General features: G+C 42.1%; 59 protein-coding genes (2 of these 59 cut by a window edge). 26 read left to right on the top strand and 33 right to left on the bottom strand.

Annotated features, from left to right (window positions below; genetic code table 11):
* Positions 1–1,584, bottom strand: the 5' portion of a protein-coding gene (locus VF06_RS19465) for an AAA family ATPase (RefSeq protein ID WP_099070734.1). Its footprint begins 729 nt before the window's first position; the window shows 1,584 of its 2,313 coding nt (coding positions 1–1,584); its start codon is at positions 1,582–1,584; its stop codon lies beyond the left edge, outside the window.
* Positions 1,585–1,916: 332 nt separating this feature from the next.
* On the opposite strand from VF06_RS19465, the gene VF06_RS41010 reads away from it, so the two are divergent.
* Positions 1,917–2,066, top strand: a complete 150-nt coding sequence (locus VF06_RS41010; RefSeq protein WP_180267510.1) for a hypothetical protein — start codon at positions 1,917–1,919, stop codon at positions 2,064–2,066.
* 210 nt (positions 2,067–2,276) lie between these two features.
* Here VF06_RS41010 and VF06_RS19460 read toward each other — a convergent pair whose 3' ends face one another.
* The 3 genes from VF06_RS19460 to VF06_RS19445 all read right to left on the bottom strand — a co-directional run bounded on the left by VF06_RS19460 (position 2,277) and on the right by VF06_RS19445 (position 7,100).
* A complete protein-coding gene (locus VF06_RS19460; protein WP_244918205.1) occupies positions 2,277–3,425 on the bottom strand; it encodes an ATP-binding protein in 1,149 nt (382 codons plus the stop codon).
* A gap of 426 nt (positions 3,426–3,851) precedes the next feature.
* Positions 3,852–5,495, bottom strand: a complete 1,644-nt coding sequence (locus VF06_RS19455; protein ID WP_099070732.1) for an acetolactate synthase large subunit — start codon at positions 5,493–5,495, stop codon at positions 3,852–3,854.
* Positions 5,496–5,732: 237 nt separating this feature from the next.
* Positions 5,733–7,100 carry an NAD-dependent succinate-semialdehyde dehydrogenase gene (locus VF06_RS19445; RefSeq protein ID WP_099070730.1) on the bottom strand — a complete coding sequence of 456 codons (1,368 nt, stop codon included), beginning with the start codon at positions 7,098–7,100 and terminating at the stop codon, positions 5,733–5,735.
* A 595-nt stretch (positions 7,101–7,695) separates the two neighbouring features.
* On the opposite strand from VF06_RS19445, the gene VF06_RS19440 reads away from it, so the two are divergent.
* On the top strand, positions 7,696–8,325 hold the full coding sequence (locus VF06_RS19440; protein ID WP_099070729.1) for a Uma2 family endonuclease: 630 nt from the start codon (positions 7,696–7,698) through the stop codon (positions 8,323–8,325).
* Positions 8,326–8,543: 218 nt separating this feature from the next.
* Here the strand turns inward: VF06_RS19440 and VF06_RS19430 are convergent, their stop codons facing one another.
* Positions 8,544–10,190, bottom strand: a complete 1,647-nt coding sequence (locus tag VF06_RS19430) for an adenylate/guanylate cyclase domain-containing protein (protein ID WP_099070727.1) — start codon at positions 10,188–10,190, stop codon at positions 8,544–8,546.
* A 780-nt stretch (positions 10,191–10,970) separates the two neighbouring features.
* On the opposite strand from VF06_RS19430, the gene VF06_RS19425 reads away from it, so the two are divergent.
* Positions 10,971–11,552, top strand: a complete 582-nt coding sequence (locus VF06_RS19425) for a hypothetical protein (RefSeq protein ID WP_099070726.1) — start codon at positions 10,971–10,973, stop codon at positions 11,550–11,552.
* A 331-nt stretch (positions 11,553–11,883) separates the two neighbouring features.
* Here the strand turns inward: VF06_RS19425 and VF06_RS19420 are convergent, their stop codons facing one another.
* From VF06_RS19420 to VF06_RS19365, 12 genes are all read right to left on the bottom strand, one after another.
* The gene (locus tag VF06_RS19420) at positions 11,884–12,213 is read right to left on the bottom strand and encodes a hypothetical protein (protein ID WP_099070725.1); all 330 of its coding nucleotides are present in this window, start codon (positions 12,211–12,213) and stop codon (positions 11,884–11,886) included.
* 214 nt (positions 12,214–12,427) lie between these two features.
* Positions 12,428–12,793, bottom strand: coding sequence for a hypothetical protein (locus tag VF06_RS19415; RefSeq protein ID WP_099070724.1), 366 nt, complete (start codon positions 12,791–12,793; stop codon positions 12,428–12,430).
* A gap of 8 nt (positions 12,794–12,801) precedes the next feature.
* Positions 12,802–13,254, bottom strand: a complete 453-nt coding sequence (locus VF06_RS19410; RefSeq protein WP_099070723.1) for a hypothetical protein — start codon at positions 13,252–13,254, stop codon at positions 12,802–12,804.
* On the bottom strand, positions 13,255–13,524 hold the full coding sequence (locus VF06_RS19405; RefSeq protein ID WP_099070722.1) for a hypothetical protein: 270 nt from the start codon (positions 13,522–13,524) through the stop codon (positions 13,255–13,257). It lies immediately after the preceding gene.
* Complete coding sequence (locus VF06_RS19400; protein WP_099070721.1) at positions 13,524–14,114, bottom strand: hypothetical protein; 591 nt, start codon at positions 14,112–14,114, stop codon at positions 13,524–13,526. The genes VF06_RS19405 and VF06_RS19400 overlap by 1 nt, the downstream gene beginning before the upstream one ends.
* Before the next feature lie 107 nt (positions 14,115–14,221).
* Positions 14,222–15,070 carry a hypothetical protein gene (locus tag VF06_RS19395; protein ID WP_099070720.1) on the bottom strand — a complete coding sequence of 283 codons (849 nt, stop codon included), beginning with the start codon at positions 15,068–15,070 and terminating at the stop codon, positions 14,222–14,224.
* Positions 15,071–15,073: 3 nt separating this feature from the next.
* On the bottom strand, positions 15,074–17,728 hold the full coding sequence (locus VF06_RS19390) for a coiled-coil domain-containing protein (protein WP_099070719.1): 2,655 nt from the start codon (positions 17,726–17,728) through the stop codon (positions 15,074–15,076).
* Positions 17,725–18,057 (bottom strand): hypothetical protein, encoded by a 333-nt coding sequence (locus VF06_RS19385; protein ID WP_099070718.1) that lies wholly within the window; start codon positions 18,055–18,057, stop codon positions 17,725–17,727. Before VF06_RS19385 ends, VF06_RS19390 begins: the two co-directional genes overlap by 4 nt.
* Positions 18,058–18,702, bottom strand: a complete 645-nt coding sequence (locus VF06_RS19380) for a hypothetical protein (RefSeq protein ID WP_099070717.1) — start codon at positions 18,700–18,702, stop codon at positions 18,058–18,060.
* Positions 18,699–19,739, bottom strand: coding sequence for a hypothetical protein (locus tag VF06_RS19375; RefSeq protein WP_099070716.1), 1,041 nt, complete (start codon positions 19,737–19,739; stop codon positions 18,699–18,701). Before VF06_RS19375 ends, VF06_RS19380 begins: the two co-directional genes overlap by 4 nt.
* On the bottom strand, positions 19,729–20,082 hold the full coding sequence (locus tag VF06_RS19370; protein WP_099070715.1) for a hypothetical protein: 354 nt from the start codon (positions 20,080–20,082) through the stop codon (positions 19,729–19,731). Before VF06_RS19370 ends, VF06_RS19375 begins: the two co-directional genes overlap by 11 nt.
* 1 nt (position 20,083) lies before the next feature.
* Positions 20,084–20,419 (bottom strand): hypothetical protein, encoded by a 336-nt coding sequence (locus VF06_RS19365; RefSeq protein WP_099070714.1) that lies wholly within the window; start codon positions 20,417–20,419, stop codon positions 20,084–20,086.
* A 221-nt stretch (positions 20,420–20,640) separates the two neighbouring features.
* Here VF06_RS19365 and VF06_RS19360 point away from each other — a divergent pair, with 221 nt between their 5' ends.
* On the top strand, positions 20,641–21,258 hold the full coding sequence (locus tag VF06_RS19360) for a tyrosine-type recombinase/integrase (protein ID WP_099070713.1): 618 nt from the start codon (positions 20,641–20,643) through the stop codon (positions 21,256–21,258).
* 88 nt (positions 21,259–21,346) lie between these two features.
* Here the strand turns inward: VF06_RS19360 and VF06_RS41005 are convergent, their stop codons facing one another.
* From VF06_RS41005 to VF06_RS19345, 3 genes are all read right to left on the bottom strand, one after another.
* A complete protein-coding gene (locus tag VF06_RS41005) occupies positions 21,347–21,532 on the bottom strand; it encodes a hypothetical protein (protein WP_099073284.1) in 186 nt (61 codons plus the stop codon).
* A gap of 403 nt (positions 21,533–21,935) precedes the next feature.
* On the bottom strand, positions 21,936–24,266 hold the full coding sequence (locus tag VF06_RS19350) for a DnaB-like helicase N-terminal domain-containing protein (protein ID WP_099070628.1): 2,331 nt from the start codon (positions 24,264–24,266) through the stop codon (positions 21,936–21,938).
* Positions 24,267–24,472: 206 nt separating this feature from the next.
* The gene (locus tag VF06_RS19345; protein ID WP_099070629.1) at positions 24,473–24,751 is read right to left on the bottom strand and encodes a helix-turn-helix transcriptional regulator; all 279 of its coding nucleotides are present in this window, start codon (positions 24,749–24,751) and stop codon (positions 24,473–24,475) included.
* Positions 24,752–25,178: 427 nt separating this feature from the next.
* Between VF06_RS19345 and VF06_RS41000 the strand changes: the two genes are divergently transcribed.
* The 14 genes from VF06_RS41000 to VF06_RS19280 all read left to right on the top strand — a co-directional run bounded on the left by VF06_RS41000 (position 25,179) and on the right by VF06_RS19280 (position 31,390).
* Positions 25,179–25,343 (top strand): hypothetical protein, encoded by a 165-nt coding sequence (locus tag VF06_RS41000; protein ID WP_180267509.1) that lies wholly within the window; start codon positions 25,179–25,181, stop codon positions 25,341–25,343.
* Positions 25,344–25,351: 8 nt separating this feature from the next.
* A complete protein-coding gene (locus tag VF06_RS19340) occupies positions 25,352–25,558 on the top strand; it encodes a hypothetical protein (RefSeq protein WP_099070630.1) in 207 nt (68 codons plus the stop codon).
* A 94-nt stretch (positions 25,559–25,652) separates the two neighbouring features.
* Complete coding sequence (locus tag VF06_RS19335) at positions 25,653–25,973, top strand: hypothetical protein (protein WP_099084279.1); 321 nt, start codon at positions 25,653–25,655, stop codon at positions 25,971–25,973.
* Positions 25,945–26,424 carry a MerR family transcriptional regulator gene (locus VF06_RS19330; RefSeq protein WP_099070632.1) on the top strand — a complete coding sequence of 160 codons (480 nt, stop codon included), beginning with the start codon at positions 25,945–25,947 and terminating at the stop codon, positions 26,422–26,424. The genes VF06_RS19335 and VF06_RS19330 overlap by 29 nt, the downstream gene beginning before the upstream one ends.
* Entirely contained in the window at positions 26,411–26,659 is a 249-nt protein-coding gene (locus VF06_RS19325; RefSeq protein WP_099070633.1) for a hypothetical protein, read from the top strand. Before VF06_RS19330 ends, VF06_RS19325 begins: the two co-directional genes overlap by 14 nt.
* A 12-nt stretch (positions 26,660–26,671) precedes the next feature.
* The gene (locus VF06_RS19320) at positions 26,672–27,181 is read left to right on the top strand and encodes a hypothetical protein (RefSeq protein WP_099070634.1); all 510 of its coding nucleotides are present in this window, start codon (positions 26,672–26,674) and stop codon (positions 27,179–27,181) included.
* A gap of 7 nt (positions 27,182–27,188) precedes the next feature.
* Complete coding sequence (locus VF06_RS19315; RefSeq protein WP_099070635.1) at positions 27,189–27,386, top strand: hypothetical protein; 198 nt, start codon at positions 27,189–27,191, stop codon at positions 27,384–27,386.
* Positions 27,386–27,658, top strand: a complete 273-nt coding sequence (locus tag VF06_RS19310) for a hypothetical protein (RefSeq protein ID WP_099070636.1) — start codon at positions 27,386–27,388, stop codon at positions 27,656–27,658. Before VF06_RS19315 ends, VF06_RS19310 begins: the two co-directional genes overlap by 1 nt.
* Positions 27,640–28,194 (top strand): hypothetical protein, encoded by a 555-nt coding sequence (locus VF06_RS19305; RefSeq protein WP_099070637.1) that lies wholly within the window; start codon positions 27,640–27,642, stop codon positions 28,192–28,194. The genes VF06_RS19310 and VF06_RS19305 overlap by 19 nt, the downstream gene beginning before the upstream one ends.
* Complete coding sequence (locus VF06_RS19300; RefSeq protein ID WP_099070638.1) at positions 28,184–28,399, top strand: hypothetical protein; 216 nt, start codon at positions 28,184–28,186, stop codon at positions 28,397–28,399. The genes VF06_RS19305 and VF06_RS19300 overlap by 11 nt, the downstream gene beginning before the upstream one ends.
* Before the next feature lie 67 nt (positions 28,400–28,466).
* On the top strand, positions 28,467–28,772 hold the full coding sequence (locus VF06_RS19295; protein ID WP_099070639.1) for a hypothetical protein: 306 nt from the start codon (positions 28,467–28,469) through the stop codon (positions 28,770–28,772).
* Between the two features lie 300 nt (positions 28,773–29,072).
* Positions 29,073–29,216, top strand: coding sequence for a hypothetical protein (locus VF06_RS42110; RefSeq protein ID WP_180267523.1), 144 nt, complete (start codon positions 29,073–29,075; stop codon positions 29,214–29,216).
* A gap of 198 nt (positions 29,217–29,414) precedes the next feature.
* Entirely contained in the window at positions 29,415–30,602 is a 1,188-nt protein-coding gene (locus tag VF06_RS19285; RefSeq protein ID WP_099073479.1) for an IS110 family transposase, read from the top strand.
* Complete coding sequence (locus VF06_RS19280; RefSeq protein WP_099070642.1) at positions 30,599–31,390, top strand: deazapurine DNA modification protein DpdA family protein; 792 nt, start codon at positions 30,599–30,601, stop codon at positions 31,388–31,390. Before VF06_RS19285 ends, VF06_RS19280 begins: the two co-directional genes overlap by 4 nt.
* Positions 31,391–31,802: 412 nt before the next feature.
* On the opposite strand, the gene VF06_RS19275 is transcribed toward VF06_RS19280, so the two are convergent.
* The 5 genes from VF06_RS19275 to VF06_RS19260 form a co-directional block, all read right to left on the bottom strand.
* Complete coding sequence (locus VF06_RS19275) at positions 31,803–32,174, bottom strand: four-helix bundle copper-binding protein (protein ID WP_099070657.1); 372 nt, start codon at positions 32,172–32,174, stop codon at positions 31,803–31,805.
* Positions 32,175–32,617: 443 nt separating this feature from the next.
* On the bottom strand, positions 32,618–32,764 hold the full coding sequence (locus VF06_RS40995) for a hypothetical protein (RefSeq protein WP_180267524.1): 147 nt from the start codon (positions 32,762–32,764) through the stop codon (positions 32,618–32,620).
* 75 nt (positions 32,765–32,839) lie between these two features.
* Positions 32,840–33,982, bottom strand: coding sequence for a cystathionine gamma-synthase (locus tag VF06_RS19270; RefSeq protein ID WP_099070643.1), 1,143 nt, complete (start codon positions 33,980–33,982; stop codon positions 32,840–32,842).
* Between the two features lie 152 nt (positions 33,983–34,134).
* Positions 34,135–35,499, bottom strand: a complete 1,365-nt coding sequence (locus VF06_RS19265; RefSeq protein WP_099070644.1) for a cystathionine beta-synthase — start codon at positions 35,497–35,499, stop codon at positions 34,135–34,137.
* Between the two features lie 199 nt (positions 35,500–35,698).
* A complete protein-coding gene (locus VF06_RS19260) occupies positions 35,699–36,880 on the bottom strand; it encodes a pyridoxal phosphate-dependent aminotransferase (protein WP_099070658.1) in 1,182 nt (393 codons plus the stop codon).
* Between the two features lie 419 nt (positions 36,881–37,299).
* On the opposite strand from VF06_RS19260, the gene VF06_RS19255 reads away from it, so the two are divergent.
* The 5 genes from VF06_RS19255 to VF06_RS19235 all read left to right on the top strand — a co-directional run bounded on the left by VF06_RS19255 (position 37,300) and on the right by VF06_RS19235 (position 41,851).
* A complete protein-coding gene (locus tag VF06_RS19255; protein WP_099070645.1) occupies positions 37,300–37,899 on the top strand; it encodes an MBL fold metallo-hydrolase in 600 nt (199 codons plus the stop codon).
* Between the two features lie 664 nt (positions 37,900–38,563).
* Positions 38,564–38,782, top strand: a complete 219-nt coding sequence (locus tag VF06_RS19250) for a YXWGXW repeat-containing protein (RefSeq protein ID WP_099070646.1) — start codon at positions 38,564–38,566, stop codon at positions 38,780–38,782.
* A 403-nt stretch (positions 38,783–39,185) separates the two neighbouring features.
* Positions 39,186–40,142, top strand: coding sequence for an ABC transporter ATP-binding protein (locus VF06_RS19245; RefSeq protein WP_099070647.1), 957 nt, complete (start codon positions 39,186–39,188; stop codon positions 40,140–40,142).
* 112 nt (positions 40,143–40,254) lie between these two features.
* Complete coding sequence (locus tag VF06_RS19240) at positions 40,255–41,052, top strand: ABC transporter permease (protein WP_218963844.1); 798 nt, start codon at positions 40,255–40,257, stop codon at positions 41,050–41,052.
* A 1-nt stretch (position 41,053) separates the two neighbouring features.
* Positions 41,054–41,851 (top strand): ABC transporter permease, encoded by a 798-nt coding sequence (locus VF06_RS19235; RefSeq protein WP_099070648.1) that lies wholly within the window; start codon positions 41,054–41,056, stop codon positions 41,849–41,851.
* Between the two features lie 365 nt (positions 41,852–42,216).
* Here the strand turns inward: VF06_RS19235 and VF06_RS19230 are convergent, their stop codons facing one another.
* From VF06_RS19230 to hetZ, 3 genes are all read right to left on the bottom strand, one after another.
* On the bottom strand, positions 42,217–44,541 hold the full coding sequence (locus VF06_RS19230) for a transglutaminase TgpA family protein (protein ID WP_180267525.1): 2,325 nt from the start codon (positions 44,539–44,541) through the stop codon (positions 42,217–42,219).
* A gap of 498 nt (positions 44,542–45,039) precedes the next feature.
* On the bottom strand, positions 45,040–46,020 hold the full coding sequence (locus tag VF06_RS19225; protein WP_099070649.1) for a PatU: 981 nt from the start codon (positions 46,018–46,020) through the stop codon (positions 45,040–45,042).
* Positions 46,013–47,215, bottom strand: a complete 1,203-nt coding sequence (gene hetZ, locus VF06_RS19220) for a heterocyst differentiation protein HetZ (protein WP_099070650.1) — start codon at positions 47,213–47,215, stop codon at positions 46,013–46,015. The genes VF06_RS19225 and hetZ overlap by 8 nt, the downstream gene beginning before the upstream one ends.
* A gap of 204 nt (positions 47,216–47,419) precedes the next feature.
* Here hetZ and VF06_RS19215 point away from each other — a divergent pair, with 204 nt between their 5' ends.
* A complete protein-coding gene (locus VF06_RS19215) occupies positions 47,420–47,893 on the top strand; it encodes a hypothetical protein (protein ID WP_099070651.1) in 474 nt (157 codons plus the stop codon).
* A gap of 499 nt (positions 47,894–48,392) precedes the next feature.
* Here the strand turns inward: VF06_RS19215 and sds are convergent, their stop codons facing one another.
* Complete coding sequence (gene sds / locus VF06_RS19205) at positions 48,393–49,364, bottom strand: solanesyl diphosphate synthase (RefSeq protein ID WP_099070653.1); 972 nt, start codon at positions 49,362–49,364, stop codon at positions 48,393–48,395.
* Positions 49,365–50,502: 1,138 nt separating this feature from the next.
* Between sds and VF06_RS42105 the strand changes: the two genes are divergently transcribed.
* Positions 50,503–50,703, top strand: coding sequence for a hypothetical protein (locus tag VF06_RS42105; protein WP_180267526.1), 201 nt, complete (start codon positions 50,503–50,505; stop codon positions 50,701–50,703).
* A 53-nt stretch (positions 50,704–50,756) separates the two neighbouring features.
* Here the strand turns inward: VF06_RS42105 and murI are convergent, their stop codons facing one another.
* From murI to VF06_RS19185, 3 genes are all read right to left on the bottom strand, one after another.
* On the bottom strand, positions 50,757–51,623 hold the full coding sequence (gene murI / locus VF06_RS19195; protein ID WP_099070654.1) for a glutamate racemase: 867 nt from the start codon (positions 51,621–51,623) through the stop codon (positions 50,757–50,759).
* 130 nt (positions 51,624–51,753) lie between these two features.
* On the bottom strand, positions 51,754–53,637 hold the full coding sequence (locus VF06_RS19190; protein WP_099070655.1) for an N-acetylmuramoyl-L-alanine amidase: 1,884 nt from the start codon (positions 53,635–53,637) through the stop codon (positions 51,754–51,756).
* A gap of 442 nt (positions 53,638–54,079) precedes the next feature.
* The gene (locus VF06_RS19185; RefSeq protein WP_099070656.1) at positions 54,080–55,954 is read right to left on the bottom strand and encodes an N-acetylmuramoyl-L-alanine amidase; all 1,875 of its coding nucleotides are present in this window, start codon (positions 55,952–55,954) and stop codon (positions 54,080–54,082) included.
* Positions 55,955–56,773: 819 nt separating this feature from the next.
* Between VF06_RS19185 and VF06_RS42790 the strand changes: the two genes are divergently transcribed.
* Complete coding sequence (locus VF06_RS42790) at positions 56,774–56,902, top strand: hypothetical protein (protein ID WP_257207660.1); 129 nt, start codon at positions 56,774–56,776, stop codon at positions 56,900–56,902.
* On the opposite strand, the gene VF06_RS19180 is transcribed toward VF06_RS42790, so the two are convergent.
* Positions 56,899–57,671: the 3' portion of a cation:proton antiporter gene (locus VF06_RS19180; RefSeq protein WP_099070661.1), read on the bottom strand. 682 nt of this gene lie beyond the right edge of the window; only the last 773 of its 1,455 coding nucleotides appear in the window; the start codon falls outside the window, past its right edge; its stop codon occupies positions 56,899–56,901. The genes VF06_RS42790 and VF06_RS19180 overlap by 4 nt on opposite strands.

The following is a 57,671-nucleotide window of genomic DNA, read 5'->3' as shown; positions in this document are numbered from 1 at the left end:
GGGGTCAGATTCTAGCACTTCGCGGGTTAGGGATGGTAGAGTTAAACCTTGCTTTTTTGCTGACTTCTCCATCTCTTTAGCGAGATTGTAGAGAAAACCTGCATCGTCACTAGCTGATGAAGGTGCCCCTTGCAAATCTATAAACATGGGGATGATGTTACTAGGTAGTAACTTTCCTATATTGTTGAGAAGAGAAGTTTTACCCATGCGTCGCTGACCGTATAGTAGCAGAGGTGGACGACGGCGGTCTAAAAGTAATTGCTCGATACGTGCGCCGATGTCATTACGCCCCGTGAAAATTTCTTGCTCTAGTGTGAGGGGTACGCCCATAATATAAGGCGAGTCAATTTCTTGGCGGAGTTCAGTAATTTTAGCCAGTTCATCTATATAGTTGGTGATTATCTCACCCCAACTTTTGATAATGGGACGGAAACGGACTGTGTATTTGTCGCTGCTACGAGTAAAATTCTGCAATTGTAGATTTAATTTATCTGCAATATCTCTGAGGAGTAAGCGCTGGTTATAAGCACTTGCTTGATTGATTGCAGCATCTACATCTTCGCTGAGCCGACTAAAGATTCGTAGCAAAGGGCTAACTTCATTCTCTGGTTCGATAGTTCCCAGACTATGATGAACTTCACAGATTGCTTCCACATCAGCACAGCCTTGTAAAATGGTTGCATATAGTTCAAGTTGTGCAGATTCAGCCGCCCAACGTTGGTAACTGTTTGTCAAGTAATTAATAGCAGCTTTTCCTTCGACTGGGTTACGCTTTAAAGCTAAGAGCAGATGTATGTCCAAGCCATATAAAGGTATAAATTGTAACTCGTCCCAAAATGCGGAATGCCAGCGCAATATAGTTTTATTGTCTTTACGCAGTTTATCCAGTAAGTAGAGCGAGATATTCCATAATGTCACCAATGGATAAAGTAGCACTGGTCGCCATAAATCAATAGTGACTCCCAAACTCAAAAATAGGATACTCTGAGGCACAAACAATACTGGCACACCCAAAATTACCCTTGAAATCACTGTTAATACTAAAAATAGTAATGCTGAAAAGGTTAGTCCAAAAAACCATGACCATGTGAAGCGTCCGAAAAAGGCGAAGGCGAATAATCTTATCAAAGCCATACTGACTCCACCTAGCAGTAAGTGTGGAGCCATAACTGATACTGGCACACCCCATCCTACAATCCACTCTAAGAGCAACGTCAAGCTTTGCTTCCCACGTAACACAATTAAAGTAAACCCTACACGCCACCATACAGTCCAAGCCACAGCCCACGCCGCCGAAATAGGAATGTTGTCTGCTGATTTTCCCAATTTCCACAGCACCAAAGCAAACGTTATATTTACCACCAAAGGAACGACTAGAAACCCCTGTATGCTCAATTCTGAAAGCAAGCGGCTTGTTCTATTAGAGTTGATATCTAGAGTGTAGAAAATACGGCTGAGTTGATTGCGCCATGCTATGGGACGGAATAGAAGCCAGAATAGCAGCTGAAAGCTACCCAGTATCAAATTTGGGTTGGGTTGGGGTGCATGAGTATAGGCATTACGTGTAACCCCAGTAGGTGTCATATCAATATTTTTTATTTCTCTACCTTTGTTACAGGATTTTTATGATTTCGGCTTTTATATCCTTATTTGGAAATAATTCTGTGCTTATTTAAACGAGCGATGTAATTAAGAAAACTAATAGTTTTAGATTGCTAGCTGATTTAAGTTGTAGATCTAGTTAACTTCTGGTTGATTTTTAGTTGACTTTTTTAGTGACTGTGCTATTTTTAATTCAGGTAAACAGTCAAAAGTGCCCAACTTACTCAGGGACGGGCACTTATGCTGCCTCTGAACCCTCTCCTTAAGGGCTGAGTCCAGAAGTCTAAAAACTTTTGAACGATAAGGAGAGTTCGATGTCTCGCTTTTACCGACTTTTAATTATCAGTATGCTAGTTTATGGTGTCATTTGCGGTGACATCAAATTAAACGACCCTGTTCTTATTCCAGTTGTTATCGAACTGATTAAGATTGAGGAGCAACCTAGCAAAAGCGATGAAGAATGAGTAACCTTGCCTAGCTTGGCTTAGCAATTGTTATGTCTGTATTTGACTAATCACTAGGCGAGGGACGACTCTCCTAGTTTTTTTGTGCAAACCCCAAGCATAATTAGGTTTACTAATCTACATCTTTATAATAAGGTTTTTTATGGCTGACTTACTAGTTGACTTGTAGTTGACTTGTAGATGTTAATATATACTGATTTATCCTAGTGCTTAACTAAATAAATCAGTAAATGGCTTTATTTGTCTTAAGCCTTCTTCTTGCCAATTATCATCATTCTCTGCTTCTTCTAAGTTAAATAATTTTTCTCTACATAGAATTTGTAACAATAGCGGCCAGCAGCAACTTTGTGTCAAAATCCACTCTATATCTTCATCAGTGAAGGGAATGGGCGAACTCGCTATTAATTCCCGTGCTTCTATCTCAGTCAATGCTCCTAGATATGCAGTGTAGCCAAAAATATTGAAAAAGGGTGAACTGTGCCCTGTGTTATGTGCTAGTTGTATTGGTGAATCAGGGGTAGCTAAGATAAATGCCAGATTTCCGCCTGTGTGATTAGTCGCCAAAGATCGCAAACTCTCCCAAAAACTATCATCTAATTCTGGACAACGTTGCAAGCCAACGCCAATTTCATCCAATAAAATTACTGTGGGAGAATGCAAATTATCGCTGACTACATCCATGAAACGATCTAAATCGCAAGGTGTTGGCACTTGCAGCTTCAGTGATTCTAGGATGTACTTGAGTAAGCCTTCTCGGCTTTGCATTCGTGCGTCTTGTAAGTCTACAAAAATCCAACGGTAATTTTCTGGATGCGGTAGCCAGTCAGATTTTTGCTCAGGACGCAACTGTTGTGCTGGGGTGGTGGTGATATTTTTGAGGTAGTGCAGCAGGGATGTTTTACCGCTGCGCTTTTTACCGATAATTACAGCATTTTGTAGGGGATGGCGTTTGAGTAAATTGAAGAAGCGTTTTAATTCTTTTTCGCGTCCAAAAAAATAACGCGGTTGGGTGATGGGTGCGCCTGTGATGAAGGGTGATGCTTCGCCGTTAGTTGGCTGAGGTTTAGGCGGTTGAGTTTCTGGTTCTTTGTATGCAATGTCTTGCCACTCAAAACTCAACTTATTGCTAAGTTCTATAAAATTCAGATAGTCAACAGGTTTGCCAGTGAGAAAGTTTTTGACTGTGGATAAAGAAAGTTCCATTTGATTAGCCAAGGACTGCTGGCTGGGATAGCCATTGCGCCCAAGTGCTGACCTAACTTTATTAATATACTCTGGGGCTACTCGCAGCGATCGCGCCATTACTCCTAATGAAAAACTACCTAAATATTCTAACTCTTTTGAGATACTTAAACTCAACTACAAAGCAGCTATAACTCAACTATTTATCAATACATAGTTAATATCGCTCTTTAGCCAGATGCTTATCTAGCTTACCAAAATTGCTTAGCAGTATATCCATCAAACTAACCAAGAGTGTTAGAGCTAATTTGTCAACTCAAGTAAAGTACTTGTCTAGTAACGGTTTCAGTAATTTAAGTCAATACAGCATTTATTCGCTGAAACTCAGACCTAGTAGTGAGTTGAGTACCTTAAGATTTTCTTTACGAATCAGCTCTTAGGCATTTAAAATTTGGAGAGCAACGCAGATACAAGATTGGTAAATAAGCTGAAATTGACAGTAATGATAACTGTTTTAGATCTGATTATGAGGAGTGGAAATTAGTAAGGAGTTAGCAATAAATAACTCCTACTCCTTACTCGTAACTTTTAACTCCTAACTTTTCACACCGTACAACTCAATTCGCCTGCTTTTTGGCTAAAGCGGCGATTCTCCCGATAGTCTACAGGACAATCTATGACTGCGGGTACGTCTTGAGCGAGGGCTTCTTTGAGTGTGGGAATTAAATCTAAAGCTGATTCAACTCGGTAGCCTTTTAAACCCATACTTTCGGCTAATTTGACAAAATCAGGATTGCCAAAATGTACAAAAGATGAGTTTCCTTTGCCAAATTGATTTTCTTGTTTCCACTCAATTAATCCATAGCCACCGTCATTAAAAATAATAGTGACAAAGGGCGTACCGACACGCAAGGCGGTTTCTAATTCTTGGCAGTTCATCATGAAGCCACCATCGCCGGTGACGGCAACAATTTTGCGGTTGGGATGCACGAGTTTTGCTGCTAATGCACCAGGAATCGCAATACCCATTGCAGCAAAGCCATTGGAAATAATACAAGTATTGGGGCTATGGCAGTGATAATGACGCGCCATCCACATTTTATGTGCGCCAACATCAGAGATGACGATATCATCTGGCCCCATAACTTGCCGTAAGTCATAAATTAACTTTTGCGGTTTAATGGGAAATCCGTCATCATGGGCGTACTGTTCGTAATCGGCACGAATATCTGCTCGTAAACTAATAGCAAAGGGATCGGGTTTTCCTTGTCGGTCTGCTAATTTTAAGATTTCATAGAGGGAATCAGAAATGTCTCCCACAACTTCAGCATCAGGAATATAACTGCTATCAATTTCTGCTGGATTTAACCCTATATGCACAACTGGAATTTTGCCGTCACGGTTCCATTTTTTAGGCGAAAATTCTATCAAATCATAGCCGATCGCTATTACTAAATCTGTATTATCAAATCCACATGTAATGAAATCTCTTTGTTGTAATCCCACTGACCACAATGCTAATTGATGTGTGTAGGGAATCACGCCTTTACCCATGAAGGTATTAGCCACAGGTATATTCAGTAAGGTAGCAAATTGCGTTACGGCATCACTAGCTCTAGCGCGAATTGCTCCATTTCCTACCAAAATTAATGGGTTAACTGCTTGAGAAATTGCGGCGGCGGCTGCTCGAATGCTAGCAAAAGAAGCATAGGTTTTTTCGCTATTATCCTTACGTAAAGGTTTGCCTTCCACGGGCATGGCAGCAATATTTTCTGGTAAATCGATGTGGACTGCACCAGGTTTTTCCGATTGCGATCGCTTAAATGCTTTTCGCACTACTTCTGGTGTAATACTCGGCCTGACAATTTGCTTATTCCATTTAGTTACAGGTGCAAACATCGCCACCAAATCTAAATATTGATGGGATTCAATGTGCATTCTATCTGTTCCCACTTGACCGGTAATCGCCACTAAAGGCGCACCATCGAGGTTGGCATCTGCTACGCCAGTCATCAAGTTTGTAGCCCCAGGGCCGAGTGTCGAAAGACACACTCCGGCTTTTCCCGTTAGCCGTCCGTAGACATCGGCCATGAATGCCGCACCTTGTTCGTGACGAGTGGTAATAAATTGAATCGAAGAATGTTTAAGTGCTTCTAAAACGTGCAGATTTTCTTCACCTGGAAGTCCAAAAACGTATTGTACTCCTTCATTTTCTAGGCACTGCACCAAGAGTTCTGCTGTATTCATTATTATTTCCTGACTAGCGACAATAAATATTGGGCATTGGGCATTGGGCATTGGGCATTGGGCATTGGGCATTGGGCATTGGGCATTGGGCATTGGGCATTGGTTATGGGTTATTTCTTCTTGTCCGCCTTGTCCGCCACTTCCCCATTTACTATTCCCTATTCCGCATTTACTATGTCTTATGTCCTTGCCCTATTGCTTATGCCCCATGCCCCATGCCCCATGCCCAAACCGTAATCACTTCACCCACACGGTTTTAACATTGACAAATTCATGTATACCTTGGATACTCAATTCTCTGCCATATCCAGAACGCTTAATACCACCAAAGGGCAATCGGGGATCGGATTTGACCATACCGTTGATAAATACGCTACCGGCTTGGATTTCTTCAATCAAGCGATGGCGTTCTTGGTCGTCGGTTGTCCAAGCGCTTGCACCCAAACCAAAGGGGGTATCATTAGCGAGTTTTATGGCAGCATCGATATCTGGAACCCGAAATAGCATGGCTACTGGGCCGAAGAATTCTTCTTTGGCAATTGGTGTGTCGGGCGGAATATCTATGATAATGGTTGGCGGATAAAAGTTTCCTGGACGATCTGATAATGGATGTCCACCGATGAGGATTTTCCCGCCGCTTTTGGTGGCGGTTTGCACTTGCTGGTGTAAATCCTGGACAATGCCAGGAGTTGCTAGTGGCCCGATATCGGTGTCTGGTTGCATGGGATCGCCCACTTTCAGCGCCTCGAATTTATCTAACAACAATTTTTCAAATTTGTCAGCGATCGCTTCTGCGACTATAAAACGTTTGGCTGCAATACATGATTGCCCGTTATTCAACATCCGCGCTGTAGTAGCTGTGACAACTGCTGCTTCTAAATCAGCGCTTGCTAACACTATAAACGGGTCGCTTCCTCCCAATTCCAAAACGGTTTTTTTAATTTGTTTGCCGGCGGCGATGGCGAGGGATATGCCTGCTGGTTCGCTTCCTGTTAAGGTGGCGGCTTTGATTCGGTCATCTGCCATTAAGTCGGCGACTTTAGCAGCCCCAATCAATAAAGTTTGAAATACACCTTCTGGAAAACCCGCCCGGTGAATAATTTCTTCAATTGCCAAGGCGCACTGCGGCACGTTGGAAGCATGTTTGAGTAAACCGACATTTCCCGCCATGAGGGCGGGGGCGGCAAAGCGGAAAACTTGCCAGAAGGGGAAATTCCACGGCATGACTGCTAGAATTGCCCCTAAAGGTTGATAGCGAACAAAACTATGGCTAGCATCGGTTTTGACAGGAACATCAGCCAAAAAACCAGGGGCGTGTTCGGCGTAGTAACGACAGACAGTGGCACATTTTTCCACTTCACCGATGGCAGCTTTCAAAGGTTTACCCATTTCTAGAGTCATCAACTTGGCAAATTCCGCTTTGTCTTGCTCTAAAATATCGGCAGCTTTTTCTAACCAGTGCGATCGCTTTTGAAAACTAGTCTGGCGATAGCTTTCAAAAGCCCGATTCGCCAAATCGAGTTTAGCGTCAATTTCTACATCATTGAGTGGCTCAAAGGTTTGAATAGTTTCCCCAGTGGCGGGATTAATCGTGGCGATCGCCATTACCTGACCTCCCGTTAACAAATAGCTCGACTGTTGGCTTCCTAGTGTTACACAGATCTCTTCTAGAAGCCACCACCAAAATTCTAGTCTTTTACTCAAGAAGTGGTTGTTAGATATTACAGTTTCGCAATTAAAATTGAAGTAATATATACAATTTATTCGTGTATTTATACTTAAAGCTCAGTCTGAGGAATTTCTTGTCGAGAATTTTTATGCACCTTGAAAGGGCTACCCATCGCTACACCTGATGTTTGATACAAGCATCGTCATAGACATCGCTCAAATTACAGAATTCAAGGTGCGGCGCTTGGCAACAAGACACCCTACATATACATCTTAAGTTGAGTAGTCTTTTAGTTAACAAGTAGCTACTAGTCTGCCAAAGTCTTTTTGACAGGTGGGGGAAAGGGTAAGGGGAAAAGGGTAAAGGCTTTAAACCCTTCCCCTTTTACCTTTTCCCTTTCCCCAATCTAAACCTGTCAATATTTGCGTGGTGAACTACTACTTAGTGTTGTAATTTCACAACTATTTTTGAAATAAAATATATCAATCAAGAAAAAGTCAGAATTTAATTCAGAATTTGAGGAGTTAAGCCATGACTCAAGGCTTACCCAAACTAGTTACATTCGATGAATTCGTTGCTAAATATCCAGATAACACAGGAAAACGTTACGAACTATATGATGGAGTAGTTGTTGAAATACCGCAACCAACAGGTGACCATGAAGAGATTGTTGTATTTTTATCTACAAAAGTTACTTTAGAATATAGTCGCCTTAATTTGCCCTGTGGTATACCAAAAACAGTATTAGTTAAACCAATTGAGAACGAATCAGCTTATTCGCCAGATGTGCTAGTTTTAAATCTTGCTAATTTAGTTAACGAACCTCTGTGGAAAAAACAATCAACTGTTACTCAAGCCGCATCAATTTCTCTAGTAATTGAGGTAGTCAGTAGTAATTGGCGTGATGATTATCTAAAAAAATACGCTGACTATGAGGAGATGGGAATTCCTGAATATTGGATTGTTGATTATGCAGCTTTGGGCGGTAGAGAATTTATTGGCAATCCTAAACAACCTACTATTTCTGTTTGCTGTTTAGAAGAAGGCGAGTATCGCATTAGTAAATTTCGAGGCAATGACCGCATCCAATCGCCAACTTTTCCAGAGTTGAATTTGACCGCAGAGGAAATTTTGCGCGCTGGTACGCTTGCTAATCACTGATGATTAAAATCTCTTGGTGTCCCCGTGTCATACCAATTATACTTCTTGCAAAAGTGTTTTTTGTACTCTTCTGGGAAAAGGGAATCATGTTAATGGTTCGACAAGCTCACCAACCGGAGAAAGGGAAAATAGCAAACCTTTCCCCCTTTCCCCTGCCCCTTATCCCCAGAGGGGGCCCCCCCTTCCTCTTTTCCCAACTTTTGCAAGAAGTCTAATGACTAATGACTAATAATTGTTGATACTGGCTGCAATTTTGTTTGATAAACTTTGACTAATCTATCGATACCTTTGAAACGATAATCTCCCATTTCTTGGAAATCTGAAGGTTGTGAAAGCATTGCATAAGTAGCCTCACTAATCACGCATTCACTCGGAGGACAAACTCCTTCCATACGGGCTGCAAGATTAATTGTTGCGCCTAATGCTGTGTAGTCTACCCTCTGAGAACTACCAACATCTCCAACCACGGCTTTACCACTATTAATTGCAATGCGTAATTGTAGGGGTTCTTGCCAAAAATTATTGGCATTGAGATGTTTGAGACGAGTGAGCATTCCCTTAGCAGCAGCCACGGCGCGATCGGCGTGATCTAATTGGGTTTCTGGAGCGCCAAAAAATGCCATAATACAATCGCCAATATATTTATCTAAAGTGCCGCCATAAGTAAATATTTCTTTGAGCATTTCTTCAAATAAATTATTTAATAATTGGGCGATCGCAGTTGGTGTTAATCTTTCAGAAATTGCTGTAAAACCTACTAAATCCGCAAATAAAATACTAATTTCGCTCTCCGATGGCGCTAAACGTCCATCTGGAGACGCGCCTACAGATATTAACTGATGTACCACTGCGGGAGAATGATACCGTTCTAGTCGGTGACGAATCACTTCTTCAGTTTTAAGTTTCTCTACCAGTAGCCAACGTTGGACGCTGGAAGCCACAAGATTTGCTAAGGCTGAAAAAAAGCTCAGTTCTTCCTCGCCTTCATTTGCCCAATGGTAAGAAGAAAGATTAGCATCGGCATAAAGAACGCCCACAACTTTATTTTCATCCCATAAAGGCACTGCCATTGCACTGCGAATGCCTTTGACTAAAATACTCTGTTCGCTGGCAAAGCGTTCGTCCTGATGAGTATCACCGGTTTGAATGACGACTTTCTCGTCAAATACCTTTTGGCAGATGCTACGACTAATCCAACTCCCATCGGCAGGCAAATGTTTTTGTTGAGAAATATTTCTGGTGGCAGCATTCACTAATTCTAAGTGCCCGCAACCATTAACATCAATTAATAATGCTAAGCGATCGATACTATCAAGGTAACGAAATACAACTTGTTGCACCTGGGAAAAAATCTCTTCTATGGACGCCGCCGCACAGAGATTTTTGGCGATGTCAACTAAGTCTTTAAGACGGGCAATGGTTTTATCTTTATTGCTGATGTTACCATCTTTACCCTCAGCTGCAATCCATTGCTGCTGTAGTTGCTCGACGTTGTGAAGGATTGTTCTTTGTTCGTTAGTTTCCGAAGTAGCCGCATATTCTGGCTTCAATGTCGATTCTGAAACCGGATTTGTCAGCAGCACTACCAAGCTAACGTTACCCAGCCAAACCACATCGCCGTGATGTAACTCTTGGGGAGACTGTACAAGATATTTATTTACTTGCGTGCCGTTTTTGCTGCCCAGATCTTCAATAGTCCACACACCTCCAGCCGTTTTTGAAATCCTGGCGTGGTTGCGGGATACCCCAGCAAAAGGTAAGTACAAGTTACATTCTGGCAAACGACCAATTGTAAATACATCTTGGTCAATTGCGATGGTTGTCTCGGTATCTCCCTCTTGTAGGCGTAGGGTGAGTTCAGTCATGAGTGTGATAAATCCATTGAAGCTATAGGTGCAGGCAAGTCTTGGGTAAGTTATACCCTACAGGTTAACTCCTCACCTTTTCTTTATGACACTGTTAATTGCATTCCGACAACTGCGTGTATTTGATATTACAGTAAATTAAATGCAAGCAGCCTAGCTGTAAATTAGCGTCAACGTCAGCAAAAATCCACTTAAAATCAGGTTAAAGCATGTTTTTAGCTGTTCATCAACAGGCGATCGCCACTTAATCCGTGTCAGAAATTTTGAATTTCCTTAGAACTATTCATCATAACTTGATAAATTCTTCATAAACCAGAATAAAAGTTAGTGCGTATACTATTGTTATTTAATTACAAAGAAACAGGGATTTGAAAGCTTTTTTGCAGCCAAATCTCTGTTTTGGATATTCTTAGTAATTTTTCAAACAACCTCAAGGTAATGCCTTGAAAACTCGCAATATCAGTAATATTTAGTAGTAAAAGTAAGAAAAGTAGGATTTTTTGTCAAATTAATTTACTCTGCTGTTCAGAAGTTGTATGTTTATATAATAATCTGCTTTGATTTTTGAACGAAATTAAATATTTGTAGGATGCGTTACAAAAAACACTAACATTCATCAATTAAATTCTTTGTTAGAGCAAATTTTAGAAGTTTTTGCTAACTTAGCAATTCTAATTCAATTGTTAACAATATCCCTGTTAACTGTTGACTGTCAACCGTTAACAGTCAACAAAACAACCGCTTAAAATTCATTGTTAGAGATTTTATAAAATACAAATAATGTGGTTAAGTACGAGAATAATTCAATCTTTTAATAATTACGAATATAAAGAGTACACAAACAGTCTTGGTTTGCCTGGTAGTTATGAAATTCGGAGTATCGATCCTTGGTGTAATCCACACTTTAGTTATTCGCACAATTTTTATGTAGATTCATTAGGGGAAGTATGGGACTTGCTCGATTGGCTGCCAATTCCCATATTGAATCAGCAATATTATCTATTATTTGCAGATGCTAGCAAACACCAAATTCCAGAAGATCATCCGAGATTAAAGTTGTTAGGATACGATTTATTGGATATAGAAGGCAAATCATCTTTGTGGAACTATCGACCTTGGACAGGAGTATTAAAGCCCTTAATTCAAAAGGTGAATCGATATGGATTATTAACTTGGTCAGATGCTATAACTGCTCAAACTATTCTTCCCCAAGCTTGGCAAAATCATCCTCGTTCTATTGTTAAGATTTGCGCTTTGTTTGAAGTTGTACCTTTAACAGACTCTCAAAAATTGCAGAAGAATCCAGAACTAAAAATTCAACACAGGAGTAGAAAACGCCTCCGTAACCTAATTACGAATTAGTCAGTAGAACGGTGTAAATAATTAAAGGTTTGTAGTAAGGACTTTAGTCCTCTCATCAGGACTGTACGCCGAGCATTCCCGTAGGTTAGTCCTGACTACGAACTATTTAAGTCAAGTTTTTTACATTACTTCACATATTTTGATTTTTTCAAGCCGTTCTACTTAATTACGAATTACGAATTCTTAATTGGGTGGTATTTCTAAACCAGTTTCCTTTAATGCTTGTTATCTGGGCTTTTGAAGCTTAAGTATAGCTATTGCTACTCAATTGCTACTCAACTTAAGTGTTTTTATTGGGATTCTTGATAGTATTCAGTGGTGAACACGCTACTCAGTCGCTACTCAGTTTGTCCTGATTCTCAACCCATTCCCGAAATAGCCTCAATTCATCCCAGGTTCGCGATCGCGTATTAAGCTGCTTCCCCTTAGAATGCTGATTTGGGTGGCGGTTGCCCTGGCGCATTTTGATGTAGTCGGCGATCGCGCTTTCGACTATATCCGCTCTATTGCCATGTAACACGGCTTTCCCAGCATCAATCTCTCTAGCGCAGCGCATCACTTCATCCGCGATCGCCTCTGGTACGCGAATCAATTTCGTCTTTCCACTTCGCCAAGTACTACCGCCTTCCCAGGTTGTTGAAGTTCTGCCGCCCTTACTCATGCAAAATCTCTCTATTGCCGTGTAACACGGCATTGTAGCCCAAAGATTAAAATTTAAAAACCCTGCGTTTGCTGGAACGGCGAACGCAGGGTGACAATTGACAATTTGAAGTAATCTAAACAGCCATCTGCCCGCACGCGATTTTATAAAGGTGGTGGCTGTCGGCTCTAAAATAACACGGCAAGAGTAAATTGCTAGAGTGAATCCCCAGTGGCTAAAACTTGTCGTCTCGGATTTGGAACCCAGAATTTTTATTCAAGAATCCAACAATCTGCTTAACCCAGTTTGCCAGTCGATCGAATTTGTGCTTGATGAGTGATTCCAGCCCATTGAGCCGATAATCTACAAAGAGTTTTTTCTCTTTGTATTCGATTAGATGCATATCTAATTTCTTCTCTGCCCTATAAAGCCTGTCCACAAAGTTGTCTTTAAGATTATCGACCGCCAATAGCAACTTATTTTCTACTCTGTCAATTTTGCTATTAATATTGGCTTCAATTTGGGCTAATCGATAAATAGCTCCTACTACTGTTAGTAGCCCAATAATAATAGTGAGAGCGTTATTAATATCAATTTTCATTGTTAGACTTAAATACCGAGCGATGTTTTTATAGCTTGCACATCATCTTCTAATGTTGTTGAATCTATTCCTTCGTATTGGTAAATAGCAATAGTGGCGCTGATAAACCATTTAGGAACTTGGATGGAAACAAAATAATCAATACTCAAATCATTGAGAATTATTAAATTGAACTTACCTAGAAATAACTGTTCAGGGTCACCAACAAAACTTGCACCTAGCCCAGTTGTTAAGCTGCGGCGCAAATACCCTGCATACTTCCAAATCTTGCCAACAGGAATAGCAGTATTGACAGACACAGCAATAATAGGCTTATCAAACACCACAGGTACAATTATTTCTGTTATCTTTTCATAAATTGGATTCCCTGAAGAATCATTTAAATAACGTACAGCAGGAATAGAAATACTATATTGTAAAACCCAATTACTCTCTATCCCTAGCTGTAAATTTCTGCTCACTTAAACTCCTCGATACATCATTAACTCGACATGATCAAAAAACTCGCCCACATGTTCTAACGGGTTTTTTACGCCATGCAATTGCAGCTTGTCGCAGTAATCAGCTAGCGAAATTCGATTTTCTAGCCATTCTCTGGCTGCTTTGTTACAGCCGATCATCCCAGCGAATTCTTCATCGCTGGCATCAATATCAATTTCCACAGCCAGTAAATCAATGTCATCATCAGGAGTCCACAAGAATCCTTCTCTTTGGGCGATTGGGCTATACACTAGATTCCTTCTGGAGTAAATTTGTAGGTTTGTTTGACCGTGGAGGTACTAGCAGCCTTCCAAGCATTTGCACCATTAGTTTTGGTTTTGATATCTGCCACAGCCGTGTCAAAATCATCTGTCATCGTCTTGCCACCAAAAGGCATCGACACCGTGTCTGTCGATGGCTTTTTGTAACTAGCCCCAGTGATCCGGGATTCTCTAGCAACAAAATTTTCTTTTTTGGTGAAGCTGAGTTTGGCAAACTTGTATCTGGGGTTCGTAAGAATTACAGGGGTAGTCCCAGTGGCAGTAGCAAAAAATTGCCCAGCTAATGCAGTACGGAGTGCGTTCGCTACGTCAGCGCCAACCGCAGTCCCCTGGGTCTGGTTTAGGATTTTCGACGATTCTATATACGTAACAATTGTCCCAGTGGCATTGAAAGGAATGATAAAACCAGGCGTCAGGACTGGTTTTGCTCTACCAGTAGAAATGCCGGGGATTGCATCATACAAAGCTTTCTTTTGTGCTGGGGTCTTGTCTTGCCAAGCTTTGTAAGCATCGTATCTAGCCTTTTGGCTTTCATACCTTCGCAACGCTCTAAAGCCCATATTGAATACCTACCTACTGAGATTATTTTTAACAATATAGGCTGATTTTTATCGTTATTCTTTGTGGCGAAACCTAATAGGTTTCATACGAATTTCCCTGATAGGTTTCACAGCCACTCTATTAAAGACTGGTTTCTAAGGGTGGTGTCAATCAGAAATACGGGGGGTATAAGATTTCCCAGTGAGATGTAGGCATATCTGAACCTCAGCACAGCTACAGGACGGTATCGCCTATTGTTGCGCTGCTTTCCCAAAACAGTTGTCTTTCCAGCCGTTGCGGTCGTGGTACTGGCTTTGTCCGGGTCATTGAGGACAATATGGCTATCGCCTTTGTAAGGTACATCAATGGCATTGCAAATTTTTGAATATATGTTCACCGCGTCAGTCTTGGAATTGACCAAAAGGTAATTTCCTTTAGCAAAACCATTGTCTGGGTCGGTGTAGCTTGCTGACTTGTTTCCAGACGTGTAGGTGATTCCTCTTTTATTATCTAAAAATAAAGTTTTAATTTCCTGAGCAATTCCTATCATGTCAGTTTTGGTGATAGCAGGTTTAGCACCTTCACTGGAGCAAGAAAATTTCATCAGCCTGCAACTTTTTTCATGTTCAAGCAGTGGTTCGTCGGCTGGTTGTGCAGCGCCATCTTGTGAGAAATGCAAAAACAACTGGGGATGACCAGCAACAGGGGGGGCGCTATCGAATTTACTGCCATAAACAACTGCGAGATTTTTACGGCTATAGCCTATGATGTCGTAAAAAAGATTTGCACGCATCCAAGATGCGTACATATTGTCATTGTCTAAAGCTCGACAAGCCAGCTTTAAAGATGGTCTTGGCCCAGATAAATCGCCATTGCCAAGAACATCCTTGAAATATCTATCAACCCGGCGATTGTGTTCTTGATTCCAAGTTTTTTGGAGATGCTCAATATTATCAAAACCTTCTGGCAGTGACATTAATTAATCCTCCCCGTCAAATAAATCTGAAAAGTCAAAGTTGACAGGTTGAGAATCAGCTTTACTCGCTTGCTCTTTGGCTTTTAATTCATCGGGTTCTGGAGTAGGTGTAGCTTTGTTTTCAGGTTTATTATCTTCCTTGATCGCTTTGACAAAATCTGTTGAGGCTGTAGTCAGTTCGGTAGTAGCGTTTACTATATCTAAAGGTGCTTGTGTGACCATTTGAATGGTAGAAGCACCATTTTGTAATTTTTCTAGAAACCCAGTGACTCTATTAAATTTAGGCTGTGGGTTCATCCAGCCATAAGCACTTTCAAGAATGATGCCACCTTTCCTCAAGGCATTACCAATTTTCCCCGTGTTTGATGCTATCATCTCAGATGCTTGTAGGATAGTTTGGGATAGATTTAAGAAGCTATTCAAAACGTTGTTAGTAGCTTGGTAAATCCGATTCGCTTTGCTCCAAGCCTCTGAAATGACAGTATAGTTTTCAGCGCCTACTATTCCTTTAACTAGATTTTCGATCGTGGAGTTGATAATATTCCCAATATCGTAAGGTTGGTCATTGTCATCTTTTAGTCCTATCAACGTTAGTACATTTGTGAAAGCACCAAGTAGGGTTTGTCCAATATCATTGCTAAGCATTAAATGATTTTGAACTGTTGCCGTAAACGTTAAAACATTCAAAGCTCTATCAAGTTGCAACCATTGAGTAAACCGTGTTAACTTGCCCCCAATACCACCAGGAAGCTGATTCCCCAATCTTTGTAAAATTGTCTGTTGACCCATTAATAAAGCTGCGTTTGCACCAGTATTAGCAATATCAAGAGCATTGATTCTGTTATTGGTATTTTGGTTGATATTGCCTACGCTTTCGTCTAAAGCTCTCCTCATACACCCGCCGGACTGGGTGGTTCTACACGTACCTGTAGCCGCTGCTTGTTCAATTTGTGGGATTGTTGGGATATCCGGTCTAATTGCTGCTGCTGCTAATGCCGGAATAAAGGGTAGTTTATCAAGTATTTGGTCTAGCTTTGGTAGAGCTTGCTCATTCACTTTTGCTTGTTCCTTTAACTTCGTGTCAATTTTTGTGATGTCTGCTTTACTACCTTGAATTTCTTTCTGTGCAGCAACAACTTCTGACTTTACTGAAGATAAATCAGATTTATTTTTAGCGATAAATTCCTCATACAACTGCTCAGAAGATTTTGTACTTTGCTGCTTGAAATCTTCAAAATATTTATCAAACTCTTGGGATAGTTTTGAGAGTTTCAAGTCTACACCACCCAGTGTTCTCCTGTTATCCTCAATCAGCGCTTGATAGCGTTCTTCACCGGATAGCTTATTTAGACGTTCAAAGTCAGCTAGTTTTTGATCGAATTCCTTGGAAAGATTGGATTGACTTAAGTCACGTATTTTTAAATCCTTAGTGTTTTGCGCGACAACCTCATTGAACTTTGCATCTAATTGCTGTTGCATTGTGCCCAGGTTTTTAGCGGCACTGGTTTTAATTTCATTGAGTGCCTGACTTGCTGTACTGTTAGCACTAGATATTCCTTGAGCAAGATTTCCAACGCTACTAATGGCAGTGCTTCCAAGCTGCATTGCTGCATTTATTTGTGTAGTCAATCCAGAAATGACTGCTTTTAAGCCATTAACCTCTGCTTTAGCAGCAGCGACAGCGTTTGCTGTAATGGATGCGGTATCTGTTGGGGTAGCTGGCTTAATTGCTGACAACTGCGATCGCGCTGCTGCCAAATCTGATTGCAGTTTTGAGATTGTGCTATTAACAGACTTCTGGAAAGCCTCTGATGCAGTGTTATTAAACCTTGATATTTGAGCGTTGATAGACTGAATTTTTGCATCAAAACTAATACGCTGTTCGTTGATTTTGGCTTCAACAGTTAATTTGTTTTGGCGAAATTCATATAAGGTATCATTCGCTAGTTTTCTAGCTGATTCAGCCAATCCAGTAACTATTCTTCTGCCTTCTCTGGTTTCATAAAGGGCATCGTTAGCCTGTTTTTTGGCAGCAGTTACTTGCTGTCCTATCGTCTCAGTCTGTTTATTTAGTTTGGCAAAATCTTTAGCATTTGCATCTAATTCCCGGTCGAACTTATCAATCTTTGATTGGATTTGTTTTAATTTCAGACCATTTTGAACTGCTATCTGATTCGTTTTTGTAAGGTCATTACTAATAGCATCAAGGTTATCAAATGTCCTGTCACTAATAAATTCTTGAAACTTCAGCAGTGCTACTGTTCCAATTGCCGCCAAAATTCCAAGAATACCCCCAATCCTTGCTGCTTTATCAAATTGGTCGCTGCCAGGTAATTTTCTGAATAAAATATCTTGTACCTTTTTTAGATTGTCAGAGAGTTTCTTTGTTGCATCAGCGGTTTCCTTCGCTTTGGTAGCAGCCTGTGTAGTCTTCTTGATAGCTTTGAGTTCATCAAGTAGTCCCTTCTGTTCGTTCAGAGCGTTTGTGAGTTTTGAGAGATTCCTGAAGTCTTTTGAACTAAACTGAGTCAATCCCTTTGTTGCATTAGGAATATTCCAGTTCCCCTTAATGCTGGTACTAAAAGTGCGAACATATTTACCTGCGTGCGTAAGATTATCTTTTAAAACGGCTGTGCTTGGTGTGCTTGGAATACTCACTTACCGCCACCTCCAAATACGCTAGTGACAGCAGTGACAGCTTTTAAGACCACGGTTCCCATCTTTTCTAACAGGATTAAAGCTGGCTCCAAGAGATTATTTATGTCCTTAATTAGTTTTCCRATTGCATCCAAATCCTTATGTAATGCATTGATATAGGATTCAATACGGCTAACACGCTTTTCTAAGTTACTGTTACTGTTATTGTTCTTGTTTTCGCAGCAATCATTTTGTTTGCGTTCCAAATTATCCAATCTTTTATTCAGGCGATTAATAGCAGCATTCAAAGCCGCTAAACCATCATCAATATCCTTGCAAACTTCTGCCATTTAGCCCCTCACTTTAGAAGCTATATTTTTAATGCGATTACCCACCTCTTTACAAGGTACGCAACAGTAACCAGGGTATTTATTGTGAGTGCATTTATGGCTGCCTTCGGGACAACCATCACATCCAACTTTCACCGTGATATCGCTGCATGGTTCATCATGCTCACTTTGATGAATTTCCGAATTACTTCCTCCAGAAATTGATACTTTACAAACGGTTTTAGTACAATTGCAGCCTCCCGTGGAACTAGGAGCAGATACTTGAACAGCATCTACAATTTCCAACTTCCTAGTATAGGTATCGCCAGCGAAAGAACCCGACCAGTAAGAATAATCGACGCCATTTTGACGTACTCCGTCTGCAATTAGCCATGCTCCATTTCGCTGAAGAGAAGGGTCTGATTGATAATGCGCTTCTCTCGCGCAGACGAAATGCTCAAAAGTGTCAACGCCGTTAGATGCTGCTGAGAATCGATAGCATTTTTTAAGCGGATCGAGTACTTCTGTTGGATCTTTCTTGACGCAAAGTGGAGTAGTACTACTATCAACTTCAAGTTTTTTGTAGGGGTTGCTTTTTACTTGAATTTCCACTATTGCCATGTTCCCTGCTTCGCATTTTTGTTCGCCGTCACATTGAAAAGTCATACAAGAGTTAATGAAGGGTAATTATTTTTGATTGTGCTAATAATATCTAAGTGTTCTGTGGAGGTTTTACTGTAATAAGTAGGATAGACTAATAGTGCTGCGATATCCCCAGTAAAAGCCATGTCGTTTGTTCCGATGCGGAACCGATCACCAGCAAAATAACCAACGCTAACGACTCCTTTAGATAAGTTGTCTAGCAATACTTCATAAGTGGTGCTACTTGCGTGAATAGACACTAAATGATGTCCTGAACTTGGCATTGAAGCAGGGTAATCTTCTCGTCTAGCGCTCAAAAAAGTTCCAATGTAACCATTACTGTTATTAGCAAACCGCCAATAATCGTTAATGTTATTTCTAGTACGGATAAGGTTATAGTGTGTATTGGCATTAAGGGTAAAGACACAATACAGTGTTGCTGCTGTTGTTCCAGATAAAAATGGAGATATTTGCAATTCTTGATTCATGCTACCCGCCCACCGTAAAACTTGCCTGTTGTCAATTCCTGCAACCACGGCTGGAGCAGAAGTAACAGCAGTTGCATTATTGCCATTTCCACTTTTATCAAGCAGGCTACCACCTTCAAGCCAAAGCTTCATTCCAGCCCGGTAAGGTGCAAGATAAGTTACAAGATTATTATCAATCTCAATCCATCCAGTTGAACTATCAAGATAAATCAATTTTGTTGATTTATAAGCTGATTGGATATAAGGGTTGCTGAGTGTTGTAAATCCTTTAAATTTCTCGCCTGAGAAATCAAGATAAACTTTGTAGGTATTGCTAATGCAAGTGATATCAATTATCCCAACTTCACCCGATTGAATCGCTGGAATAACAACAGTAATATTGCCGCTGCGATTATCGACAATCAGCGTGTCAATCTTGCTTACAGTGGCATTAGAGTTAACGAGTCTTGCTTGATTAGCACTAGTAATAGTTGAGACGGGGATGCTTCGTGYTGTTTCTGTTGCAGAATTCCATCCCAGTAATAAATCATTACTAGCAAGCGTTTCTAATGCAGGGAAAWTATTAATTTTCACGCGTGTATGAATGAATAATTATCTCGCTTCGTATTCTGTCTGTAGTTCCTTCAGGAATATAAAACCCCCACCGAAGAATTTCTAATAGTTCCCAAAGGTTTCTATTGTCGTATTCAATGGGAAAATTATTTTCGTCTGTAATCGGGATATTATTCTCATCCGTGATTACACCTTGAAAATTCTCAAGCGCTTTTAAAAGAACTGCTACTACTAATTGTTCAGCCCGATTATTTGTATGTGGCGTTAGCCCTACTGCTACTAAATCATTCTTTTTGATTATTAATTCAGTAGCAGTTTGAGTAGCATTAACACCAAATAATTGTTGTAGTGTTAATGTCTGCATTTTAGTAATCGTCTGGATCTATTACATCTGCACCATCTAGCAGTTTGTCCACTTCAACACTGATAGTATTGCGAAGGTAGATAGCGCTATTTCTAGTAGTGATACTAGGGCTGAATCCGTCCGTGAGTGCAACTGATTGGTCAATGTTTGTATCTCTGTTATCCTCTGTCAAGCCTTGCTTGGCGTTCAAGTTAATAGCTAGGAACAAAGACTCGGCAGTATTGTTTGCTGATGCTGTCAAACCGACAGCAGCTAAATCAGACTTTTTGATAACAAGGTCAGTAGATGTTTGAGAAGCATTCGCACCGAAAACCTGAGCGAGTGTTGGCTCTGCCATAAAACTAGATTTTTTGTGAAGTGGATAAATCCGTTGTATGGCTGATTTAAAAAATCGTAAATCTTCCWSTTTTATGTAAAACAAGAGTATTTGCTGATGGCGTGTAAAGCTTGCCGTGAATACGATAGAGGCGAATTCAGTTGATAGTTGAAAAATGAAATGTTCCAGTTTTACCCTTGCTAATGGTTAAACCGGAACAGGCATCTAAGAGAAATAGGTCGATGAAAAACGATAGAGAAGGACAAGCGGCTATTCTCACCAATGCGGATTACTCGAAAATCCGCAGCAAGATTATAAGCCGCAAGTACAAGTTACTTTTTGATTTAGCTTGGTATACTGGCGAACGCTGGGGAGCGATTGTCAAGCTACGAGTTGCTGACGTTTATACCCAGGATGGTACACCAAGGGAGTATATCAATTTCCGGGCTAGAACCCGCAAGGCTAAACCAAAAACTCCAGATAAAGCTAAATCCACCCAAAAACCTAAAGCCAAACGGTCAAATCGACAAGTGCCAGTGCATCCGGTTTTGGCAGAGCTATTGTCTTCATACAAGCCAGACCCAGGTGTGGAGTGGTTATTCCCCTGCCGGACGGGTGACAAGCCGATCACCTTGCGATGGGCTGATGATATTTTACGGTCTGCGGTTGATAAGGCTGGATTGTCAGGTAAAGGCGTTTCAACGCACTCCACCCGCCGAACTTTCATTACTAACCTGGCAAAGAATGGTATCAACTTGGCGATGATTAAAAAAATTACTGGGCACGCTGACTTGAAGGTACTTTCGGCTTACATCGAGGTCAGTGAAGATGATATGAAAAACGCCATCGCCACTTTATGACAATCCGCCCAACGCCGAATAACCTTAGGACAGTAATCACTAACGCGATCGCCAAAAACCAACTTGGGCGATCGCGTTTTTCATGTCATCAGTCATTAGGCATTGGGCATTGGGCATGGGGAAATGGGGAATGGGGAATAAAAATCAGTGACTCTTCAAATTCAGTAGAGAGCAGACCTTTACCCCAATCAATTTGAAATTGGGGTTCGATTGTTGGAAATACCGCTATAACTTGGCCTTCCATACGATGTAAGCGCTTGTGTTTGACTCGCATAATCATTTCCCTGTCTCCCCATCTCCCCCTACTCCCCGCTGCGCGAGTTTTGGCAACCCGTAAAACAACTATATAACAACACTTTCAAGCATTTTCTGGTTCATTTTGGCAACCCGTGAAAGGCATTTACGATACTTGCGAGTAGTACTGTTGCGAGTTATAATGTCAGGCTTTTGCTAGCTGATGGGGCCAGTAGGGTTTTGCTAGTCGCTTTTTGCGATCGCCAGATTTGAGCCAGACGCCATCGGCTCTAATGTCTGTGATGGTGGCGCCCCGCTGCGCGAGTTTTGGCAACCCGTAAAACAACTATATAACAACACTTTCAAGCATTTTCTGGTTCATTTTGGCAACCCGTGAAAGGCATTTACGATACTTGCGAGTAGTACTGTTGCGAGTTATAATGTCAGGCTTTTGCTAGCTGATGGGGCCAGTAGGGTTTTGCTAGTCGCTTTTTGCGATCGCCAGATTTGAGCCAGACGCCATCGGCTCTAATGTCTGTGATGATGGCGAAAGTCTCCGCGTGCTTGCCCTCTAAGATTACTACCTCGTCTCCCACCTCAAGGTTGTGGCGGGGAGACTGTTCGCAGGGTTGTAAGTCTGTAAAGGGTAGTCCAACCGTCCCTCGCCCTGGAACCTGACAGCTGACCTCTGAAAGCCTATCAAAGATTAGGAAAGCTGTTACTTCTCGCTTGAATGACAAGCTCCAATAGACACCTTTCTCTTGAAGCAGTGGCAGTAGGGGTAATTCTGATTTTGTTGCTGAGGGGGAGGGTGATGAACAATTATCATCAACGACAATCACCCCATCAGCACCCCCATCAGCACCCCCATCAGCACCCCTAGAATTGTTGTGTGGCATTGCTTCTAGCTTTTGCTGATTGCAGGACGGCGAAAATTTCTCACTATTTTTTTCTAAATCAACTTTTTTTGAAGGTGTTTTTTCTGTACCTAGATAATCACCAAACTCTGAATCGGCTTCTGTACATAAGTTTTCAGGGTGCTGGTGGGGGGTGCTGGTTGGGGTGCTGGGGGGTGCTGGAGGGGTGCTGGTGTATTCTGCAATACTTTCATGCTGAGGAGGGGAAGGTGGGACGATTGTCACTGGCTCTAAAACTAAGAAGTACTTAGTGGCATACCCCTCTCTCCGCTCGTAAGAAATCAGCCCATCAGCAGCCAGCCCTGATAAACTGTTGCGAGTATGACTGTCTGAGTACCCGATGGTGTGAGCCAATTCCTTAGCCGTAAACCTGGTGTTCCGGTTTTTGCTGAAGAAGTCTAAGAGTGCATCTTTGGCTGACTGTTCCGAGACGTTTGTTCCCTGGTCTGGTTCTTCCCCCAGGAAGGTGAAGCTGACATCTTCAGGATTGAAGTGCATCCGGTATTTTTTCCCCGAAGACCTGGAGCGTGATTTGTTGATTTCTAAAAGGCGATCGTAAGGTGTAGCGGTTTGGCTGTTGTCTTTGGTCAGCGTCCAAACTTCGCTGACTGCGTTTCTAATGGCAGTAGTGCCGCGCACTCCCCCTTCCCGGTTAGTGTGGTGAATTATTAAAAATGTGGTTTTGTGCTGGGTAGCCAACCCGGTCATCTGCAAAATGGGCCGGGCGTACTCCATTTGCGACTCTTGGTAAATAGAGTACCTGTTAGCAGTAGATAGCGAGTCAATTACTACAAAGTCGGGCTGAAATTCCTGTAAGTCCTGAATGAGCGCTGGCATGTTTTCGGCGCTCCACCCAAAACGGGTTCTAACGTATCTGCCGATGTCATTTTCAGAATATCCAAGGGATTCTAGGGCTTGCATCATATCACCTGGACTTTCATCACCTTGGTAATAAAGGATTTTCCGTTTTTCACCTGTGGCGATAAACTTACCAAACTGAGTACCCTGAATCATGACTTTAGCTATTCCATAAGTGAATTTGGTTTTACCAACTCCACCATCTGCGGCTAACAAAATGGTGGTGCTTTTTGGTACTAATCCATTAACCAGCCACTCACGAACGGTTGAACCGGCTAATTCTTTCACTTCTTCATAAGTGAGTAATTTGGTACACTGAGCGGTCAGACTTTTAAGATAAAAACTCTCCAAGAAATTGGCTGTAACTGAATGCTCTTTAGCTAATTCATGAAGTTTGAGAAATCTAAGTGATGGTTCAACTACTCTTGTGTAAATGTGCGTTACTTTCTCTAGTAGTTGGTCATGTTTCCATCGGTGATATTCTTCTTTTGTTGGTGCTACTGGTGTATCGGTTACTGCTTGGATTCTATTAGAAACCATCGTGAGTATGTCTACTAGATCTTGGTCTTCGTCATACCCTAATTTGATGATTCTGTAACCTTCTTTGATTAGTTCTCTGAGCTTAGATTTTTTGATTACTAACTCTGCTAAGCTGTCGATATTAGCGGCGGTAATAGTTCTGTCAAAGAGTGTAGCGAGTTTATTCCTACCGCCAACTCTTTCCAATAAACCATGCTCTAATAGCCAACTAGCAACATGTATTATCTCTGTGGGTTGACCTTTTTTACATAGTTTTAGACACGCTTGATAAATGTCTCTGTGTGCGCCAATGTAAAAATGTTCTGGTCTTAATCTGTCTTTAACTCGATAGATTGCGCCAGGGTCTAATAAGATACTACCTAACACTGCTTCTTCGGCTTCAATATTTTGTGGTAGAAGCTTATTTTCGATAGGTTTGAAGTCTAACTCTTCGGTGTATGAATAGGGGATTGCTATCATTTTTCTACCCCCTGTTCGCTTGTTTTTGTGTTAAAATAAGCGCTAGTGAAGGCACTAGAATTTATCTGAATATCTGGAATATTCTTGGCTTTACTGTTATTATTCATTTTGATTTTTGTTAACTAACAATTGATGAATCACTCACTTGATAACAGGTGAGTGTTTTTTTGTCCCAAGAGAATCCATTCACTCACCTGTAATACCCCCTAGCTAACCGATTGTGTTTTCGGTGGCCCCAGGTCGTCGGGCAGGTCGTCAAGGACAACGCCCAAAGCTCGACACAAGGCTTTCATTTGCGGAATCGTCAATTCTGGTTCATATTCACCTCTCTCCCATCCACTAATTACCTGTCGTGTCAAAGTTTTGCTTCTAGTCTTGTCGGGTATCCGGCTTGCTAACTGTGCTTGGGTCAAGTTAGCCGCCTCTCTCAGGCGCTGCAAAGGAGGCATATCTTCTGGATTCTCTGGTTTCTTCTTTCTTGCCATATTTTTCACCAAAAAGCAAGCGTGCTTGACATAAGCCAGAAAAAGCAAGTATGCTTGCTTTCATAGACAACAGAAGACTAGCCAGACGTTCTGGCTTTGGTAGGTCAATTATTTTGGCTAGCTTCTCTGTGTCTAAGTTTCCCACTCAGTAGTAAAGCTGCAATGCTAGTCGCCCTGTCGCGTGCTGGTATGCGGTAACTATCGGGTGTTCACTTGTACCTGATGCCCAATACCCCAAAACGAACAGAGATAGCAGCCTGTTGGCACTAAGCCGAGGAAAGACCTGCTGGGGTAATAACTGATGCTCAATATCTAATAACTGATGACTAACTCCCAAACAAACAGAGATAGCAGCCTGTAGCTAATGAAGCGGTGTAAAGACCTGCTGGGGAGTCAATGACCAGATTGAAAATGCCAACACAACATTATGTCTAAGAGAGCGAACATTATTCAGCAAAATAAACGCCGTAAAAAACGCGGATTAAAACCACGCCGCTCTGGCTGGTTTTTGTCAGTCATGCTCGTGCCTTCCTTGAAAAAATCAACCGAGCGCACAAGCAGTGCCTTTTCTCATGGCGACTTCAAACATTGAGGTGAATCATGACTGAGCAGCCCAAGATTCGGTGTATCCCCCACATTTCCCATTACGCAGACCCGACAGAATTCCATAAGATTCTCGGCGAACTAGACGAGAAAAAACCCAACTGCCCCCACAACGTGGATGCAGCTGAAACCCTAGCCAAGCCCCCAGAGAGACGTGGCTGGCAGCAAGTCTACGCTGACGCCGTGGAGCAATGGGACGAATAGACAAAGGCGATCGCTCCTGGGAGGGTGCGATCGCCAAAAAGCAATAGTTTATGAATCGAAAATAAATCGAAAATAAGGAGATTTTACCCCAAAAATGTCGAAACCACTAGGTCACTACACTAGTTACACCCCAGGAGACGGCTCTTACTTAGAATCGCTTCAAGAACACTACGGCAGCATGTTCGAGAAAATCAGTCGGAGAGAACTTTTTCTGATTTCTGGACTTGCATCGCATCTGTGCGTTCTTGAACCTGGCGAAACCCGCGACGAAATTTACAAACTCAGCGTGCAATTGCAAATACAACTCGAAGAATCCGACCAGAAAGGGCTTCTCGAAGCGCTGATAGCCCAAGTTCGCTGGGGTCAAAACCATGAGGAAGAGGCTAATGACACAACAAGTGTACACAACTCCTGAAGCCGCAGAGCTTACAGGAATCAAAGAAGCCACAATTCGCAGTTGGTTACGCCGTCATCCTGAAGTATTCCAGATGGATGTGCATCTTGTTATGGATGAACACGGACAAAAATTGTGGACAGAAGCAGGTATTGAGATTTTGCGATCGCGCCGAACTGCATCGAAAAATGCAGCGGGCAATGATGCAGAATCCGATGCACCAGACGATGCAGTTAACTTACTTGAATCGCTGCTAGAGACTGATGCACAAGTGCTTGCACTGGAATACTGGCGACAACTTCCCGGTCGTGTCTTGCGGCGAATCAAGCAAATGAAGGAGCAGCCAACACCAGAGGAGCGCGAAATTGTTGCAACTTCCATCCGCGCAGCGCTCAACGTGGGTACATCTCATTTGTTGCTGCCCACTTATCAGCCAATGCTGCTGGAAGGGGGAGAGGATGAACAGGACTAAGCCGCAGCAGGGAAGCAAGGTTGTACCGTTCACCGGCGAATTGTACCAAGCACCATCGCCAACAGACCAGCAAAGCAACACACCTGCTTTGCTGGTAATTCTCGCCTGTGCAGCAGCAGCTGGGTTAAGTATCGGCGCAATGCTCACTTATCAAAGCACCAGCCAAACCGAATTGCGCCAACTCAAAGCTGACCAACAGCAGCTGCAACAAGTCAAAGAAAAAGCTTGTAACTAGAGGTTAACAATTATGGGAATGTTAAGCCGGATAACTGGACAAGGCAACAACAAATCCAGCAACAGCAGCAGCCTAGCCACTGGCGGGCACGCAATCAACAAAGACGTGGTTTTAAACCCGACTGCACCGGATGTCATTAACCCAATGCAGTCGGGTAACTGGTCAACAGTTCGCAGCACACCCATCAACCACGATCCGCGCTACTTCACAAAAGAAGAAGCCGACGCACTCAAAACTGTTGCTACATCTAAGCAACAGGGTGCAAGGCACTCCAAACGTGCTTACAAATCTCTCAAGAAAATCGAGAACGCGGACGCTCAAGTTCATGCCGCACACCGGGGATACGTTAGGGGTGTGGCTGATAGCGAACTCGTCAAAAAACGGTCTGATGCAGCTACAGCGCGTCATCTCCATGCAATGCGTCCTGAGTACGCAAAACTGGGTATGGGGTTAGACCGCGCCGAAAACAATGCCCAGCAACGCATTGATGAATTACGCGCCAAAGTGAAGGCTCAATACTAGGGGAAATATGGGACAAGTTAAACAAATCAAAGGACTATTGGGAGACTTCATAGAACATCTCAAGGAGCATGATTCAGGTGAAACACCCGGAATCAACGATCTACGTCAAGCACCGCAAGAAGTTCGTCAAAAGGTGTATGAAAGTTTCGTGGACATGATGGACGCAATTTACGAAACAATACACGGTCAACAAGAGAAAGAATAATGGCTAGGACGATGCACTTTACAGCTTATTTCCTGCTGGGGTGTATCGCCTCCAGTTCTTTATCGTGGCTGGGGTCGATTCACGCCGCACTGTTTCGGGTGATGTGGTTCATTTATGGGCTAGTGGCAATTGGATTAATCTTGGCGCTGCTGCTTGATGATGCCTTTCGCCCAAAGCTGAAGCTGAGCGAAACCGACTATTACGCATTATTAATTGCTGTGAGTGCAGCGGTAGTCCTGGGGGGTGTGGTGCGATGGTTAGTCAATGGATGAAAGTAAATTGCTTGCTATCCTCAGCTGTGACAAGCTGGCTTGTCGCCCTCGCCCCAGTGCCCCCACTAGCCAAAACAGTCGCCTACGGATTGAGCATAGCCGCTGCATATCGACTCGTTGAAGAATCCAGAAATTTGATTTTTGATGATGCCAGACAGTCAGCATTTATGGCTATGAACCAAGAATTGGAGCAGCTAGAAATCGCACTGCACACATCCAATCAAGAGCAAAAACTCTATCGCGCCTATAGTGCAGTAGATGATGACGCGACTTACCCGCCTGAAGTTGAACAGGAATTGAAAACCAGTCTAGAACACTTATATAAAGAGCCAAGCGCTGACCATCCTGGGGAAACTTCAACTTCACCTTCAACTTCAATCACCAAGGGCTTCTATCTGGCTGTGAAGTCACTGCTTGAAGTTAAGGGTGAAACCTACGTCATTGAAAAGGTATTGCGATTGGGCGGCGGGCAATGGGCAAAGGGTAAAGAGCAGTTGCAACAGATATTAGAAGAGGGGGAAAGCAATGGCTGGTAAGAAAAAGCTTTTTACTATTGTTAATAGTGCAGCAGAATCAGAAGATCCTCTTTTGAAGAGCTACACCGGATTAGTGAACTTTCCCAAGTCTGCTGCCGATCGTGATGCTCATAATACGTGGCAAAAAATCGATCGCAGAGGCTGGGCTGATGAATATGAATCAGCTATGGCAACTGGGCAACACTATGTAGACTCAGTTGAATAAGCATAATCAAAGGCGATCGCGTCAAAGAGGCAACGCGATCGCCTTCCATCTCATTTAGGAGATAGATGTGACCAATATTCCTGAGCCTGTATGGATAAAAGAGCTAAACAAATTTGTGTTGAGAGAATACCCAAAGCTACCTAATTTTCTAAATTGTTCAATCGCATATTTTGACGAAGAAGACTCTGAAGAGTTTTGTTTTTCGTTTGGCAGTTGGGGCATGGACAGAGAAGAAATTACAGAAGAAATGTGTTTGTTATGCTGTCAAGCATTGCTAGACGCAGACGCTAATGTTTCTTTTTGCTCGTTTAAATCCGATCTTGAATACGCTCAAAATTACTTTTATGAGCTTGAGGATGAGTCTGAAGAATAATAAAAAAGGTGTGTTAAATGTTTGGTTTTGACGGTGAAGTTAAAGGTTTTCAATCTGTTATTGAGAGAATTGCACACAATTCTCTCAACATAAAACTTGACCATAAAGAAATTAGAGCATACGCCCGATGTATGTTGAAAATTCTACCCGAATTAGACATTAATCCCAGGTTTAAACCTGAAATCCAAACTTCACTTGCAGCGATTTCTGCCAGTGGACTGCCTCATTATGACCGTTCTTTTTTGGCTTCAAGAATATTGGAACTATTGAAGGATGATGCTTTTTTGAAGTCATCAAATAATGATGAATCCAATATTTTCTCGGCTGATGATTTCTAGCCGCCTGATGAGCCGGACTGACTCGCCGGCGAAACGCGATCCAAGTGCGATCGCGTCGCGGTCTGAGTCCAAATCAGACGTACAACACATACACACAGCAGCTTAGGGCTTTTCTATTGAAGCAAGCTTTACGGCTTTTTCTGTTTCGCAAGCTCGGCTACTGTGACTGTGCTGTTCCCTCCCTATGTCGCCGCAGTTCGCGCTGCGGCATTGCCTTGAGAGTGAATTAGGCTGATTGGGCCTTCGGGTGATTCGCAGGCATGACATCAGGGACATAACGACTGAACCACCCAGGAGGAACTGAATGATTAAAATTTTGGGACTTGATGTGAGCAAGTCCTCAGTTTCGGCTTGCCTGCTAACACAAAAGCCCGAACAGCCACGTCAATTTTATTATGAATGTCCGTTTTATCGCTTTAGTGCCAATGCCGAAGGAATAAAAGCCTTATTGGGGCTAGACGCGGACATTGCAATGATTGAGCCAACAGGCAACAATTACAGTAAACTCTGGGGCACTCACTTAGCCCGTGCCGGAGTAGAAGTGCGTCTGATTGGGCACAAAGAACTAAAAAATTACCGRGMCARTCATCTAGSMCTACCAGACAAAGATGACGACGCTGACGCCCTAGCACTCGCCTGCTACTACTTYGACTACCATACTGAACCACGGCGATTTGTCCAAATTCGTGACCAGACAATAGTCAAAATTCGAGAATTAGTACTCAGGCTTGCTCACCTCAACCGYGTACAGTCACCAATCATCAACCGTGCCCGYCAGGATTTAGCTTGGCAGTTCCCAGAAGTGGCACATGTGCGCTCACTTCGGGGTGAATCTGGTGAAGTGCCTTTATTATGGGGTTGGCTAGCTGGTGAAAGGAAGTCTACACGCTACGATCGTCTTTACGCTCAAACGGCTGGCTTGGGGATTACRGAAACGGTTCGCCAACATGCAAAGCGTATCTGTAATCTCCAACGCGAAGAACACGCCATAGAGGGAGAGTTGCGAGAACTGCTTGGCGATTCCCGGTTTGAACCTTACCGTCAGGTTTTTAAAAAGTTTGGTTTTGGCGATCGCCTTTCTTCGGTGCTGATATCCCAGATTTTCCCCATTGAGGGATTCCTGGATGCTTCGGGTAGACCAGAGGTAAGAATCCGCCAGGGGCGAAATTCTAAAAAGCCCACTAAGCGGCATCTCTCACTACGGCGATTTCAGAAAGCCTTGGGCGCTGCCCCGTCGTTGGTGGCGTCAGGTGATAGTAAGAAGACTAAAGTAGTTGGCGGTTCTGATCTGTGCAGAAAAGCCCTGTGGCAGTGGGTTTACACTCGGATTGAGCCAAAGCGATCGCGCCTCAAAAACGATATTGGTCAGCAATTGGGGAGTCAACTGGATGCTGAAAAAGCGTCTGGTCGTCCGGCGAAGTTGATTAGAAACCGAATTGCAGCCAAAGCAGCAAGGTTGTTGTTTAGGGAGTTAGTTAAAGGTTTGGTGTGACAAAAACGGAGTTATCTCTACCAGCGGGGGAAGTTGTGGAAATCTTTTTTGTTGGGACAAAGCCCTGGACAGCGCGACTCACTAATTACCCCGTGATGGTAAGCATTAATGCCTTGCACGACTACGCTGCACTGAGAACTTCTTATTGCGCCTTAGTTGATAGTGGGGCGTTTACGCTTGTTAGCTCTCGTGGAGGCTACCCAGTGGGAAGCTTGCCAAGATACGCAAGTAAAACCTTACGAATCAACAACCAACGTATTTTAGGCTTCGTAACCCAAGACTATATGTGTGAAAGCTTTGTTTTGGCTAAAACTGGGTATACCCTTCTAGAACATCAGCGTTTTACCATTTACCGATACAAGGCTCTGACACGAATCATCAAAAAAGCTTTCTACCTTATGCCAGTACTTCAAGGCTATCAGCCTGATGAATACGTCGAGCATGTAAGGATGTACGGTGAAATCTTGCCGCCAAACGCTTGGGTAGGCGTTGGGAGTATATGCAAGCGCAATGAACAGCCAGAACTTGTGTACCCGGTACTTGCTGCCATTAAGTTAGAACGTCCAGATTTAAAACTTCACGGATTCGGGCTGAAGAAAACAGCTTTGCAAAATTCTTGCATTCGCAATTTGCTTTTTAGTTCAGATTCATTCGCCTGGAGTTACGATGCGAGGCGAGATGGACTCAATACCGATTCATCCTATTTTGCAGACAAGTATGCAGAAGAAATTTACTGTTTAATTCGGGGAAGGTTTTCCACAGCTTCCCCCGCTGCTACAAATTGCTAGAGTGAACGCACAGATATTAGACCTCTTGCAATCAATTGCTTTTTGGACTCTTGTGGTCAAAGGGAAAATACCAAACCTTTTCCCTACTTCTGCAAGAAGTCTATTGAGGAATAGAAAATAGGTTTGGATAACCTATGCTTTAACTGCGATAGGATATCGAGTCCTATTCTTATAGAGACGTTGGAATTCTAACGTCTCTACATCTGGATTCATACTGCAATCTCCCCACTGGAGTCAGCCTTTTATGCTTATTTACTTTGCTGTGATTTTTGAAGCCTATTCAAATTCTGAATTCTGAGTTCTGAATTCTGAATTCTGAATTCTCAATTGGTTCTTACTTCAAGCGCCCAGACCCAAAGAGCCTGAGCGCTTGAATATTAGGTTGCAGACAAACTTCTGCGGAGTGGGAGAATTACGCGGTCATCATGTGCATAGATCTGCAAGTTTCTGCACATTTGCGGCAAGCAGCAGCACATTCCATCATTTTAGCGTCATCGCTCATCATTTCACAGGCCATAGCGCAGCGATCGCACATTTCTGCACACAGCATACAAGTGCGTTCCATGAACTCAGAACCGCCCATCATCATGTTCATACACATCATGCACATTTCAGCGCAATCACGCATCATGCCCATCATGCTCATCATGCTTTTATCCATGTGCATACCACTTTTGCTCATGCAGTGAGTCATGGTTTCCATGCACATTTTCTGACAGTTCATACAAGCGTCCATACAAGCTTGCATTTCTGAAGTCATGGTTTCCGTCATCATCATCATCATAGGAAATACCTCTTGATTTTTTGATGCATTAACAACGTCCTTCTCAGGACTACTTATAACATTAGTCGTAACTTTTTTATGAGTCAATGGGTTTTTTCTTGACAATTTATAAGCCTACTATCCCGATATAATTACCGGTAATTGAAATGAATTCTCCAGATATTTAGTGTTGTTTTTTCAATAATTCATAGATACTAAGGCTTACATACTCCCACTTGAAACTAGGGTTTCATCTAGCAAATCAACTTTGCCTGGGGATCAAAAGTTGGAGTGGATTTGAAGAGAAAATAATGTAATTTTATTTAACAAATAACTAAAAAAATGTTTATTAACTGACAGCTACATTGCAACTGGCATCAGGTAGAGATAATCGTAGGGGCGCATAGCCATACATTGGTGTCAACTTAACGTAAAACCCTTGTATAAGCCGGATTTTGAATTTACTAACTTACCATCATGCTTGGCGTTACCCCACCCCGACTTTGCTGGCGTAAAACCTTCCATCCCCGAACTTCGGGGACGATTGAGGGGCGGAGTAAAACGTTTGTGAGATAAGGATTTGAGCTTAAGTGGACACCAATAATAGCCATAGTCCTCTACTTGGAATGGGCTATCTACTCAATTATTGCGCCTTATCTCTACATCCAGTCTGCGCTACTTACTGCCTAATTTAAAGAAAGAGCATTTTCTAAATCAGCTTGTAAATCTTGCTGATGTTCAATTCCCACTGAAAGACGGACTAAATTATCCTTTATTCCTCGCTGAAGTCGTTCTGCTTCTGGTATTGAACCGTGGGTCATTTTGCTGGGATAACAAAGCAGCGACTCAACTCCTCCCAAGCTTTCAGCCAGCAAAAATAACTTGAGTCGGGAAGCAAATCTTTCAACCTCAGCAAAACCGCCTTTTAATTCCAAACTAATCATCCCCCCAAAGCCAGACATTTGCTGTTTTGCTAGTTGATGTTGTTCGTGAGTAGGTAATCCTGGATAATAAATTCGCTCAACTTTAGGATGCTTTTCTAGAAATTTTGCTAAGAATAAAGCATTTTTTTCATGTTCTCGCATTCTGACAGCTAAAGTTTTTATTCCTCGCAGTACTAACCAACTATCAAAAGGACTAGGAATAGCTCCGATGGCATTTTGATAAAACTTCAGTTCTCTGTATAATTGCTCGTTGGATGTGATAATTGCGCCACCAATAATATCACTGTGCCCTCCTAAATATTTGGTGGTACTATGAACTACAATATCAGCACCTAAATCTAACGGTCTTTGAAAATAAGGGCTAGCAAAGGTATTATCAACTACTAAAATCAGATTGTGTTTGCGGGCAATATTCGCTAAAGCTGCAATATCAATAATTTTTAACAAAGGATTAGTAGGAGTTTCAATCCAAATTAACTTAGTATTTGGCAAAATTGCAGATTCAAAATCAGCGATATTATCAATATCTACATAAGTAGTTGTCACACCCCAGTTTTTAACAACCTTTTCTAACAAACGATAAGTACCACCATATAAATCATCGCCAGCAACAATATGGTCGCCATTTTTAAGCAGACTTAATACAGTGGTGGTTGCAGCTAATCCAGAGGCAAATGCTAAACCAAATTTACCATTTTCCAGAGCAGCTAAAGCTTCTTCTAAAGCAGTGCGCGTAGGGTTTCCTGTGCGTGAATACTCATATCCTTTATGTTGACCTATAGCTTCTTGTTCGTAGGTGGAAGTCAAATAAATAGGGACAATTACTGCACCTGTTTGGGGGTCTGATTGTTGACCCTCATGAATTGCTTTGGTTTCAAATTCCATGATTTTACCTTTATAAAAAGAGAATTCAGAATTCAGGAGTCAGAATTCAGGAGGAATAACTCACTGTAATATTTGAGAAAATATAGGAGGTGGTCTAAAATTCCACCTAATTATTTCTGCTAAATTCTCAATTCTGGATTCTGAGTTCTGATTCATGATTCCTGAGTTTGACTAATCCAATATCTAATTAAATCTGCTCTGGTAATTAATCCAACGGGAACATCACCCTGCTTAATAATAATCCCTGTGGTTCCAGATAAAAGTAGCCGATAAGCTTCAGAAATATCAACTTCTTCATCAAGAATTGGCAGTGGTTTACCCATGACTGCGGAAACTTCTTGATTGGAAAAGTTAATACCATCGTGAAGGAATTTCATTAAAGAAGCTTCGTTGACACTTCCTACTACATGATTATTATCAATTACTGGTAGTTGAGAAATATTTAATTTTTGTAGATAGTTTGTCGCTTGGCTCAAGGTGTCGCGGGGACTAACAGCAATTAACGAAGGAAAATCTGTTTTTTGAGCCAGAATTTCTCCAACTTTAGTACTTCTGACTGCTGTACCTTCCCAAAATCCATTTTCCTGCATCCAGGCATCTGAGTAAATTTTATTAATATAATTTCTTCCCGTATCTGGTAATAGCACTACAATATACTTTGGTTCTGTTAATCTTGTTGCGTATTTCAATGCTGCGGCTACTGCTGTACCACAGGAACCTCCTACTAATAAGCCTTCTTCCCGTGCTAAACGACGAGCCATATTAAATGATTCTTTATCGCTGACTCGAACCATTTCATCTACTATTTGTCGATTAAAAGTTTTGGGAATAAAATCTTCACCAATACCTTCAACTTTATAAGATTTTGGCGTGTCACCGGAAAGAATTGAACCTTCTGGGTCTGCACCAACAATTACAATATTTGGATTTTGTTCTTTGAGATATTTGGCAACTCCAGAAATTGTACCACCTGTTCCCATCCCAGCAACAAACACATCGATTTTCCCATTACTATCTGACCAAATTTCTGGCCCAGTAGTTAAGTAATGTGCTAGAGGATTATTTGGGTTTTCAAATTGATTTGGTCTATAAGCTTTGGGTATTTCTTTGGCAAGTCTTTCTGCTACACCGTTATAACTTTCTGGCGAGTCAGGGGGTACAGATGTGGGAGTCACAACAACTTCTGCACCATAAGCTTTGAGTAAATTGATTTTATCCTGACTCATCTTATCAGGCATAACGAATATGCAGCGATATTTTTTCACTGCTGCAATTAAAGCTAGTCCTACGCCAGTATTGCCTGCGGTGGCTTCAATAATAGTACCGCCTGGTTGGAGTTGACCTGTTTTTTCTGCGGCTTCAATCATGGTTAAGGCAATTCTATCTTTGGTACTACCGCCAGGATTGAGATATTCTACTTTGGCATAAATATTTGAGTGAATACCTTCAGTAATCTTGTTTAATTTGACTAATGGAGTTCTACCAATTGCTTGTAAAATGTTTTCGTAAGTAGTCATAATACAAAATATAACTTTTAAAAAAATTAAATATTGGTGTATTTGGTGTTGTTAGGAGTTTATAAAAACAAAATTTTCTAAACTCAAATATGATTGCTTATGGTGATTATTTAGCTTTTAAACTAAGTTTTTACAGGTGTTGAATATTCAATAAATTTAGATATTAAATCCAACATCAAGATAAGATGAAAAAACTTTGTTAGGGTGTTGATTGTAGAGTTGTTTGGAGTTTGAGCAATCTATCGCCTGCTGCTTGCAATGTTTCAGGTCTTTTGCTAAAACAGAATCTAATTAATGAATGTCCTTTTTCAGGTTGGTTAAAAAAGCTGGAACCAGGAACTACAGCAACACCAATATCTTTAATTAAATGGTAAGTGAATTCAACGTCGGTTTTGTAGCCGAATTTGGAAATATCTGCAAGAACATAATAGGCTCCTTTGGGAAGGAAGTAGGGAATACCAACTCGATCTAGAATTTGTAAAATGTTGTCTCGTTTCTGTTGATAGAGTTTGGCTAGTTCTTCATAATAAGATTGTGGTAGCTGCATAGCAGCAACTCCAGCTCGTTGCAATGGTGCGGGGGCACCTACTGTTAGAAAATCATGGACTTTACGAATGGCTGCTGTCAATTCTGAGTTTGCCAAAATATAACCGACTCGCCAACCGGTGACGCTGTAGGTTTTGGATAAGCCGTTAATGGTAACTGTGCGTTCTTCCATTCCGGGAAGGGTTGCTAAGGCGATATGTTGAGCGCCATCGTAGAGAATGTGTTCATAGATTTCGTCAGTAAAGGCCAGTACATCCCACTTTTGACAAAGTTCAGCAATTAGGGTGAGTTCTTCACGAGTGAAGACTTTACCGGTGGGGTTGTGGGGTGTATTAACAATAATGGCTTTGGTATTGGCGTTGAAAGCTTGACGCAACTGTGTTTCATCAAATGTCCAATGTGGAGGATGCAGGGTCACATAGCGGGGTGTAGCGCCAGCTAGAATTGCATCAGGCCCGTAGTTTTCATAATAAGGCTCAAATACAATTACTTCGTCACCAGGATCGACTGTAGCCAGCATCACAGCGGCCATTGCTTCTGTGGAACCACAAGTAACAGTGATTTGAGTTTCAGGATTGATATCTAAGCCAAGATACCAGTGGACTTTTTTAGCGATCGCTTCCCGAAATGGGCGATCGCCCCAAGTGATAGCATATTGATTAACATCCGCCTCTATTGCTTCATAAGCTGCCTGCTTCAACTCCTGAGGACAAGCAAAATCAGGAAATCCCTGGGCTAAATTCACCGCACCATATTGCAGTGCTACCCTTGTCATTTCTCTAATCACCGACTCTGTAAACTGGTTTGCCTTCCCTGAAATTTTTTGGCGCTGCATCTTAAATACTATTTTGGATTTTGGATTTTGGATTTTGGATTGTGAAAGACTTAGTAGATGGGCTTTTTGACTATCCATCTGTGTTGATTATTTTTCATGTTGGCATCATTTACTCCTTTACCTCTGTTATTTTGCACTGTGGTTACACAGGAAGTTCTGTAAATCCATAATATCGATAGATTTATAGTAGTATACTCAAATTTCAGATGGAGAGGGAAGATTAGGGAGACAAGGGAGACAAGGGAGATGGGGCAGAGGGGCAGAGGGGCAGGGGAGAATAATAACTCCCAAGTCAACAGTCAACAGTCATCAGTCAACACCCCCAACGCCCAATCCCCAATCACCAGTCGCCACTCCCCTATATACTGAGATTATTGAGATTAATAGTCAATTATCAAAGGTACTAATCCAGAATCATCATGAAATCTTTGCACCGTCCCGATCTCTATAGCTGGTCTACTTTCAACCCGGCAAGAAATATTGATTTCAATGGGATTGCCTGGATTCGACCAGATGGCAACATCTTGATTGACCCAGTAGCGTTATCAAATCATGATTGGAATCATTTGCAATCTCTCGGTGGTGTAGATTGGATTGTGTTGACAAATTCTGAACATGTCAGGGCAAGTAAAGAAATTGCCGACCAAACCTATGCTAAGATAGCCGGCCCCATAGCGGAAAAAGACGCTTTTCCCATACATTGCGATCGCTGGTTATCTGATGGTGAGGAATTTGTACCTGGACTGAAGGTGATTGAACTCCAAGGTTCTAAAACACCTGGCGAACTGGCTTTATTATTGGAGGAAACAACGTTGATTACAGGAGATTTAGTCAGGGCACGCAAGGCAGGTAGTTTGACAATATTACCGGATGACAAGTTACTGAATCGACAGCAGGCCATTGCTTCTGTGCGGAGGTTAGCAGAACTCTGCCAGGTAGAAGCGGTGTTGGTGGGGGATGGTTGGCCTGTGTTCCGCGATGGACGCGATCGCTTAAAGGAACTGGTAGGGACGCTATAAATGGATGCTAATTACACTGGGAAAATTAGTTTTGTAGATTTGTCTATCAAATGACAAACTTTTGATATGGGAATTCCATTTAATTTGTAAGCATTTAAAGTCATAGATTCCCGGCTTTTTCAACCAAAAGCCGGGAATTTTATCTTTTTATCAAGCAATACAGTTCAGTTAAGCTTTTTCTCCCCCTGCCCCCTACCTTACAGCAATTTTCAGGTAAATAGACCACGCAGTAGGGGCGCAAAGCCTTTCGCCCCTACAATGATTCGATTTGAAAATGTGTATTCCATTCAATTGAAAACCGCCATAACAAATAAATTCGTTAACTGAACAGTATTGTTCTACAGGATTCGTATTTGATTTTTGAAAAAAACTCAGTACACTTTGATTCCTTCTTGCCTGTTTACTGCCATAACAAAACAAGTATCTTTATAAAAACCTTTATGACTAAAGTAACGCTCAAATAATGACTTTTTGGCAATGTCTATTCTTAATTGAATGTTTTAAACTCATAGCCATACAGCACTCCTAATTTATAGGTTAAACAAGCAAAACTTTTTATAGCTAAAAAGATATTTTTTTCAAGGCTATTTAAAGAATAAATGTTTGCAAATTAATTAGGAATGTTGTAGAAAATTCAACAAATTAACTAATGAGAGATTTGAGGATGAAACGTATTCTAATTGGCATGTTACTAGCTCTACCATTGGCGGTTGCTTCTTTCCCATCACAGGCATCGGCAGCAAAAATTGTTGTCATACCTACTGTTCATAAACCTAAGGTTGCTCCACGCCCAGTTATTCGTCAAAAATTGATTCCTGGGCATTGGGAAAAAACACCACATGGTAGACGGTGGGTTCCTGCTCATTATGTGAGAATTAAATAAACACTAATCAGTTTTTTATAGGACTATAAAATGTATATCAATTGCAGATAAAATCTGATAATTGATATTTGTAAGGTGGGCATTATATAAAAAGGTAATGCCTACCCTATCTTGATAAGTAGAACGATGTGAAAAAAACAAACTATGTTAAGAAGAATTCAGAATTCAGAATTCAGAACTCAGAATTCAGAATTCAGAATGGGCTAAACGCCCCGCTACTGCTAACAGAAATCAGAATAAGCGACGCTCTAGTACTCGTTACCGTTGACGCTCCTACGTCCGCAATTTGGGTTAATACCAAGAGAACCCAGAGAGCAATTTATTTAAAATTTAGGTTTTATCATGCTACTAGCCTAGTGTATTATAGTTGTATTACATAATCAACTGAAGAGGTTCATCGGTGATGGCAGCCGTAGAACTGGAAAATTTATCCAAGACGTTTACTCTGAGTAGGGGTTGGGGACGCAACCGCACTCACAAAGAGATTGTGGCGGTAGATGGCATTAATCTAAGGGTTCCAAATGGTCAAGCGATCGCTTTCATTGGCCCTAATGGCGCGGGGAAGTCCACTACAATCAAGATGCTGACAGGCATACTACAACCTTCATCTGGAACAGCAAGGTTACTGGGATTAAATCCTTGGCGAAATCGACGCGAATTAGCTTACCAGATGGGGGTAGTGTTTGGACAGCGATCGCAATTATGGTATCACCTACCTCCCCGCGATACCTTGGAGTTACTAGCGCGAATCTATAATCTGAATCGGCAAGAATATATTCAACGTCGCGACCAACTAGTTGAGCGTTTTCACCTGGGCCCGTTTTGGAATACCCCAGTACGTAAGTTGTCTTTAGGTCAGCGGATGCGAGCAGAAGTAGCAGCCAGTTTACTCCATAAGCCTAAAGTATTATTCCTCGACGAACCTACAATTGGACTGGATGTAATTGCTCGTCAGGAATTACGCGACCTCATCCGCGAATGGAACCGCACTGAAGGGGTAACGGTATTTCTCACCAGCCACGATGCAGGCGACATTGAACAGGTAGCCCAGCGAGTAGTGGTAATTAATCACGGGCACGTGGTACTCGATGACAAAGTTTCTGCAATGCGCCGCCAATACCTTGGCTCAAAGATTCTCAGCGTCAAATTCCATACTTCCCCCGCCGAAATCAGCCTCCCAGGAGTGACACAACTCAAAGCTAGCGAATATAGTCTCAAGCTAGAAGTTAATACCCGCATCACACCAATTGAAACCGTGATGACTCGAATCCTCCAGGCTGGTTCGGTGGCTGATATTGCAATTGAAGACCCGCCACTGGAAGAGGTAATTGCACACATTTATGATCAGGCAGCTTCTTAACAATTGAAAATTGACACATTAAACACAGTTGGAGTTGGGGATTTAAACCGCAACTCAACTGATACTACCTGTATACATAGGGGTCTTAAACCCTTGATTTTAGGATAATTTAGTGAACAGTTTCAGCAAATATACTTGGATCGGCTTGACAGCAGCTCGCTCCAATCTAGCTTATTTTGGAGAAGTTGCTTCCAGAGGAATTTTCCTGTTTGTCGTTCTCTACATCTTCCTACAACTGTGGCGTATCACCTATGCTCAGACGGATGCTGAACAGTTGGGAGGTTTAACACTGGCTCAAATGCTTTGGTATTTAGGTATCACTGAGTCTATCGTCCTCTCCAGTCCCCAGGTGGCTTTGGAGGTAGACGAGGATGTAAGGACGGGAGCGCTGGCAGTACAACTAATCCGCCCTCTATCCTATCCTTTATATCGTCTGTGGACTACTTTGGGAGAGCGGACAGTGCGCTTTGGGTTGAATGTAGCGATCGCTTCCCTAGTAGCATTATTGTTTGTTGGCACAATTCCTTTAACTTTCCGAGGAATTTTATTATTCGTAGCGGTGCTACCACTGGCATTTGTACTAGATTTTTTGGCAACCTTCTTAGTGGGCTTAGGAGCTTTCTGGCTGGAAAACACCACCGGATTAATGCTCATTTACTCCCGATTGACCATGATTTTGGGCGGGATGCTGATTCCCTTGGAACTGCTACCAGAAAACTGGCAGCCAATACTACAGGCTTTACCCTTTGCCAGCATTTTATATGGCCCAGCACGTTTATTCGTGCATCCCGACTTGAGTTTTGCTGGTGAATTGTTAATGCGGCAGGCAGTTGCCATAGTTGTGCTGACTGTGTTGGTGGCGCTTGTGTACCGCACAGCAGTGAAACGTATCCACGCGCATGGAGGTTAAAATGTTCTGGCGTTTAATTTCCTACCTAAAATTAGCTGGCGCTTATATTTGGCTCAATCTGAACGCTCACCTAGAATATCGCGGCGCATTCCTCACACAAGTGGTGGCAATGGTAATTAATAACTTAGTGTGGGTGACATTTTGGGGGCTGTTTTTTACACGCTTTCCAGTGCTACGAGGCTGGACAGTGCAAGATGTAGTTACTCTCTGGGCGATGGCAGCAACAGGGTTTGGTTTGGCTCATACTGTCTTTGGTAATGCTTTACAACTAACAAGTCTGATTGTGCAGGGACAGTTGGATGTATGGATGTTGTACCCGCGTGCCCTTTTACCACACTTACTGCTGGGACGAATGAATGCTACATCTTGGGGAGATTTGCTGTTTGGGTATGGGGTTTATTTGTTTTTTGTCAAGCCTGATGCAGTGCATTTAGCGTTGTTTACTGGGTTGACAGTTTCAGTAGCGACATTATTCGTGGGCTTTAATGTTTTGATAGGTAGCCTCAGCTTTTATCTGGGCAATTCCGAAGGATTAACACAGCAGTGGCGAAATGCCATGCTTACCTTCAGTACTTATCCAGCAACTTTGTTTGAGGGAACAGTGAAGCTACTGCTGTATACACTGCTTCCGGCTGGATTTGTGAATTATTTACCAATTGAGGCATTGCGATCGCTATCTTGGATTCATGCTTTATTAGCAGTAGCTGGATCGATTGCAGTGCTGTTAGTTGGTATCGGTGTGTTTTACCAAGGATTGCGTCGCTACTCCTCAGGAAATTTGATGCAAATGCGAGGTTGAGTTTGGATATTGGCGCTTTTTGGTACTTTACAACCGTTTTCATGTATTTAAACCACAATCCTTTGTAGGGGGGCACAGCTGTGCGCCCCTACCCTATAGTTTAATTACCTGAAAATTGCTGTAAGGTTAAGGCGCTTTACTAGAAGAATCATTACTCAATCAAAAATAAGCTTCTTCTATTGCTTTTTGCGCTGCGGGTTGTATTGTCAACTGATATTTCTCAAAACTTTCCTTAATTATAGGACTTACGCAAAAACCCTCTGAGAATCTTATTTCTTTGTGCCCTTTGCGTCCTTTGCGGTAGCCTGCGGCAAGCCGCTCCGCGTCTACGTTTTTTCATGATTTTGCGTAAGTCCTGTCCTTAATCAGTTTGCCCGATCGCTAGTCTTTTTTTTCAAACCTTGCCAGCTTTCTCGCAGTCTGATCAAATTAGGCGTATGACCACCATAACGCCAGCTGACATAGGCTTGACAAATTTCATCTATGACCTCAGCAGTTGTTGGGGGATGATGTTGGTATGAGACTTTGGCATATTCTAAAGGTGTTTGTGCTGGATGCTTACCCAAACCTTTTTGCGCTGTCCATTGCAACATTTGTTGATAAAGGCTTTCCATCGCTGGCAATTTCTTTAACCATCGACGATTGCGCCATTCGCGCCACTGTCCCCAAGCCAGCCAACCGAAGAATGCGATGGTAGTACCCAAGATTAAGCCAGTTAATACACCGAACCAACCTTGAGTAAATAAAGCCAAAAACCAAGCGATCGCTCTACCGATCCAGTTAAATATTGTGCCAAATACATTATTCAATAAACCAGTCACCGGAGAAGGCAACCATCCAGCAACCCACTGCCAAAATTGCCGCAATACGCTAAAAGTTTCAGTATCCTCTATTGACGGGGGTATTAATGGATGATTGGGAATTGGATCGAAGGCAAACCAACCATATTTCGGGAAATATACTTCTGTCATCGCGTAGGCGTCTGTATTACGGACAACATACATCCCGGTGAATGGATTAAACTCTCCTGGACTAAATCCCGCCACCAATCGCGCCGGGATGCCAATGGAACGTAGCATCACTGTGAGAACTGTGGAAAAGTGGTCTGGATAGCCTCCTTTATACTTGAATAAAAAAGCTTCTACTAAGTCTTCTTTTTCATCTAAATAAGGGAATTCTAAGGGATTTTGCGGAATAGAGTAGTATTGCTTCAAGTATTGAGCTAAGTAAAGAGCCTTTTCATAAGCTGAATCCAGACTTTTAGAAGACTTTGCTACGCGGTTTTGATTGTAGTTAGCGAGGATTTCTTCGGTACGTTGGCGGACTTTTTCGGCAATTTCCGGCGGTATTTGGAGATAATGGTTTTTAATATGTTGGGTATATTTAGTAGAAGTTTCACCTAAGACAGTCCGATCGCGGTGTGGTACTTCGGAAACTACTGTATAAGTTACGCCTTCTGATAACTCTACAGGCGATCGCAACCCATTTTCTTTATCAACTGCGATCATTGGTGTGGGAAAGTAAATTTCCTTGGCATTGGCCATTGCGGGAATTAAATTCGGCAAATCCGACACCACGGTGTAAGTTTGTACTACTTCTTGAGTTTTACCAGAAATCAAAGGTGCGGGAAGAAAAATTTGGTAAGACCAAGGCGGCCGCCTAATGGTGGTAACATCATCCTTACGAGAAAGTTGCCATCCCTTACCTGTATAACGGTCAAATGCCAATACTCGCCAAAAACCTTCAGCTTGCGATCGCACCCGCATCACAACCTTGGGTTTCATCTCCCCCCGCAGATTTTGGTTAATTTCGCTATTGAAACCGTAGTAAAAATTATTATCTACTTTTCCTGGTTCGCCAGTTTTGCCCTGTCCTGTACCGTTACCTCTATCATTACCGTTACCTTGGCGGACATAACCGGGATTGATAATACTACGTCCTGTAAAATTGCCCTTAATTTCAATAGGAGAACTTACAGGAAAGGTTCTTAATTGGTAACCAGGTAACCTGGGTAAAACAGCAAAAATTGCCAGTCCCAAACCGACAATTACAAAAAAATTAACAATTAAAAATTTAAAATTTAAAGTTGAGAATTTATCCTTTGGGGTCTTTTGTTTTTGTCTTTTTAGTGGTTGCAGACCCAAGCGGGAGCGATAATCTAGAACTAGGGTTGGCAAAGCGATGGCTAAAAACAACAGCAACACAGGTGCAAATGCTAAAGTCTGACTCAGCGTTGCCGCCACACCTAATAAAATTAATCCGATAACAATGGAATAACCCAAATTTTTGCGGCGGGGTGTATCAAAGCTATGCAACACCTGGAGTTGAATTAATAACTCTGCCAAACCCAACCGCGTATCATTCAACTCTGTCACTAACCGTCCAAAGAAAGCACCCAGCGCTATTAACATACCAATAGCGATGCAGAACTTCACTGCGATGTTAGTATCGCGGCGACGATAGTAACTCCAAACTGCACCCACTACACTTAGGGGTAATGCCCAAAGACTGAATGAAGTCTCAGCAGCGATATCCGTTGCCACAATTCCCAAAATCACCAACGCTAGCACCAGCACCCGCAAGGAAATTGAATTTTCCACTTCTGTCGAAGGCAAACCCTGTATATTTTGCCGCCTGAAATTATGTGTAGAGAGACGCCAAAACCGATTCATCCTGGATAAGTTAAACATTTCGAGTCTCAGGTGTAGATCCGACGGAAACAATGGTTAAGACGGAACCAACCGCCCTACTATCAAGTATTCCCGTTGGGGGAAGTTTTCTTATCCTGTTTTTAAGCGTCTATAAGTGGAAAAGTGATGTCTTGGTAAATATAGAGACCTGGCTCAATCAGCACAACGCACAGAATTAACACCAATTTTCCAAAATTCAGTAACATTTGAAATCTAGCTCTGCTAATGCATGAATTTGGAATTGGTATAACTTGTTTCCCAGGCTTTGTGACTACTTAATTTTCCGCAGCCTGCACAAGCAGACTTTGTTTGTACATTGGTATTATTGGGTGAGTATACACCTACTTGAGATTAGGCAACCTACATTAAGTAAGCACCCTGTTTTTAGTAGTCTTCATAGAGAAACAAAGCCCCAAAGCAACAGCAAAGGGAAAAGTTATCTTAAATATGTATCAGCGTTGATTGATTAACGCAGTGTGCTAGCGGTAGTAATTTAGACTACATTGAGGGAGTAATTACAAACAACAAAGGTTGTTCGTCTATTTCTGGAAACTCAACTTCTAGGGTATAAATTGGGTTAAGTTGCTCGCAGCCTAACTCTACACTTAAGTATCCGGAACTCGAAGATGTTGTCATTGCTAAAGTGCCACTTCCGCGCAATGTTAAAGTTCCTTTAACAGGTAAATCAGCTTCAACAAGTAACTTCGTAACTTGACCTAGAGTTTGGTACTTTACTTTAATGTTTAAAGTCCCGACATTGGTTAACCATTGTCTTTCTACCACTGGACTAGTTACTGAAAGTGGTAGAGTCAGATTTTCCAGCAATTGTTTTGCCGCTAGCAGTGACAAAGCCATCTGTTGACGGGGTTGTAAATCTGAATAATCGCTCTGAATATCGGGCATCTTGTCCAGAGTATTCACGGAACGATAAGTGCTTCTTAGCACCAAGCCAGCAATATCATTTAGTGCCTGAGATTCATTAGGGAAAAAGTTCTCCACCACTTGAACTAATTTTGCCCCCAGTGGCACTGAAGATGTAACCAACGCCTGACACTGTTCTAACAATTGCCGGAAAACTTTTTCTGGCAGTGGAACTGGCAGATTCAGCTTTGACTGCTGTGCCATCCATCCCCAGCTAGGAACGAGTGCTATAGACGGCTCATCAAGAAAATCGGGATATTCAGCTAATTGTGTTTCCCAAGGAAACAAAGGTGGGTGGTCTTGGATTTGGATTTGTAACCGACGCTTAAGGACGGCTTGGAAACGATCTTGCACAGTAGGAATTTCTCCCGGTAAAAAGGCCTGGGGTGTTCCTCTCAATTCCGGCTCACTGTTTTTTGAAGCAATGGCTTTGTTGGAGAGGTTGTCTACCCCGTAATTTTCCTTACATTCTAACGAGAGACACTCATCGTTTTTGACATTGCCTGTCAATAACCAATAGAGACACTCGTCGTGTAAAGGTTCTGAGTCACTATTCATGAGTAGATGCACCAGATCCGGACACTAATGAGTTACGAATTTCCCAAGCTTGTTCAAGAATCTTAAACCAACGTTTTTGTAGTTGTGCCATTGACAACCCTAAAGTTTTAGATATTTTTTCGTCAGTTTGCCCTTGTTGCTTCAACTCTAGTAAAGACCGCTGTTTACTGTCCAATTGGGCTGTGTATGCTTGCCATTGCTGGGGAGTTAAGCCCAAATTGGTATGCAATGAAGCTTCTAGCCATTCGTGAACTAATTCCCAACGGTGTAACAAGGCGAATCGAATTAAATGATACTTGAAGCGCTGCTGTAAGTAATCTCTCTGACGAGGGGTTAAACCCAAAACTGACTCAATTTCCTGTGCTGATAGATCTTGAAGACGAAGCGAAAAATAATCAGCACAATCCGATTGCTGTCGTTGTTCGAGATAACTCATTAATTCCGTAATCACAACGGAACGTAAGGTGTCTTCTTCAGGTTCGGCTTCTGTTTGGGTTGCCATTGTGGAGCGTAATTGCTGGATGGCTGGTTCTTCCCAACCATCAGCTTCACTATTGCTACCTTCTGCGGCTTGTTCTATATCTACGCTGGTTTCAGGAGGTTGCTGTTGAGAAAAAGTTTGTGCCCGTAAAATAATTAGCTGTTGCTGACGACCTGGTAAGGGAATTCGCCGCTTACCATAGCGTTCCGTGAATGCCATATACTCAGCTAATTCCAGCAGCGTTTGTGGACGATAAGTAGCACCGAGTTGATTTTCTCGCCGGAAAGCGTTTAATGCTTCTAAATAAAAACTTTGTAGAAAGTCTTCAATTATAGTCAGGCGTCCTTGATAGCTTAATTGCTTCTGAGGAGGATTAATGTAACGATAAATAATAGCGCTCAAAGTACTGTGTAATTCTACCCTGCCTCGATTTGAACCCAACTGATAGTATCTAAGACACTGTTGCAGCCGATGTCGGGCGAGGGTGAGTGCCGAGCTTTCCACAGATCCGGAAGCCTGGATGCGTTTGCTTTCACTGCAAATCCGGTAGACTTCAGTGGTAATTCGTCTGGCGACATCGTGGCAATTCTGTTGTGAAGCTTTGGTTGACTGCTGAAACTCCCTGGACAGGAGTTGAAAGATCGCCTCCACACCAATAGAATTTTCTAAGAGAAAAGTTGCAGATGGAATAGTTGCGGTTGCGGCTGAATTCATAGTCTCGGTTTTCAAAAGACCTTAAGTTATTTAAATACAACCTGTACGACCGTGGGTGTTGGCTTTTTTGGTTTTGCTTATAAGCTAAATGCAGGCCCTACCTACGTTTGAGATGTGCCTGATTTTATTATTCCCAAATTTAATGGGATTGTTCGCATTTTGTAGATGTTATTGCCATTACCCAGGAGCCGTATACAAGTCATTATGGATTTAGAAGCACAAATTCAATTGCTGATTGACAATGCACCCCGCGATGGTATTACACCAAATCTAATTTCAGCAATTTCTCCTGCCCTGAAAGCGATCGCTCAAAAATTACGTTACTCCCAGTACTATATTCTCCAAAGTTCGGAGGGCAACTGGGTTTTAACTACGTTGAGCAATCGTACTAATCCAGGAATGGAAAAGCGAGTGGTTTACGCTTTTCCTACCATACAGGATGTCTCCCTAATTTCCACTGCTGGGCTTGACCCTCAAATGCTAACTAAAATTGTTCCCGTGACCCATATTTTGTTTCAATTGGTGGCATTAGAACCCGTAGATAGTATCGTTTTTTTGGAAACGCCGGGTCAGACCACTCATACCTTTGAAGTCCGCCGAAGTGAGCTAGAAAAACTCATGCAACAACAGCTACGAAAGATGCGATCGCCTAAATATATACCCCCTGATATTGCATAGAATTATGTGGTTTGTGAGATTTTTTCGATACAAACCAATATTTGTCTTAAAGACTTATGAGCGTCGTCAATCGACGCTCAAAAATTTTCCAAAAATTTTGAATTTTCAATGGGAAAGCATTTTTTCACTTACTGCTTTGGAATATCTAAAATCGATTAAAAAACAGTTACTAGCGAACAATTTTCAATTTTTTTTATTGAGCTTTTACTGGATCGCTAGTTGGGTTTCAATTCTCGCAAATATCTAAAATTGATTAAAAAACAGTTACTAGCGAACAATTTTCAATTTTTTTTGTTTGGCTGTTTTGGAGCGAAAACTACCCGCCCAAGAATATTTGGGCAGGTTTAATTAAGGCAGAACTTACACAACTGGTAAATATCTGATTAGTGATAGGAATCAAGACCAAAGTCGAAGACCCGGCGCGAAAAAATATCTTTAAATTTTAGATTTTTTTAATTATTCGCTCCAAAATTCAAAATCCAAAATCTAAAATTCATTTTTAATAGAGCCGACTCAGACCATAGTCAGCTATGTTAATCAATGCCTGCTGGGACTCTGAAGCTGGCAGAACCGCAAGATGTTCAATTGCCAGTTTAGTATGATGAGCAGCTAATTCTCGCGCTTGCTGTATACCTTGACTATCCTGAATCAGTGCTAATGCTTGCTCTAGATCTCCTTCTTGAGCAAATTCTCTTTCAATCAGCACTTCCAAATAAGGTTTTTCGGCCAAAGCAAATAAAACGGGTGCTGTTAGATGACCACTTTTGAGATCTGACGCCACTGGTTTACCCAAGGTGTCTGTTGTACTGGTGAAATCTAGAATGTCATCGACAATTTGAAATGCTATGCCCAAATGGCGACCATAGCTGTACATATGCTCAACAGTTTCTCGCGACACTTCACTCAGTAAAGCAGCAGCTTTGGAACTATTAGCAATTAAGGAAGCTGTTTTGTAATAGCTCTTTTGCAGGTAAGTTTCAATGGAGGTGTTAGCATCAAAACGATTCAATCCCTGCTGAATCTCTCCAGTCGCTAAATCCATAATCACTTCTGAGAGGAGTTTCACCACCTCCAAATTGTCCAAGTTTGCTAAATACCACGAAGATTGTGCAAAGAGAAAATCTCCTGCTAGTATGGCAATGCGGTTACCAAACAAACTATGAACGGTGGAAACACCTCGCCGCATATCTGATTCATCTACCACATCATCGTGTACCAAGCTTGCTGTATGAATCATTTCGGTAATCTCAGCTAAGCGGCGGTGACGCGGGGTAATTTCTTGTTCTAACATTGTTGCCCGCGATATTAGCAAGACAATTGCTGGCCTGATACGCTTTCCCCCAGCTCCGAATAAATGTTCGGCGGCTGCAAACAAAATGGGGTGGCGATTTCCAACTAGCTGTTTGAGGTTATCTGCTAGTTGTCGCAGGTCTGCTTCCACAGGGGTAAACAGGGAGGTGGCTGGGGTCATGGATGGGCGGACTCTGACTTAGGTTACGAAAGTTTACATATCCTTTACTCATTTTAAGATAACCCTGTGCCAGCGCAAAGTTTTCATCAGTTAATCGCATACTCTTAAATTTATTCGCATTTACACAATGATTTTGTAAAGTCAATAAGTAATTATGCTGAAAAATAAGATAACGAAAAAGTGTTGGCAAAAGATTGTGTTAGTGGGTAAATTTTTCCTGAGTGCAGAACACCACGTAGAATATAATAATAAGGCTCTAGCAATATCCATTCCACAAAAATTGCAATCAAGCCATCAAATAAGCTGGTGAAAGATATCAGAGTATTCACTTGCCATATTTGTACATTGACCTCTACAGAGAAAATCTACTAATATTAGGTATTATTGCTGATTGACTATTTTGACAAAATCTGGATTAGACTGGCTAATAATAGGATGAATTTTTTTCTACATCGAAGTCTAGCTATTGAAAAAATTTGAAATTTAGCAGACGACTAGGCTTAAAATTCAGGGCTGTTGTGTTACGCTAAAATATAGGAATTTTAAATTTTTCAAATACCCACACACCAAAAGTTAAATCATCAGTTAGTTGATTTTACGGATATGGTAGTTGTGTGTATAAAATAACTATTCGTTGATGATATTGAAGGATCAAATTCTTTGATTTTGCCAACGATACGCGAAACTCCTACTTAGGAGCTACAGGGTATCCCTATGGGGAGTCCTTTGAGTGACGCTCCTTCTCTGCGAGACGCTAAACAGATGTCGCTAACGGTAGGCTATGTCAGATAGGTTATAAAGATTAGCTTTGTAACTGTATTGGCTCTGAGCTACATACCTTTAGTGCATCTTGAGCGCGAGGGTTACTCCTGTCACACTCATGTGAGCAAACATAAGGCAGATCGAGTAGACCGCTGAGAATTGCAGTATTAGGTTGTCTATTGACAATTTAACTGCTGTGGTATTTATGGTCTGCTAAAAGTTGCACTAAATAATACATTATTTGTCCTAAAAGAGTCTTATCTCTATAGGTAGATTTACCATAGCAAACTACAGTCATCAAGAACGTACTTGGTTGGCTGAAGTTCTACTAATTTCATGAAATTTTGTATTCGTTGCCAAGGGTGCTAGTAGAACAATGATTTACGGAAGTGTGCCTATGATGATTTTTATTTTAGCGTCTGGATACTTGTTCACAGTCTACCTGTTATTAGCACTAGCAAAACGGACGGGTACAAAGACTACTAATACCAGAAGTTTTGCTTCATCTGTTGAAGCAAAACAAGAGCAGGAGATATCAGTTAGGACTAATGTGACTGAAGCAGTTAATAGTCAATAAATGAAAGTTAGGAGTTGTTAATTCAAAACTTTTAACTCCTAACTCCTAACTTTTTAATGGGGTTGGGAAATAGCAATATCAGTAAAGCAAACCTGTTCTACCAGGGGTGTATAGCCTAGCCACTGGACTCCAGATTGGGAAAATTGTTGTGGGCAACCGCTAACAGCAAAGCGAGTTGGTAGTGGTGGGTGGGTACTTTTTAAGCCTAGCAAGTCTAGTTCTTGGGCACAAGCAGCGACAACATGAACAGCTGGGTCAATTAACTGCACCTGAGAGGAGAGGAGCGATCGCAATACTGGTGTGAGGAGCGGATAATGTGTACAACCGTGGACTAAGGTGTCAATTTCCTGTTCTAATAAAGGTTCTAGATAGGCTCGTGCAACTTCAGCAGTGTAAGGATCGTGAATGCGGTTTTGCTCAATCAGTGGTACGAACTCTGGACATCCAATTTGCCAGACTTGGACATTTGGATTGATTTCGAGTATGGCGTGCTTATAAGCATTACTCTTAGCTGTGGCGGGAGTGGCAATTACACCAATACGCTTTCCTTGCTGGACTGCTGCCTTTGCCCCTGGTAGGATTACTCCCAGTATAGGTATGTTAAATTCTTGACGCACAGTTTCTAAGGCTAAGGCAGAACTGGTGTTGCAAGCCATAATCACCATTTTTACTCGCTGCTGTTGCAGCCACGTGAGAATTTCACGCGTAAATTGTAAAATTTCTGCTTGTGAACGAATTCCGTAAGGAAGCCGAGCTGTATCCCCAAAGTAAACAATTGATTCATTGGGGAGTTGACGATACAGTTGTCGCAGTACCGTCAGTCCTCCGACACCACTATCAAAAATACCAATTGGAGCATGTTGGGATTCTTGACTAGAAATATCGTCAAGATTTCCTTCAAAAATGGAAGATGAATACACAGGCAGATATTGATTTAGGTTTTTTGGATATAAAATACAGAATCTAGCAGACAATTGACAAATTTACCACTAAATTCTGTACTCAAAACAAGTCTAAATACCACCTCTAAAATGAGTAATTTTTACTATATTACCTCTGCCTTAAGTATTTGAGAATGCCACTAGCGATCGCTTCTGCCATCCGATTTTGATACTCTGGCGATGCTAATCTCGGATTATCCTCATAACCAGTCATATAGCCTGTTTCCACTAAAATAGAGGGCATAGAGCTTTTCCGGAGAACGTAGAATCTAGCTTTGCGGGTTCCTCGGTCTTTAATGGTAGAGATGTTTTGCAAAATTGTATTACGAACTACTTCAGCTAAAGCATAACCACTGTCGTAATAATAGACTTCTAAGCCATTGACACTAGGGCGATTATCAACCGAATTAGCGTGAATGCTGACAAACAAAGTTGCATTAACTCGCTCGGCAATATCTACTCGTCCTTGGAGTTCCACGAAAAAGTCGGCATCTCGTGTTAGTACTGTTTGTACGCCATTTTGTTCTAAAATCGCTGCTACCTTTCTACCAATAGGCAAGACTACATCCTTTTCCAACAGTCCCCCCAAACCAGGCGCACCAGAGTCCTTTCCACCGTGTCCTGGGTCTATAACCACTAGCAATTTTCCATTATGAACTGGTGGGCGTGGCTGTGGCTGGGATGTGGGACGGTCTGTGGGGTTGGGTAATTGCCCTTGGTTTGGTGATGGAAGCGGAGGTAAAACAATGGGAGGTATATTACCAGAAGGTCGAAATTCTAGAGCTAAAAGCTGGTCGCTCACTTGGTTGAGTTCGCCAATTTGCACTCCGGCTGCTGGTTGAATTAACACTGTAACAGTGTTGTCTGTTTGTGGTTGTAGGCGAACGCGGAGAATAGGGCTATTGGGATTAAATGTTGGCCCTTTAACTTTAGGAGCTAATCGAGCATTATTAATGGTGATGCGGAATAAACCAGAGGTTCTATCCCAGCCTCCTGTGGCAGATAAACTTTGGTCGGCTCTAATTAACAGTTGTCTGCCATTATTAGTCAGTTCTACAGACTCAATGGTGGCAGGTGAATCGGAAGCAGATGCTACGGTAAGTGGAGTATTGTTGCTTGGTAGCTGGGCAATACCACGACTGGGGAGAACCACGAAGCCACCAATGGTACTGGTAGTTGCCCGCCAGTCAGAACCATTTTTGTCTACCTGTAACGTCATGCGAATAACAGACGGGCTACTTTGGAGTTGGGAGAATTGGATGCGACTGACTCCGTAGCGATTAATGGGTATGTCTTGCTGCTGGAGATTTGGTGAGAGAGTTGCACCAGCGATATCTATATTGATTAGGTGGCGATCGCTGCTACGATTGACTTTAATCTGAGGATTAGGGCCACTGGTGGCAACGAAAAAGCCATCGCCTGTGGTTCGTAAGCTTTCAATTTGAGTCACTCTTGCGACAACCGTTGGCCTCGCCAGGGAATTTGCAGTGTTATTTGTGACTACATTATAAATATTTCTAGGAGATAACGCTGGTGTTGGCGTTCTCGGTGGAGTTGCTGAGGCTATTTCTAGCTCGGAATTATTGCTGGCGGGTATATTTTCCGTTTCTGGGGCAGGTAATTGTACTGTCCAGCGATCGCCATTTGTACTGATAAATTTTACTTTTTTAGGATCTAAAGTATAACCAGGAGTCAATTCGACAACTATACGTGTTGTTTGTTCGTCAAATTGCCCGATGCGGATTGCTCTAATTGTACCACCGACTTGTTGAGTCAGCTGTGGACGCCCAAATGTCGTTCCTGGTAAATCAATTACCAGCCGAGTTGGGTTGAAAATTAACTGTGCTTGGGGTTGAACATCTCCCAAAGTATTAATTTCCAGTTTGTTTTGATTGGCATCAAAGCGCCAAGATTCCAGTTTCGCGGCCATTGCTGGCGACGACAGCATGAAGATAGTTCCAATAGTACTGGATAGTAACCAGCGTAATTTCACAGTCGTTTCTCCTGATTCACATTCATGGGAGCCGTCAACATCTCAACACATTGGCAAATCCTCACACCGTCACCACCTACACTTGAGTTTTGCGCTGTTATCAAGACACAGCTAATGGCGTAAAATATAGCACGCTCATCCGATTTTGCCATGTCACTAGCCTATATAAGTGAGACATACAAAGCATCAGATGACAATAACAAACAAGCAACTGCTGTCCCGCCGCAAGAATACCTAAATTTTTTACCTAAATTCCCAAAAAATAGGTAATTTTTTACCGACAACTGAGTAATTAGAATTATCCCAGTTGGGAGTTTAAGGTTATGAAGACTCTAGGTGAGGCAAATTTGTTCTCAACACTAGCAACATCTTCATCACAATCACTATTAAATTGTATAAATTTAGCAATCATTTATTTACTCAAAAATTTAGACAAAATTACTTATCTTCTCTTCAAGTATTGAAGGATGCCACGAGCTATAGCTTCTGCCATTTGATTTTGGTAGGCTGAGGTTCTGAGTTTGGCGTTATCGTCTCGGCCAGTGACGTAACCTGTTTCTACGAGAATCGAAGGCATGGAACTTTTTCTCAGGACATAAAATCTGGCTCGCCGCACTCCCCGATCTTTGACATTGATATTTTGGAGAATAGTATTGTGGACAGTGCGGGCTAAACTCAAACCGCTGTCGTAATAATAGGTTTCCAAACCGTTGACATCCGAACGACCAGGCCCTATGGCATTAGCATGAATGCTAACAAACACATCAGCGTTAGCTCGCTCTGCTAATTGTACCCGCCCTGGAAGGGTAACAAAATAGTCAGAATCCCGCGTCAGAATTACTTGGACGCCATTTTGCTGTAAAATCTGAGCTATTTTTTTACCAATAGGTAAGATAATGTCCTTTTCCCGCAGTCCCCCAAGACCTACAGCTCCAGGGTCTTTACCGCCATGTCCGGGGTCAATCAGCACTACCACTTTTCCATTAGTAAATGGGCGTTGTGGTTGTTTTGGAGGTTGGGGATTGGGATTATTTGGGTCTGGGAATGGGCCCCGGTTGATTGGTGGTAGTGGAGGAACAGTATAAGGGGGTTTACCAGGGAGTGTGACAACTCGACGAGAACCCTGTATTGGGAGAGCCAAAAGCTGGTCGCTGATTCGACTGGGTTGTCCTAGTTGGACTCCGGCTGCTGGTTGAACTAAGACAACAACTGTGTTGGGTTCTTGGGATTGCAGGCGTACTCGAAGAATAGGGCTATTTGCAGCAAAGGTAGGGCCTATGACTCTAGGAGCTAACTTAGCATTGGGAATTGTAACGCGGAATAAACCAGAGTTTCTATCCCAAACTCCCGTAGCAGATACGTTTTGGTCAGCTCTAATCAGCAGTTGTGTGCCATTATCAGCCAGTTGCACCGACTCAATTGTCGCTGGTGAGTTGTTAGCCAATGGTCGGCTGGGAAAAGAAGCAGGTTCTGACTGGTTGTCAAAATTATTAGTCGGGGGTAATGTGACAACACGAGTCGGTAGAACTACCAAACCATCACTACCACTTCTACTTGCTCGCCAGTCTGGGCCATTTTTATCTACCCGCAAAGTTAGACGAACACCGGGGGGTTGACTTCGCAGTTGGGTGAATTCAGCACGGCTAACGCCAAACTTGTTAATGGACTGATTACTTTGTTGTATCAGGCGTGGTGATAAAGATGCACCAGAGATATCAACGAAAACTGTAGCGCGATCGCGGCTGCGAATGACTTGAATTGGAGGATTTGCACCGCTGGTGCGGATGAAAAATCCATCACCTGTGACTTGCAGGCTCTCAATTTGAGTCGCAGCTCGTGGAGTGACAATTCTTGAGATTTCGGGTTGAGGACTGGATTCTGGAGTTACTACACTGTAAATATTTGTTGGAGGTGGTGCTGCTCGGTCGATTTCTGGTCTAGGTAATTGCACTGTCCAGCGATCGCCAGTGGTACTGATAAATTGCACTCGTTTTGGGTCTAAAGTATAACCAGGAGTTAATTCCACGACTATACGCGTTGTTTCTGTGTCAAACTGCCCAACACGGATATAACGAATACCGTTACCAACCTGTTGAGTGATCTGGGGACGCCCAAACGTTGTTCCTGGCAAATCAATTACCAACCGAGTCGGATTGAAAATTAATTGTGCTTGGGGTTGAACATTCCCCAAAGTATTAATTTCCAGTTTGTTTTGATTGGCATCAAAGCGCCAAGATTCTAGCCTTGCCGCCATTGCAGGCGACGATAGCATCAAAATAGTTCCAATAGCGCTGGGTAGTAACCAGTGTAATTTCACAGTGCTTTCTCCTAATTCACATTCATGGGAGCCTTCAGTAGTGCTGAGTATGTAGTCCAGAGACGCGTAAACCCTCGCGTAACCTTTGGGATTAAATCGCTAAATAATCGGTATTTATGTGCTTTTTTGGCTTTTTTTGGTATTCATTACTCAGTACTGCTTTGGTCAAGTTCTCAATTAATGTTTGTTAAATCATCACACCGTCACCACCTAGACTTGAGCTTTGATATCTTTTTGATTAATTTGGTATAAAGACACACTTTAATCAATATAATTTCTCTGTAAATGATTGCCAAATTTGATATTGGGATTTAGATACAGAGTGAAAGTTTTCACTTGTGAATATGGGCGACTTTAACTCCCAATAAAACTAGATAACTGATAAATGTTAGTTGTTTATTGCCATTGATGCTTTCAGTAAATAATTCCCACTACTATCTCTCGATCTAGCTTTGTTGATGGCTGCTACTCCGGAATTATTTGAAAAATCTTCAAATTAAGACTAGTAAGAATTTGCTTGCTAAAATCGTAAGTTTCAATTTGGGGGGAGTAGGAAACAAAAATTTATAAATTACGCTTCTGGATATCAATTGGTATGAGGAGCAGTGAAAAAGTGGAAATAAGTAACATTCCGAACACTAGTAGAAACTATAAACAAACGACAATTTTATAATCACACGGGACGGAGATTAGAGGAGAGAAGTTTCCAATATCAAGCGGAAGATGGGGCAAATAGGAGAATAGTAATGCCAAGTCTCTAAAATATAGCTACACATCGAGAGCAGGGGGTAGGGGAGATGGTGGAGATGTGGGGATGAGATGGATGAAGGGGACAAGGGAGACAAGGAAGACAAGGGGAATAACTTGTCACTCATCAGTCCCCAGTCCCCAGTCATCAGTCATCAGTCATCAGTCAACAGTTATCAGTCAACAGTCCCCAGCGATTAACTATCGCGAGATTCTGCGGTTTTTTCTGGTCTTGATACCTTTGAGTCAGATGGTTCGATTACCAATGATGTTCCAGAAGCCCCATCCAAAATTAGTTGCTCTGAACCTGCGGTTTTTGGTTCTGGAAATACGAATCGTAACAAGGGAGGAGCTAAAAAGGTGGTTAAGATAACCATCATAATGATTGCTGCCCCCAGTGGTTTAGAGAGAACGCCGCTAGCAGCGCCAACACCAGCAAATACTAACCCGACTTCGCCTCTAGGAATCATCCCCACACCGATCGCTAAACGGTTGATTTCCGGTTGACCAAACACGCTTAAGCCTGTGATTACTTTACCAATGATGGCTACTATAATCAGGAAAGTTGCCATAATTAAGCCTTCGCGATTATCGGGAATCGCTGGGTTTAAAACTCCCAAATCGGTTTTTGCGCCAACGGTGACAAAGAAAATTGGTACTAGCATATCAGCAATGGGACAGACTTGCGTTTGCAGTTCTTTGCGTTTATCTGTCTCTTCTAGGACTAAACCTGCGGCAAAAGCTCCTAGAATGGCTTCTAGGTGGATGACGGCGGCCAAATATGCCATTGCAAAGGCGAAGATGAATGCTGGTATTACCAGTCCACCGCGTGTTTTGAGTTTATCAGCGATCGCCACAAAGGATTTATTGAAAACGTTGCCTAACAAGATGGCTCCCAAAATAAAACCTGTGGCACTGATAATCAAATAAATGACTTTGCTGACATCCACCACACCATCTTTAGCTAAAC

It is taken from the genome of Nostoc linckia z4, from assembly GCF_002608075.1.
GTDB classification, from domain to species: Bacteria; Cyanobacteriota; Cyanobacteriia; order Cyanobacteriales; family Nostocaceae; genus Nostoc; species Nostoc linckia.
The sequence above is the reverse complement of the archived record's forward strand: the minus strand, read 5'-3'. Positions and strand labels throughout refer to the sequence as shown.

What these genes read in the sequence shown, in the direction of transcription:
- VF06_RS41005 (WP_099073284.1), bottom strand. Translation starts at nt 21,532, where the DNA reads ATGCGAGTCAAACACAAGCGCTTACATCGTATGGAAGGCCAAGTTATA.
- VF06_RS19335 (WP_099084279.1), top strand. Translation starts at nt 25,653, where the DNA reads ATGTCGAAACCACTAGGTCACTACACTAGTTACACCCCAGGAGACGGC.
- VF06_RS19345 (WP_099070629.1), bottom strand. Translation starts at nt 24,751, where the DNA reads ATGGCAAGAAAGAAGAAACCAGAGAATCCAGAAGATATGCCTCCTTTG.
- VF06_RS19400 (WP_099070721.1), bottom strand. Translation starts at nt 14,114, where the DNA reads ATGGGCTTTAGAGCGTTGCGAAGGTATGAAAGCCAAAAGGCTAGATAC.
- VF06_RS19310 (WP_099070636.1), top strand. Translation starts at nt 27,386, where the DNA reads ATGGCTAGGACGATGCACTTTACAGCTTATTTCCTGCTGGGGTGTATC.
- VF06_RS19255 (WP_099070645.1), top strand. Translation starts at nt 37,300, where the DNA reads ATGAAATCTTTGCACCGTCCCGATCTCTATAGCTGGTCTACTTTCAAC.
- VF06_RS19235 (WP_099070648.1), top strand. Translation starts at nt 41,054, where the DNA reads ATGTTCTGGCGTTTAATTTCCTACCTAAAATTAGCTGGCGCTTATATT.
- VF06_RS42790 (WP_257207660.1), top strand. Translation starts at nt 56,774, where the DNA reads ATGGATGAAGGGGACAAGGGAGACAAGGAAGACAAGGGGAATAACTTG.
- VF06_RS19320 (WP_099070634.1), top strand. Translation starts at nt 26,672, where the DNA reads ATGGGAATGTTAAGCCGGATAACTGGACAAGGCAACAACAAATCCAGC.
- VF06_RS19455 (WP_099070732.1), bottom strand. Translation starts at nt 5,495, where the DNA reads ATGAATACAGCAGAACTCTTGGTGCAGTGCCTAGAAAATGAAGGAGTA.
- VF06_RS19365 (WP_099070714.1), bottom strand. Translation starts at nt 20,419, where the DNA reads ATGGCAGAGCCAACACTCGCTCAGGTTTTCGGTGCGAATGCTTCTCAA.
- VF06_RS19250 (WP_099070646.1), top strand. Translation starts at nt 38,564, where the DNA reads ATGAAACGTATTCTAATTGGCATGTTACTAGCTCTACCATTGGCGGTT.
- VF06_RS42105 (WP_180267526.1), top strand. Translation starts at nt 50,503, where the DNA reads ATGATTTACGGAAGTGTGCCTATGATGATTTTTATTTTAGCGTCTGGA.
- VF06_RS19420 (WP_099070725.1), bottom strand. Translation starts at nt 12,213, where the DNA reads ATGAGTAAGGGCGGCAGAACTTCAACAACCTGGGAAGGCGGTAGTACT.
- VF06_RS41000 (WP_180267509.1), top strand. Translation starts at nt 25,179, where the DNA reads ATGTCTAAGAGAGCGAACATTATTCAGCAAAATAAACGCCGTAAAAAA.
- VF06_RS19265 (WP_099070644.1), bottom strand. Translation starts at nt 35,499, where the DNA reads ATGACTACTTACGAAAACATTTTACAAGCAATTGGTAGAACTCCATTA.
- VF06_RS19260 (WP_099070658.1), bottom strand. Translation starts at nt 36,880, where the DNA reads ATGCAGCGCCAAAAAATTTCAGGGAAGGCAAACCAGTTTACAGAGTCG.
- VF06_RS19315 (WP_099070635.1), top strand. Translation starts at nt 27,189, where the DNA reads ATGGGACAAGTTAAACAAATCAAAGGACTATTGGGAGACTTCATAGAA.
- VF06_RS41010 (WP_180267510.1), top strand. Translation starts at nt 1,917, where the DNA reads ATGTCTCGCTTTTACCGACTTTTAATTATCAGTATGCTAGTTTATGGT.
- VF06_RS19350 (WP_099070628.1), bottom strand. Translation starts at nt 24,266, where the DNA reads ATGATAGCAATCCCCTATTCATACACCGAAGAGTTAGACTTCAAACCT.
- VF06_RS40995 (WP_180267524.1), bottom strand. Translation starts at nt 32,764, where the DNA reads ATGGCTATTATTGGTGTCCACTTAAGCTCAAATCCTTATCTCACAAAC.
- hetZ (WP_099070650.1), bottom strand. Translation starts at nt 47,215, where the DNA reads ATGAATTCAGCCGCAACCGCAACTATTCCATCTGCAACTTTTCTCTTA.
- VF06_RS19425 (WP_099070726.1), top strand. Translation starts at nt 10,971, where the DNA reads ATGTGGTTAAGTACGAGAATAATTCAATCTTTTAATAATTACGAATAT.
- VF06_RS19370 (WP_099070715.1), bottom strand. Translation starts at nt 20,082, where the DNA reads ATGCAGACATTAACACTACAACAATTATTTGGTGTTAATGCTACTCAA.
- VF06_RS19245 (WP_099070647.1), top strand. Translation starts at nt 39,186, where the DNA reads ATGGCAGCCGTAGAACTGGAAAATTTATCCAAGACGTTTACTCTGAGT.
- VF06_RS42110 (WP_180267523.1), top strand. Translation starts at nt 29,073, where the DNA reads ATGATGAATCCAATATTTTCTCGGCTGATGATTTCTAGCCGCCTGATG.
- VF06_RS19215 (WP_099070651.1), top strand. Translation starts at nt 47,420, where the DNA reads ATGGATTTAGAAGCACAAATTCAATTGCTGATTGACAATGCACCCCGC.
- VF06_RS19325 (WP_099070633.1), top strand. Translation starts at nt 26,411, where the DNA reads ATGAACAGGACTAAGCCGCAGCAGGGAAGCAAGGTTGTACCGTTCACC.
- sds (WP_099070653.1), bottom strand. Translation starts at nt 49,364, where the DNA reads ATGACCCCAGCCACCTCCCTGTTTACCCCTGTGGAAGCAGACCTGCGA.
- VF06_RS19300 (WP_099070638.1), top strand. Translation starts at nt 28,184, where the DNA reads ATGGCTGGTAAGAAAAAGCTTTTTACTATTGTTAATAGTGCAGCAGAA.
- VF06_RS19330 (WP_099070632.1), top strand. Translation starts at nt 25,945, where the DNA reads ATGACACAACAAGTGTACACAACTCCTGAAGCCGCAGAGCTTACAGGA.
- VF06_RS19340 (WP_099070630.1), top strand. Translation starts at nt 25,352, where the DNA reads ATGACTGAGCAGCCCAAGATTCGGTGTATCCCCCACATTTCCCATTAC.
- VF06_RS19275 (WP_099070657.1), bottom strand. Translation starts at nt 32,174, where the DNA reads ATGATGATGATGATGACGGAAACCATGACTTCAGAAATGCAAGCTTGT.
- VF06_RS19380 (WP_099070717.1), bottom strand. Translation starts at nt 18,702, where the DNA reads ATGACTTTTCAATGTGACGGCGAACAAAAATGCGAAGCAGGGAACATG.
- VF06_RS19430 (WP_099070727.1), bottom strand. Translation starts at nt 10,190, where the DNA reads ATGACTGAACTCACCCTACGCCTACAAGAGGGAGATACCGAGACAACC.
- VF06_RS19305 (WP_099070637.1), top strand. Translation starts at nt 27,640, where the DNA reads ATGGTTAGTCAATGGATGAAAGTAAATTGCTTGCTATCCTCAGCTGTG.
- VF06_RS19270 (WP_099070643.1), bottom strand. Translation starts at nt 33,982, where the DNA reads ATGGAATTTGAAACCAAAGCAATTCATGAGGGTCAACAATCAGACCCC.
- VF06_RS19395 (WP_099070720.1), bottom strand. Translation starts at nt 15,070, where the DNA reads ATGTCACTGCCAGAAGGTTTTGATAATATTGAGCATCTCCAAAAAACT.
- VF06_RS19445 (WP_099070730.1), bottom strand. Translation starts at nt 7,100, where the DNA reads ATGGCGATCGCCACGATTAATCCCGCCACTGGGGAAACTATTCAAACC.
- VF06_RS19230 (WP_180267525.1), bottom strand. Translation starts at nt 44,541, where the DNA reads ATGTTTAACTTATCCAGGATGAATCGGTTTTGGCGTCTCTCTACACAT.
- VF06_RS19440 (WP_099070729.1), top strand. Translation starts at nt 7,696, where the DNA reads ATGACTCAAGGCTTACCCAAACTAGTTACATTCGATGAATTCGTTGCT.
- VF06_RS19360 (WP_099070713.1), top strand. Translation starts at nt 20,641, where the DNA reads ATGAAAAACGATAGAGAAGGACAAGCGGCTATTCTCACCAATGCGGAT.
- VF06_RS19415 (WP_099070724.1), bottom strand. Translation starts at nt 12,793, where the DNA reads ATGAAAATTGATATTAATAACGCTCTCACTATTATTATTGGGCTACTA.
- VF06_RS19225 (WP_099070649.1), bottom strand. Translation starts at nt 46,020, where the DNA reads ATGAATAGTGACTCAGAACCTTTACACGACGAGTGTCTCTATTGGTTA.